The organism is Microbacterium sp. 10L49, from assembly GCF_056395125.1.
In genome coordinates, this window is sequence record NZ_JBFTIW010000004.1 from 110,896 (window position 1) to 166,745 (window position 55,850).

53 protein-coding genes and 1 pseudogene (2 of these 54 only partly in view) are annotated in these 55,850 nt (G+C 69.9%); 31 read left to right on the top strand and 23 right to left on the bottom strand.

The annotated features are described in order from the left end of the window. Positions 1-538 carry the 5' end (the start) of a trans-sulfuration enzyme family protein gene (locus AC1DCT_RS13585; protein ID WP_477429802.1) on the bottom strand. Its footprint begins 662 nt before the window's first position, so 538 of the gene's 1,200 nt are visible here — the first part of the coding sequence; the start codon lies at positions 536-538; its stop codon lies beyond the left edge, outside the window. A gap of 104 nt (positions 539-642) precedes the next feature. On the opposite strand from AC1DCT_RS13585, the gene AC1DCT_RS13590 reads away from it, so the two are divergent. Continuing rightward, positions 643-1,071 carry an Lrp/AsnC family transcriptional regulator gene (locus AC1DCT_RS13590; protein ID WP_440735052.1) on the top strand — a complete coding sequence of 143 codons (429 nt, stop codon included), beginning with the start codon at positions 643-645 and terminating at the stop codon, positions 1,069-1,071. Positions 1,072-1,105: 34 nt separating this feature from the next. Here the strand turns inward: AC1DCT_RS13590 and AC1DCT_RS13595 are convergent, their stop codons facing one another. After that, positions 1,106-2,521 (bottom strand): aldehyde dehydrogenase family protein, encoded by a 1,416-nt coding sequence (locus tag AC1DCT_RS13595; RefSeq protein WP_440735053.1) that lies wholly within the window; start codon positions 2,519-2,521, stop codon positions 1,106-1,108. Next, positions 2,518-3,573: a homoserine dehydrogenase gene (locus AC1DCT_RS13600; protein ID WP_477429804.1), complete on the bottom strand. Its 1,056-nt coding sequence runs from the start codon at positions 3,571-3,573 to the stop codon at positions 2,518-2,520. The genes AC1DCT_RS13595 and AC1DCT_RS13600 overlap by 4 nt, the downstream gene beginning before the upstream one ends. Before the next feature lie 288 nt (positions 3,574-3,861). Here AC1DCT_RS13600 and AC1DCT_RS13605 point away from each other — a divergent pair, with 288 nt between their 5' ends. The 3 genes from AC1DCT_RS13605 (at position 3,862) to AC1DCT_RS13615 (ending at position 7,333) form a co-directional block, all read left to right on the top strand. Then, entirely contained in the window at positions 3,862-5,385 is a 1,524-nt protein-coding gene (locus AC1DCT_RS13605) for an amino acid permease (RefSeq protein ID WP_477429806.1), read from the top strand. Next, on the top strand, positions 5,382-6,509 hold the full coding sequence (alr, locus tag AC1DCT_RS13610; RefSeq protein WP_477429808.1) for an alanine racemase: 1,128 nt from the start codon (positions 5,382-5,384) through the stop codon (positions 6,507-6,509). Before AC1DCT_RS13605 ends, alr begins: the two co-directional genes overlap by 4 nt. Before the next feature lie 74 nt (positions 6,510-6,583). Beyond that, positions 6,584-7,333: an IclR family transcriptional regulator domain-containing protein gene (locus tag AC1DCT_RS13615; protein ID WP_477429810.1), complete on the top strand. Its 750-nt coding sequence runs from the start codon at positions 6,584-6,586 to the stop codon at positions 7,331-7,333. On the opposite strand, the gene AC1DCT_RS13620 is transcribed toward AC1DCT_RS13615, so the two are convergent. Beyond that, a complete protein-coding gene (locus AC1DCT_RS13620) occupies positions 7,327-8,136 on the bottom strand; it encodes an IclR family transcriptional regulator (protein ID WP_477429812.1) in 810 nt (269 codons plus the stop codon). The genes AC1DCT_RS13615 and AC1DCT_RS13620 overlap by 7 nt on opposite strands. 62 nt (positions 8,137-8,198) lie before the next feature. Here AC1DCT_RS13620 and mmuM point away from each other — a divergent pair, with 62 nt between their 5' ends. From mmuM to AC1DCT_RS13655, 7 genes are all read left to right on the top strand, one after another. Then, positions 8,199-9,116, top strand: coding sequence for a homocysteine S-methyltransferase (gene mmuM / locus AC1DCT_RS13625; RefSeq protein ID WP_477429814.1), 918 nt, complete (start codon positions 8,199-8,201; stop codon positions 9,114-9,116). A gap of 71 nt (positions 9,117-9,187) precedes the next feature. After that, positions 9,188-10,033 carry a response regulator transcription factor gene (locus tag AC1DCT_RS13630; RefSeq protein WP_477429816.1) on the top strand — a complete coding sequence of 282 codons (846 nt, stop codon included), beginning with the start codon at positions 9,188-9,190 and terminating at the stop codon, positions 10,031-10,033. Beyond that, positions 10,030-11,598: a sensor histidine kinase gene (locus tag AC1DCT_RS13635; RefSeq protein WP_477429817.1), complete on the top strand. Its 1,569-nt coding sequence runs from the start codon at positions 10,030-10,032 to the stop codon at positions 11,596-11,598. The genes AC1DCT_RS13630 and AC1DCT_RS13635 overlap by 4 nt, the downstream gene beginning before the upstream one ends. After that, positions 11,595-13,097 carry an L-serine ammonia-lyase, iron-sulfur-dependent, subunit alpha gene (locus AC1DCT_RS13640; RefSeq protein WP_477429819.1) on the top strand — a complete coding sequence of 501 codons (1,503 nt, stop codon included), beginning with the start codon at positions 11,595-11,597 and terminating at the stop codon, positions 13,095-13,097. The genes AC1DCT_RS13635 and AC1DCT_RS13640 overlap by 4 nt, the downstream gene beginning before the upstream one ends. A gap of 54 nt (positions 13,098-13,151) precedes the next feature. Beyond that, positions 13,152-13,739 (top strand): TetR/AcrR family transcriptional regulator, encoded by a 588-nt coding sequence (locus tag AC1DCT_RS13645; RefSeq protein ID WP_440735065.1) that lies wholly within the window; start codon positions 13,152-13,154, stop codon positions 13,737-13,739. A gap of 204 nt (positions 13,740-13,943) precedes the next feature. Next, on the top strand, positions 13,944-14,717 hold the full coding sequence (locus tag AC1DCT_RS13650; protein ID WP_477429821.1) for an ABC transporter ATP-binding protein: 774 nt from the start codon (positions 13,944-13,946) through the stop codon (positions 14,715-14,717). Further along, positions 14,714-15,448 carry an ABC transporter permease gene (locus tag AC1DCT_RS13655; protein WP_441975524.1) on the top strand — a complete coding sequence of 245 codons (735 nt, stop codon included), beginning with the start codon at positions 14,714-14,716 and terminating at the stop codon, positions 15,446-15,448. Before AC1DCT_RS13650 ends, AC1DCT_RS13655 begins: the two co-directional genes overlap by 4 nt. Here AC1DCT_RS13655 and hrpB read toward each other — a convergent pair. The 6 genes from hrpB to AC1DCT_RS13685 form a co-directional block, all read right to left on the bottom strand. After that, a complete protein-coding gene (hrpB, locus tag AC1DCT_RS13660; RefSeq protein ID WP_477429823.1) occupies positions 15,445-18,048 on the bottom strand; it encodes an ATP-dependent helicase HrpB in 2,604 nt (867 codons plus the stop codon). The genes AC1DCT_RS13655 and hrpB overlap by 4 nt on opposite strands. A 72-nt stretch (positions 18,049-18,120) precedes the next feature. After that, positions 18,121-18,432, bottom strand: a complete 312-nt coding sequence (locus tag AC1DCT_RS13665; protein WP_477429825.1) for a hypothetical protein — start codon at positions 18,430-18,432, stop codon at positions 18,121-18,123. Continuing rightward, complete coding sequence (locus AC1DCT_RS13670) at positions 18,368-18,856, bottom strand: HNH endonuclease (protein WP_477429827.1); 489 nt, start codon at positions 18,854-18,856, stop codon at positions 18,368-18,370. Before AC1DCT_RS13670 ends, AC1DCT_RS13665 begins: the two co-directional genes overlap by 65 nt. A 141-nt stretch (positions 18,857-18,997) precedes the next feature. Further along, positions 18,998-19,690, bottom strand: coding sequence for a DUF222 domain-containing protein (locus AC1DCT_RS13675; RefSeq protein WP_477429829.1), 693 nt, complete (start codon positions 19,688-19,690; stop codon positions 18,998-19,000). A 127-nt stretch (positions 19,691-19,817) separates the two neighbouring features. Next, on the bottom strand, positions 19,818-20,246 hold the full coding sequence (locus AC1DCT_RS13680) for a MarR family winged helix-turn-helix transcriptional regulator (protein WP_477429831.1): 429 nt from the start codon (positions 20,244-20,246) through the stop codon (positions 19,818-19,820). Between the two features lie 254 nt (positions 20,247-20,500). Next, positions 20,501-21,079, bottom strand: coding sequence for a TetR/AcrR family transcriptional regulator (locus tag AC1DCT_RS13685; protein ID WP_441975530.1), 579 nt, complete (start codon positions 21,077-21,079; stop codon positions 20,501-20,503). A 192-nt stretch (positions 21,080-21,271) separates the two neighbouring features. On the opposite strand from AC1DCT_RS13685, the gene AC1DCT_RS13690 reads away from it, so the two are divergent. The 12 genes and pseudogenes from AC1DCT_RS13690 to AC1DCT_RS13745 all read left to right on the top strand — a co-directional run bounded on the left by AC1DCT_RS13690 (position 21,272) and on the right by AC1DCT_RS13745 (position 33,452). Further along, a complete protein-coding gene (locus AC1DCT_RS13690) occupies positions 21,272-22,933 on the top strand; it encodes a CocE/NonD family hydrolase (protein ID WP_477230486.1) in 1,662 nt (553 codons plus the stop codon). Beyond that, complete coding sequence (locus tag AC1DCT_RS13695) at positions 22,930-23,397, top strand: DUF3237 domain-containing protein (RefSeq protein ID WP_441975532.1); 468 nt, start codon at positions 22,930-22,932, stop codon at positions 23,395-23,397. Before AC1DCT_RS13690 ends, AC1DCT_RS13695 begins: the two co-directional genes overlap by 4 nt. Positions 23,398-23,497: 100 nt before the next feature. Continuing rightward, positions 23,498-25,153 (top strand): ABC transporter substrate-binding protein, encoded by a 1,656-nt coding sequence (locus AC1DCT_RS13700; RefSeq protein WP_477429833.1) that lies wholly within the window; start codon positions 23,498-23,500, stop codon positions 25,151-25,153. 34 nt (positions 25,154-25,187) lie between these two features. Further along, a complete protein-coding gene (locus AC1DCT_RS13705) occupies positions 25,188-26,135 on the top strand; it encodes an ABC transporter permease (protein ID WP_441975534.1) in 948 nt (315 codons plus the stop codon). Beyond that, entirely contained in the window at positions 26,132-26,995 is an 864-nt protein-coding gene (locus AC1DCT_RS13710) for an ABC transporter permease (RefSeq protein ID WP_477230484.1), read from the top strand. The genes AC1DCT_RS13705 and AC1DCT_RS13710 overlap by 4 nt, the downstream gene beginning before the upstream one ends. After that, on the top strand, positions 26,992-28,677 hold the full coding sequence (nikE, locus tag AC1DCT_RS13715) for a nickel ABC transporter ATP-binding protein NikE (RefSeq protein WP_477429834.1): 1,686 nt from the start codon (positions 26,992-26,994) through the stop codon (positions 28,675-28,677). Before AC1DCT_RS13710 ends, nikE begins: the two co-directional genes overlap by 4 nt. Next, entirely contained in the window at positions 28,665-29,144 is a 480-nt protein-coding gene (locus AC1DCT_RS13720; protein ID WP_441975537.1) for a DUF3237 domain-containing protein, read from the top strand. The genes nikE and AC1DCT_RS13720 overlap by 13 nt, the downstream gene beginning before the upstream one ends. A gap of 59 nt (positions 29,145-29,203) precedes the next feature. Continuing rightward, positions 29,204-30,880 (top strand): amidohydrolase, encoded by a 1,677-nt coding sequence (locus AC1DCT_RS13725; RefSeq protein ID WP_441975538.1) that lies wholly within the window; start codon positions 29,204-29,206, stop codon positions 30,878-30,880. After that, complete coding sequence (locus AC1DCT_RS13730; RefSeq protein WP_477429836.1) at positions 30,877-32,139, top strand: flavin-dependent oxidoreductase; 1,263 nt, start codon at positions 30,877-30,879, stop codon at positions 32,137-32,139. Before AC1DCT_RS13725 ends, AC1DCT_RS13730 begins: the two co-directional genes overlap by 4 nt. Then, positions 32,132-32,356: a DUF3237 family protein gene (locus AC1DCT_RS13735; RefSeq protein WP_477230480.1), complete on the top strand. Its 225-nt coding sequence runs from the start codon at positions 32,132-32,134 to the stop codon at positions 32,354-32,356. Before AC1DCT_RS13730 ends, AC1DCT_RS13735 begins: the two co-directional genes overlap by 8 nt. A gap of 82 nt (positions 32,357-32,438) precedes the next feature. Next, positions 32,439-32,908 (top strand): annotated as a pseudogene (locus AC1DCT_RS13740) (aldo/keto reductase); the annotation flags it as partial. 259 nt (positions 32,909-33,167) lie between these two features. Then, entirely contained in the window at positions 33,168-33,452 is a 285-nt protein-coding gene (locus AC1DCT_RS13745) for an MBL fold metallo-hydrolase (RefSeq protein ID WP_477430499.1), read from the top strand. Between the two features lie 140 nt (positions 33,453-33,592). On the opposite strand, the gene AC1DCT_RS13750 is transcribed toward AC1DCT_RS13745, so the two are convergent. From AC1DCT_RS13750 to AC1DCT_RS13790, 9 genes are all read right to left on the bottom strand, one after another. Continuing rightward, positions 33,593-33,757: a hypothetical protein gene (locus AC1DCT_RS13750; RefSeq protein ID WP_441975542.1), complete on the bottom strand. Its 165-nt coding sequence runs from the start codon at positions 33,755-33,757 to the stop codon at positions 33,593-33,595. Then, positions 33,754-34,845: a fatty acid desaturase family protein gene (locus tag AC1DCT_RS13755; RefSeq protein WP_477429838.1), complete on the bottom strand. Its 1,092-nt coding sequence runs from the start codon at positions 34,843-34,845 to the stop codon at positions 33,754-33,756. Before AC1DCT_RS13755 ends, AC1DCT_RS13750 begins: the two co-directional genes overlap by 4 nt. A gap of 54 nt (positions 34,846-34,899) precedes the next feature. Further along, complete coding sequence (locus AC1DCT_RS13760) at positions 34,900-35,679, bottom strand: GAF and ANTAR domain-containing protein (protein ID WP_477230478.1); 780 nt, start codon at positions 35,677-35,679, stop codon at positions 34,900-34,902. A gap of 37 nt (positions 35,680-35,716) precedes the next feature. After that, positions 35,717-36,418, bottom strand: coding sequence for a GAF and ANTAR domain-containing protein (locus tag AC1DCT_RS13765; RefSeq protein ID WP_477429840.1), 702 nt, complete (start codon positions 36,416-36,418; stop codon positions 35,717-35,719). Between the two features lie 28 nt (positions 36,419-36,446). Beyond that, on the bottom strand, positions 36,447-36,794 hold the full coding sequence (locus tag AC1DCT_RS13770; RefSeq protein WP_477429842.1) for a diacylglycerol kinase family protein: 348 nt from the start codon (positions 36,792-36,794) through the stop codon (positions 36,447-36,449). Positions 36,795-36,818: 24 nt separating this feature from the next. Further along, positions 36,819-37,337: a hypothetical protein gene (locus AC1DCT_RS13775; RefSeq protein WP_441975547.1), complete on the bottom strand. Its 519-nt coding sequence runs from the start codon at positions 37,335-37,337 to the stop codon at positions 36,819-36,821. A 769-nt stretch (positions 37,338-38,106) separates the two neighbouring features. Beyond that, a complete protein-coding gene (locus tag AC1DCT_RS13780) occupies positions 38,107-38,706 on the bottom strand; it encodes a hypothetical protein (protein ID WP_477429844.1) in 600 nt (199 codons plus the stop codon). Between the two features lie 109 nt (positions 38,707-38,815). Beyond that, positions 38,816-39,016, bottom strand: coding sequence for a hypothetical protein (locus AC1DCT_RS13785; RefSeq protein ID WP_477429846.1), 201 nt, complete (start codon positions 39,014-39,016; stop codon positions 38,816-38,818). A 110-nt stretch (positions 39,017-39,126) separates the two neighbouring features. Beyond that, positions 39,127-39,729, bottom strand: coding sequence for a TetR/AcrR family transcriptional regulator (locus AC1DCT_RS13790; RefSeq protein ID WP_477429848.1), 603 nt, complete (start codon positions 39,727-39,729; stop codon positions 39,127-39,129). An 83-nt stretch (positions 39,730-39,812) separates the two neighbouring features. Between AC1DCT_RS13790 and AC1DCT_RS13795 the strand changes: the two genes are divergently transcribed. Next, positions 39,813-40,199, top strand: a complete 387-nt coding sequence (locus tag AC1DCT_RS13795) for a DUF1304 domain-containing protein (protein ID WP_477429850.1) — start codon at positions 39,813-39,815, stop codon at positions 40,197-40,199. A gap of 43 nt (positions 40,200-40,242) precedes the next feature. Then, positions 40,243-41,283: an NADP-dependent oxidoreductase gene (locus AC1DCT_RS13800; protein ID WP_477429852.1), complete on the top strand. Its 1,041-nt coding sequence runs from the start codon at positions 40,243-40,245 to the stop codon at positions 41,281-41,283. 123 nt (positions 41,284-41,406) lie between these two features. Here the strand turns inward: AC1DCT_RS13800 and AC1DCT_RS13805 are convergent, their stop codons facing one another. Beyond that, positions 41,407-42,978, bottom strand: coding sequence for a Na+/H+ antiporter (locus tag AC1DCT_RS13805; protein ID WP_477429854.1), 1,572 nt, complete (start codon positions 42,976-42,978; stop codon positions 41,407-41,409). Positions 42,979-43,437: 459 nt separating this feature from the next. On the opposite strand from AC1DCT_RS13805, the gene AC1DCT_RS13810 reads away from it, so the two are divergent. From AC1DCT_RS13810 to AC1DCT_RS13835, 6 genes are all read left to right on the top strand, one after another. Continuing rightward, complete coding sequence (locus AC1DCT_RS13810) at positions 43,438-44,811, top strand: Nramp family divalent metal transporter (RefSeq protein WP_477230468.1); 1,374 nt, start codon at positions 43,438-43,440, stop codon at positions 44,809-44,811. Positions 44,812-45,024: 213 nt separating this feature from the next. Beyond that, complete coding sequence (locus tag AC1DCT_RS13815) at positions 45,025-45,243, top strand: hypothetical protein (RefSeq protein ID WP_441975555.1); 219 nt, start codon at positions 45,025-45,027, stop codon at positions 45,241-45,243. Then, positions 45,240-45,605, top strand: a complete 366-nt coding sequence (locus AC1DCT_RS13820) for a hypothetical protein (protein ID WP_477429856.1) — start codon at positions 45,240-45,242, stop codon at positions 45,603-45,605. The genes AC1DCT_RS13815 and AC1DCT_RS13820 overlap by 4 nt, the downstream gene beginning before the upstream one ends. Before the next feature lie 513 nt (positions 45,606-46,118). Further along, positions 46,119-47,525, top strand: coding sequence for an MFS transporter (locus AC1DCT_RS13825; protein WP_477429858.1), 1,407 nt, complete (start codon positions 46,119-46,121; stop codon positions 47,523-47,525). 10 nt (positions 47,526-47,535) lie between these two features. Beyond that, on the top strand, positions 47,536-49,752 hold the full coding sequence (locus tag AC1DCT_RS13830; protein WP_441975559.1) for a molybdopterin oxidoreductase family protein: 2,217 nt from the start codon (positions 47,536-47,538) through the stop codon (positions 49,750-49,752). Next, entirely contained in the window at positions 49,749-51,320 is a 1,572-nt protein-coding gene (locus AC1DCT_RS13835; RefSeq protein ID WP_441975560.1) for an FAD-dependent oxidoreductase, read from the top strand. Before AC1DCT_RS13830 ends, AC1DCT_RS13835 begins: the two co-directional genes overlap by 4 nt. A 143-nt stretch (positions 51,321-51,463) precedes the next feature. Here AC1DCT_RS13835 and AC1DCT_RS13840 read toward each other — a convergent pair whose 3' ends face one another. The 3 genes in view from AC1DCT_RS13840 to nirB are tightly spaced (each overlapping or abutting the next) and all read right to left on the bottom strand, a layout consistent with a single transcriptional unit that may run on beyond the window. Then, a complete protein-coding gene (locus tag AC1DCT_RS13840) occupies positions 51,464-52,594 on the bottom strand; it encodes a uroporphyrinogen-III synthase (protein ID WP_477429860.1) in 1,131 nt (376 codons plus the stop codon). After that, positions 52,591-53,376, bottom strand: a complete 786-nt coding sequence (cobA, locus tag AC1DCT_RS13845; RefSeq protein WP_441975562.1) for a uroporphyrinogen-III C-methyltransferase — start codon at positions 53,374-53,376, stop codon at positions 52,591-52,593. The genes AC1DCT_RS13840 and cobA overlap by 4 nt, the downstream gene beginning before the upstream one ends. Further along, a protein-coding gene (gene nirB / locus AC1DCT_RS13850; protein WP_441975563.1) for a nitrite reductase large subunit NirB crosses the window boundary here: on the bottom strand, positions 53,373-55,850 show its 3' portion. Its footprint extends 117 nt past the window's final position; only the last 2,478 of its 2,595 coding nucleotides appear in the window; its start codon lies off the right edge, out of view; its stop codon occupies positions 53,373-53,375. The genes cobA and nirB overlap by 4 nt, the downstream gene beginning before the upstream one ends.

A 55,850-nucleotide genomic window follows, 5' to 3' on the forward strand; every position in this document is an offset into this window, starting at 1 on the left:
GCGCGATCTCGGCGATCGCGGCGACGTCGGTGACCTGGGTCGTGGGGTTCGCGATCGCCTCGACGCAGACCAGCCGGGTGTTCGGGCGCATGGCCGCGCGGACGGCGTCGAAGTCGGTGATGTCGACGAACGTCGCCTCGATGCCGTAGCGCTGCGGCAGCAGCTCCGACCACAGGCGCCACGTTGCCTCGTAGACCACGTCGCTGACGACGACGTGGTCTCCCGCGCGCACGTACGTGAAGAACACGGCGTGCAGGGCGGCCACGCCCGATGCGAGCGCCACCGCGTCCTCCCCGCCGTCCAGGGCGGCGAGCTTCTCCTGCAGGGCCTGCTGGTTCACGCCCGTGTTGCGGGTGTAGAGGCCCGGCGCATTGGCCGACCAGCTGATCTCGCTGGGGTCGTCGGGCAGCTGGTACGAGTTCGCCATGACGAGCGGGGTGCGCAGCGCCAGGGTCGAATCGACATGGATTCCGCCGTGCACGGCAAGGCTCGAATCGGACAGGGTGCCGGGCTGGGTGCGGTCGGGACGTTCGGGCATGCGATCCTCCTGGGCTGGGGCCGCCGACGGTGGCGGCCCTCATACTTGGTGTGTTATATCTGCATCTTCAGTTGTTTATATTGCACGAACTACGAAGGGTCAAGATGGACGGGACGGACCACAGGATCCTCGCGGAGCTGACGGCGGACGCGCGCACGCCCCTCGTCGCCCTCGCGTCGCGCGTGCATCTCTCCCGCAACGCCGTGAAGCAGCGCATCGAGCGGATGGAGCGCGACGGCGTCATCGGCGGCTACACCGTCGTGCCCGGTGAGGCGGCGTCCCGGAGGACGACCGCGATCGTGCTGGTCTACCGGGAGGACCGCATGCGCGGCGCGCACGTCGTGACAGAGCTCTCCAGGATCCCCGAGATCGTGCGCTGCGATGTCCTGTCCGGCGAGTTCGATCTGCTCGCCATCGTGCAGGCGGACGGCATGGATCGGATCGGCGAGATCTGGGAGCACATCGCCGCGCTTCCTGGAGTGGCGAACACGGTGACGTCGATTTCGCTCGCGCAGGTCATCGATCATCCGTGAGGGGCGTCGCTCGCCGCGCCGCCCCTCGATCGGGTCAGATCGTGAGGCAGACCACCTTCGGTTGCGTCATCTCCTCGAAGGCGAAGCGGACGCCCTCGCGTCCCATGCTGCCGTATTTGGCGCCGCCGAACGGCATGCTGTCGACCCGGTAGTCCGAGGAGTCGTTGATCATCACGCCGCCGGCCTCGATCCGCTCCGACACGCGCAGCGCCCGTGACAGGTCAGAGGTGAAGACACCGGCGTGCAGCGCGTACTCGATCTCGTCGGCCTGGGCGACGGCCTCGTCCTCGGTGTCGAACGGCGAGAGCACGGCGATCGGCGCGAATGCCTCGTCGCACCACAGGGCGCAGGAGAACGGCACGTCCTCGACCACCGTGGGCCAGTACACGGATCCTTCTCGGCGGTGCCCGGCGAGCACCCGCGCCCCCACGGCGACCGCGTCGTCCACGAGACGCTCGGCGCGTTCGGCGGCGGCGTGCGAGATCATCGGCCCCACGTCGGTGCGTTCGTCGGAGGGGTCGCCGGCGATCAGCGCCTGCGTGCGCGCGACGAAGGCGGCGCGGAACTCCTCGTGCACCTCGCGCTGCACGAGGATCCGCTGCGCGCCGACGCAGTTCTGACCGGCTGCCCAGAACGCGCCCGAGACGCAGGCCTCGACGGCAGCGGGGACGTCCGCGTCCGAGAACACGATGACCGGGGCGTTGCCGCCGAGCTCCATCGCGAGCCGCTTGAGTCCGGCGCCGCGGGCGATCGCCTCGCCGGTCGCGAAGCCGCCCGTGAACGACACCAGACGCACGTCGCGCGCGGCGATGAGCGCCTGCGCGAGCTCGCGGTCGCCGTGCACGACGGTGACGACCTCGGGCGGCATCCCCGCCTCGATGAGCAGGCCGACGAGGAAGCGAGCGGTGATCGGCGTGAAAGGAGACGGCTTCAGGATCACCGCATCCCCGGCGGCCAGCGCAGGACCCAGCTTGTGCGCGACCAAGTTGAGGGCGTCGTTGTACGGCGTGATCGCGACGACCAGGCCGAGCGGTTCGCGGGTGAACCAGCCGCGCCGGTCGGCGGATCCCTCGAACGCGTCGAACGGGATCACCTCGCCCGCGTTCGAGCGGGCCGCCTCTGCCGACAGCGACAAGGTCGTCACGGCGCGGCGCACCTCCTTGCGCGCCTGGCGGATGGTCTTGCCCGCCTCCCGGACGATCAGCCCGGCGGCCTCGTCGGACCGGGAGCGCAGCAGCGCGGCGGCGCGATCGAGGATGCCGTGGCGCTCGAATCGGGTGAGCCCTCGCGCGATCGCGAAGCCCGCTGTGGCGCGCGCGAGGATGGACTCCAGGTCTGCGGGAGTGCTGCGCGGCACCGCTCCGATCACCTGGCCGTCGTAGGCATCGTGGACGAGCAGCTCGTCGCGACTCACGTCGGAGTGGCGCGTCTCGGTGGGGGCGGTGCTCATCGTGCCGTCTCCGCCAGGGCGCGCTGGTGCGCGTCGATCGCGATGATGTCGGACAGCAGCGCGTACGCCGTCTCGATGCGGCCGGCGCCGGGGCCCGACACGGTCACGGCGCCGAGCATGTCGGTGTCGAACGAGACCGCGTTGGTGGCTCCGGACACGCCCGCCAGCGGGTGCGCGAGCGGCAGCGCGACCGGCTCCACCGATGCGACGACCTCGCCGTCCGAGGTGCGGGTGGCCGATCCGATCAGCTTCCAGCGCCGGCCCTCGGCGGCCGCCGTGGCGATGTCCTCCGGTGTGATGGCGGAGATCCCGCGACGAACGACGTCCGCGGTCGTGATTCCGGCGCCCAGGATCTCGTTGGCGAGGATCACGACCTTGAGCTGCACGTCGGATCCCTCGATGTCGGCGCTCGGATCCGCCTCGGCATAACCCAGCGCCTGCGCCTCGGCGACGGCGTCGGCGAGCGTCGCGCCGGCCTCCATCCGTCCGAGGACGAAGTTGCTCGTACCGTTCAGGATCCCCTCGACCCCCGAGATGCGCGTGCCGCGGAGCATGTCCGACGCGAAGCGGAGCACGGGGGTTCCGCTCATCACCGCGCCCTCGTGCGCGAACCGCACGCCGTGGTCGGCGGCGATGCGGTGCAGTTCGGCGCCGGCGAGTGCGACCGGGCCCTTGTTCGTGGTCGTGACGCTCTTCCCGCTCTCGAGCGCCGCGCGCACGTGCGACACGGCAGGCTCTCCGTCGACCGGATTCGTGAACGTGGCTTCTACGACGATGTCCGCGGTGGTGTTGCGGATGATGAAGTCGTTCTGCGGCACCGCAGCGCCGCCGGGCATGCCTGCGAACGTGGCGCCCTCGGGCATCGCGAACACCGCGCCCAGGTCGATTCCGTCGGCGCGCATGAGCGAGCCGAGCCGGAGGTCGGTGATCGCGACGACGCGGAGTTCGAAACCGAGATCGTCGGCGAGCGCCGTTCCACGGGTATGGATGATCTCGGCGAGGGCGCGGTTGACGCCGCCGAAGCCGATGAGGGCGAGGTCGTGACGATGCACGGCGGACTCCTTCGAGAGAGTGGATGGATACTGCGGCCCCCATCCTCGAGGCGCGGGGTGGCGGGGCGCGCCTGCCCGAGTGGCGGCGGGGACTGCCGTTGCGGCGGTCCGTCCGACGATCTGTCCGGACCTGCGGCAAGCGGCGGTGTCTGCTGCGCCGGCGCTTGTGCGGGGGTGCGGCGCCGGGTAATGTCCCGAAACAATTCGTGCGACATCGACACACAGCTGTGGTGATATAGCACGAAGCCTTTCGTCTCAGCCCCACCCGAACCTTGAATGCGAGACCTCATGAGCCCACTGCCCGGGGAGAAAGAACTCCCCAACGCCCTGCCCCGCACCACCGCGACCCAGGTACCGCTGCGCCGACTGCAGCGTTCGATGGATGCGCGCCACCTGATCATGATCGCCCTGGGCGGTGTGATCGGATCTGGCCTGTTCCTCAGCTCGGGCTACACGATCAGCCAGGCCGGCCCGCTCGGTGCGATCATCGCCTACCTGATCGGCGCGTTCGTGGTCTACCTCGTGATGGCGTGCCTGGGCGAGCTCGCCACCGCCTACCCGGTGTCCGGCGCGTTCCACATCTACGCCTCCCGCTCGATCGGCCCGGCCACCGGCTTCACGACCGCCTGGCTGTACTGGCTGTGCTGGGTGGTCGCCCTCGGGTCCGAGTTCACGGCGGCGGGCATCCTCATGCAGCGCTGGTTCCCGGCCGTGCCGGTCTGGGTATGGTGCCTCATCTTCGCGGCCGTGCTGTTCACGATCAACGCGATCTCCGCCCGCGTGTTCGGCGAGACCGAGTTCTGGTTCTCGCTCATCAAGGTGCTCGCCATCGTGGTGCTCATCGTGCTCGGCGCCGCCGCCATCTTCGGGTTCACGCCGCTGTCGGCTGAGCACCCGGCCGCGCTGCTGTTCCGCAACTTCGACACGCCCCACGGACTCTTCCCGGGTGGCGTCGGCGGCGTGCTGATGACCTCGCTCGCCGTGTTCTACGCGTTCAGCGGATCCGAGCTCATCGGCGTCGCCGCGGGCGAGACGAAGGATCCCGGCCGCAACATCCCGCGCGCGCTGCGCTCCACGGTGCTGCGCCTGCTCGTGCTCTTCGTGGGATCCATCACCGTGATCGCCGCGATCCTGCCCTACGACAAGGCGGGCGTGACGAGCAGCCCGTTCGTCGACGTGTTCCAGTACGTCGGGGTGCCGTTCGCGCCCGACATCATGAACTTCGTCATCATCACGGCGCTGCTGTCGGCGGGCAACAGCGGGCTGTTCTCGTGCGCGCGCATGCTGTTCTCGCTCGCGGAGGAGGGGCACGCCCCGAAGGCTTTCACCCGGCTCACGCGGCGCGGGATCCCGATCGTCGCGCTCAGCGTGAGCATGGTGCTCGGACTGGTCTCGCTGCTGTCCAGCGTGATCGCCGCTGAGACCGTCTACCTCGTGCTGGTGTCGATCGCGGGCTTCGCGGTCGTGGCCGTGTGGATGTCGATCGTCGCGGCGCAGTTCTTCCATCGCAGGGCATTCCTGCGCCGCGGCGGAGATCTTTCGACGCTGCCCTACCGCACGCCGCTGTACCCGGTCGTGCCGATCCTCGCGTTCGTGCTGCTACTGATCTCCGTCATCGCGATCGCGTTCGACCCGAATCAGGTCGCCGCGCTGTACTTCGGCGTGCCGTTCGTGGGCCTGTGCTACCTGTACTTCTGGTGGCGGTTCGGACGGCGCGGCGCCGCACGCGTCGAGGTCGTCTCGGAGGAGGCGCCGGTCGACCGCGCCGAGGATCCGGCCGCCGAGGAGCCCATCGCAGGCATCGGGCGATGACCCGCGGACCGGGATGGATCGAGGTCGATGTCGACGCAATCGCGTACAACGTCGCGACGGTTCTGCACGAGCTCGGCCCCACGCCGCTGTGCGGGGTGGTCAAGGCCGATGCGTATGGCCACGGCGTCGATCTCGTCCTCCCGGTCCTCATGGCGGCGGGCGTCGACATGATCGGCGTCACCGCGAACGAGGAGGCGCACAGCGCGCGGCGGCTCGGATTCCGCGGCCGGATCCTGCGCGTGCGCCCCGCGTTGCGCGAAGAGATCGAGGACGCGGCCTCGGCGCGCGTCGAGGAGTGGGTGGGCGGCCTCGCCCACGCCCGCGAGATCGACGCGGCCGCACGGATGATCGGTCGCCGGATTCCAGCACACGTCTCGATCAACGCCACCGGGCTCAGCCGTGACGGGGTCGACCTGGGTCGTGCGGGCGGTCGCGACGAGGTGAGTGCCATCGGCGCCCTGCCCGGCCTGCATCCGATCGGCGTCTGCGCGCACTTCCCCTGCGAGGACGAGCGCGACGTCGCCGAGGGGGCGGAGGCCTTCGGTTCACAGTCCGCCGAGGCGGTCGCCTTGCTCGGGCCGGACACGGGCCGCCGCGTCGAGCGGCATTGCGCGACCTCGTTCGCGGCGCTGACCGTGCCGGCATCGAGGTTCGATCGGGCCCGCGTGGGGGCCGCGCTCTACGGAGACACCTCGGCGCGGCCCGGCCTCCTGCGGCCGGCGCTGCGTCTGCTCTCGCGGGTCGCCGCCGTCAACGTCTACCCGAAGGGCAGCACGGTCGGCTACGAGCGGACGCATCGGACGACGCGGACCTCCCGCCTCGCCGTCGTCCCGCTCGGATACGCGGACGGCTTCCACCGCGTGCTCGGCGGCCGCGCGGAGGTGCTCGTGGGCGGACGACGGGCCCCGGTGGTCGACCGGCACGCGATGAACACCCTCATCGTCGACGTCACGGGCCACCCCGGGGTGCAGGTCGGGGACGAGGTGGTGCTCGCGGGTGCGCAGGGGGACGACGCGATCACGATGCAGGATCTGGAGCGGGCCTCGGGTCAGATCGCCGCCGACCTCTACACCGCGTGGGGCCGCCTGCTGGCCCGCCGCGTGCGCAGCGGGACGCCGTCGTGAGCGGTGCGAAAGCCCCGGGTAGGCTGGCCGGATCCGGGTCGCCCCGGGGGCTGCCGGTCGGAGGAGGAAGCAGGATGTCCGCTCCCTCGTCGCTGTCCCAGGGTCTGACGCTGCTCGAATCCGCGGTCGAGCGGGAGCGCTCCGGCCGGGCCGGCCACAACGCCTCGCGACTCGCGGACACCTCCGGCATCGAGCGGAGCCGGGTGTCCCGGTTGACCACGGAGCTGCGGGCGCTGCACTTCCTCGAACGCGATGATGCCGGTGTGCTCAGTGCCGGCGACGCCTACTTCCGCACGGCCGCCGCCCTCGAGCAGCCGTGGCTGCGTGCCGCCCGGAGCGAGCTGCGGATCCTGGCCTCGACGCTGAGGATGACGGCCCTCCTCGCGGCCGCGGACGGCCCTCGGGCGCTGCTGCTGCGCTCCGCGACCGGCGTGGGCTCGACCGACGCCGCCGCGCCCTACGGGATCACCCCGATCTGGTGCACGGGGGCGGGGCGGGCGCTGCTGTGGGACGATTCCCGGCCGGATCTGGGGGAGAGGCTGCGCGAGGTGCGGTTCGTCGGCATCGGCGGTCCGGCTGCCGCACGTACGACGGACGAGGTGCACGACCTGATGGAGCGCGACCGGGCGGACGGGCTCATCGTCGCCGCGGATGAGTACGCGGAAGGCGTGACGGAGATCGCCCTGCCGATCCGCGGTCGGGGTGAGATCGTGGCCTCGGTCGCCCTGAGCGGTGCGCTGCGCAGCGGGGGGCGGCTTCGCACCGCCCGCGCCGCGCTGACAGGGGCGTGCGATCGGCTGAGCGCCCTGGCGACCGGTCAGTGAGCGGCGCGATCCTCACGGCGTCCGTCGGGCGCGCCGAGCGCGGCCGACAGCGCCTCGGCCGCGGCGACGCACGCCTCCGCGAGCTGGGCGGTGCGCGGGTGCAGGGAGCTTCGCTCCCCGACGATCTGCACGCCCGCGGCCACCTCGTCGCGGAAGTCCCAGACGGGTGCCGAGACGGAGTACAGCCCGGGCTCGGCCTCCTCATCGACGATCGCGTACCCGAGAGTGCGCGCCTCCCGCAGCCGGTCGAGGAAATCCTCCGCGGAGGCCGGCGCGTTCGGTCCCGGACTCGTGAACGAGGTCCGGGCGAAGACCGCACGCACCTCCTCGTCGGACGCGTCCCAGAGCACGGCACGCCCGGCGTCGCTGCAGAAGGCGGGATAGGCGCGGCCGACCCAGGATCCGATCATCCCGGATTCCCGGGGGATGCTCTCCACGATGGTCAGAGTGCTGTCGCCCTGCAGGACGCCGAGGAAGCAGGCCTCGCCGACGGTCTCGGCCAGGTCGTCGAGCACCTGCAGTCCCACGGTGCGCAGGCGGCGATCCGTGAGGTCCTGCGCGGTGGCGTACCAGCTCCATGCCAGCCGGTAGCGGTGGTCTTCACCGCGCACGACGAGGTCGCGGTCGGCGAGGGCGGACAGAGTGCGGGACACCTGCGAGCGCTCCCGGTCGAGCGCGACCGCGACGTCGCGGACGGAGACGCCGTCCGGGTCGTCGGCCGACAGCGCGGCGAGCGTGGAGAGCACGTCAAAGCCACGTCCCATGCTCGTCCGGGGCGGGTCGAGATCCTCGGCGAACGGCATGGCATGAGCGTACTCGAACGCCGGGATCCGTCCCGCGGATCGAGCAGAGGAAGGGCGGGACGATGACCCTGTCGATGCAAGCCGATCGTGAGCGCGAGTCCACCGCGCTCACGATCCTGGACGGCGGGATGTCGACCGCCCTCGAGCAGCAGGGGATCGAGGTGGGCGGTGCGCTGTGGACGGCGCGCCTGCTCGCCGATGAGCCGGAGCGCATCGCCCGCGCCCACCGCGCGTTCTTCGAGGCCGGAGCCCAGGTCGCGACGACCGCGACCTACCAGGCGAGCGAGCGCGGTTTCGTCGCGGCCGGTATGGATGCCGCCGAGGCTCAGGCGCTCATGGCGCGCGGGGTGACGATCGCACGGGAGGTGCGCGACGAGTGCGCCGCCTCTCGGCCGGGGCTGCTCGTGGCGGCGTCGGTGGGCCCCTATGGTGCCGTGCTCGGCGACGGATCCGAGTACCGGGGCCGGTACGGCGTCGCCGCGTGGCAGTTGCGTGACTTCCATGGTCCGCGTCTCGAGGCGCTCGCCGCCGCCGGTCCTGATCTGTTCGCGGTCGAGACCATCCCTGACCTCGAGGAAGCCGCGGTGATCGCTGCGCTGCTCGACGACCTCGGTGTGCCGGCCTGGTTCAGCTACTCGGTGCGCGGCGACGGCACCTGCGCAGGGCAGCCGCTGGCCGAGGCCTATGCCGCGCTCGCCGGCTCGCACATGGTGATCGCTGCGGGCGTCAACTGCTCGGACGAGAACGACGTGCTGGGCGCGGTGGAGACGGCCGTGGCGGAGACCGGGCGCGCGGCGATCGCATATCCGAACCACGGCGGCGTGTGGGACAGCGCGACGAAGACCTGGTCGCGGGCCCGTCCCCTCGACCTCGACCTCGTGGATGCCTGGATCGCCGCCGGTGCCCGCTACGTGGGCGGCTGCTGCGGCTTCGGCCCCGGCGACATCGCTGCACTGGCGCAGCGGACGAAGGCCGGCTGACCGCCGCCGCTCTTAGCCTTTCCATAGCCGAACCACAGCAGCTGCCCCGGCGCATTCCCCAGCATGGATCCATGAACCAGCAGGCGCCAGCTGCGGCCGTCCCCCTCCTCGGCCTGCCGCCGATCGTGCGGGCCGACGGATCTCCGGCGCGGGCGCTCGTGGTCGACGACGAGCAGGCGCTCGCCGCGGCGGTCGGCGGGTCGCTGGGCGCCGACGGCTGGGAGGTGCGGGTGGAGCACCGCGGCCGGAGCGCCCTCATCGCGGTGCGCGAGTTCCAGCCGGACGTGGTCGTGCTCGACATCATGATGCCGGACATCGACGGGCTGGACACCCTGGAGCGGATCCGTGCGATCCGGCCCGAGATCCGGGTGCTGTTCCTCACCGCGCTGGACAGCCACGACGACCGCATCGCGGGGCTCCGCGCAGGCGGGGACGACTATCTCACGAAGCCCTTCGCGATCGCCGAGCTGCAGGCGAGAGTGCGGGTGCTGGCCCGCACCGCTGCGGCGATCGGGCGGCCCTCCGAGGCGCAGCTGCGGGTCGGCGACCTCGCGGTGGACAAGGGCGAGGCCACGGCCGTGCTCGCCGGATCGCCGCTCGAGCTCACCCCGACCGAGTTCGAGCTGCTGCTCCTGCTCGCCAACAATGCCGGGCGCGTGCTGCGCCGGGCGCAGATCCTCGAGGCGGTCTGGGGATACGACTTCGGCACGGAGTCGAACCTCGTCGAGGTCTACGTGTCGAGCCTGCGCCGCAAGCTCGCGGCATCGACGGCGCTGAGCCTGGAGACCGTGCGGCTGGTCGGCTACGTGCTGCGCGTCGCGGACGGTGCGGGCAGTGGATCCGTTCGGGTCGACGGATCCGGATCCGGATCCGGCTCTGGACCAGGTTCTGAATCCGGTTCCGGGGGAGGCTCATGAGACGCCCTCGCAGCCTCCGCCTGCAGGTGGTGCTCATCGCCTCGGCCCTGGTCGCGGCGGTGAGCATCGTCGTCGGCGTGGTCGCGGTGCTGTCGTTGCACGACTACATGCTGGGGCAGGTGGACGCCCGCCTGAACGGCGCGGCCGCGCGCGGGGCCGACATCGCCGGGGGCCGCGGGCCGGGTTCGACGCCCGGGACGACACCTCAGACCAGCCCTGGCGCCACGCCGGCGCCCACGCCGCCCCCGCGACCCAGCCGCAACGACGTGGTCGGGGCGCCCGGCCAGTCGGCGGGCACGATCACGGCGATCTTCCGCGATGGCGCGTTCGAGCTCGGCGGCTGGATCGCCTCCGACGGCGTGCGGCACGATCTCACCGCCGCGCAGAAGAGGCTCCTCGCCGCGCGCCTGCCCACCGGATCCGCGGACCGCACCGCGCCGGTCACGGTCGACCTCGGCAGTTCGCTCGGCGAATACCGCGTGGCCGGGCGCACGACGCCCAGCGGTGTGGGCGTCGTCACGGCGCTGCCGCTGGACTCGGTGGCGGCGGTGACCGGGCGGCTGACGCTCGTGGTGGTGCTGGTGGGCGCCGCATGCTTCGTGCTCGCCATCGCGGCCGCGGCCGTCGCGATGGGGCGGGCGCTGCGTCCGCTGCGACGCGTCGCGCACACGGCGGTGGCGGTCACGGCGGTGCCGCTGGACCGGGGAGAGGTGCGGCTCGCCGAGCGCGTCGAGGCGCGCGACATCGCCTCGACCGCCGAGGTCGGCCAGGTCGGCGCCGCTCTGAACGACATGCTCGATCACGTCGAGAACGCCCTCGCGCAGCGCGAGGCGAGTGAGTCGACGATGCGACGCTTCGTCGCGGACGCCAGCCACGAGCTGCGCACCCCGCTCGCCACGATCCGCGCGTACGCCCAGCTCTCCGGCCGGTCCGACGCCGAGGAACGGGAGGTCCGCGGCAACGCGGCGCTCATCGATGTCGAGGGTGTGCGGATGGGCGCGCTCATCGACCAGCTGCTCCTGCTCGCGCGCCTCGACGCGCTGCCCGAGCTGGCGCGCGACGAGGCCGACCTGCGGCTGCTCGTCGCCGAGGCGGTGCTCGCCGCCCGCCTCGCGGGCTCCGAGCACACCTGGATCTTGGAGCTCGGTGAGGATCCGGCACTCGTCCGCGGCGATGCGGCGGATCTGCGCCGGGTCGTGGACAACCTCCTCGGCAACGCCCGCGTGCACACCCCGGCCGGGACGACCGTGCGCGTACGGCTGGACGAGGTGCGGACCGGGGAGACGGCCGGCTCGGTTCGTCTCACCGTCTCCGACGACGGACCCGGCCTGCCCGACGCGGTGCGCGAGACCGTGTTCGAGCGCTTCGCCCGGGGCGAGACCTCGCGCTCGCGCGAGGGCGGCGGCACCGGCCTGGGCATGGCGATCGCCCGGGCCGTGGTCGAGGCCCACGGCGGGGCCATCGCGGTCGGGGTCGGCCCCGGTGCGACGTTCGTAGTGACGCTTCCGACGGCGCATCCGGGCGTGGATCCGGGAGCCTCCGCGCGGATTACGCTGGAGGGGTGACTGCGTACGTCTCGGCCTTCGATCTGTTCTCCATCGGTGTAGGACCTTCGAGCTCCCATACCGTGGGCCCGATGCGCGCCGGCGTCGACTTCGCCGCGCGGCTCGCCGCGAACGGCACTCTCGAGCAGGCGGCCCGCGTCACCTGCTCGCTCTACGGATCCCTCGGCGCCACCGGTCTCGGCCACGGCACGCCCGACGCGGTCGTGGCGGGCTTGCGCGGCCTCACCCCCGAGACCTGCGATCCCGCGGACGTGCGCCGCGCCTGGGCCGATTGGCCCGACGGATCCTCGCTCGCGCTGAACGGCACGCACGACATCGTCTTCGAGAAGGACGACATCACGTTCGAACCGCGCACACGCCTGCCCGGCCACCCCAACGCGATGACCCTGCGCGCCCTCGACGTGGACGGGATCCATCTCGCACAGGAGACCTACTACTCGATCGGCGGCGGTTTCATCCGCCGCGACGGGGAGGAGGCCGGACATTCCCTGCAGAAGGCGGCCTTCCCCTTCGGGTACGCCGATGCCGCCTCGCTGCTCGAGCTCTGCGACGAGAACGGGCTGACGATCGCCGAGCTCGCGCGGCTCAACGAGACGGCGCTGCGCAGCGAGGAGGAGGTCGCGGCCGGGCTCGACGCGATCTGGAACGCCATGTCCGCCTGCGTCGATGCGGGCCTGCACGCCGAGGGAACGCTGCCCGGCATCCTCAAGGTCAAGCGTCGCGCCGGTGCGATCCGCGAGCAGCTGGACGAGGTCGAGTCAGATGGTCACCCCGCCATCCCCGGCGAGTGGTTGGGCGCGTTCGCGCTCGCCGTCAACGAGGAGAACGCCGCGGGCGGACGGGTGGTCACCGCCCCCACCAACGGCGCGGCGGGGATCCTTCCCGCCGTGGCGATGTACTGGTGGCGCTTCCTCGCCGACTCCGGTCTCGGCGCGGGCAACGCCGTCACGCCGTACGGAGAGCTGGTCGGCAGCGCGCTGCTCGGCTTCGGCGCGGAAGCGTCGCTCGTCGCGGTCGGCGCGCTCGAAGACCCCGAGGAGCTCGCCGAGGCCAACCGCCGGCGCGGCATCCGCCGGTTCCTGCTGACCGCGACGGCGCTCGGATCGCTGTTCAAGGCGAACGCGTCGATCTCCGGCGCCGAGGGTGGCTGCCAGGCCGAGGTCGGATCCGCGTGCGCGATGGCCGCCGGCGGGCTCACCGCCGTGATGGGCGGCACGAACCGGCAGATCGAGAACGCCGCCGAGATCGCCATGGAGCACCACCTCGGTCTCACCTGCGACCCGATCGGCGGACTCGTGCAGATCCCGTGCATCGAGCGCAACGCGATCGCGGCCTCCACGGCCGTGACCGCGGCCCGGCTCGCGCTGCGCGGCGACGGTCAGCACTACGTCTCGCTCGACGCCGTCGTGGAGACCATGCGCCAGACGGGCCTGGACATGTCGACGAAGTACAAGGAGACGAGCGAGGGCGGCCTCGCGGTGAACGTCATCGAGTGCTGAGTCGAGTTCTGCAGCCGGGGCGCGCCCTGGGTGCACCCGTCGTAGGGTGAGCAGATGAGCACGACGCGTCGCCGCGGGCGCCCGCGGGGCGAATCCGGATCCCGGGGCCGGATCGTCGCCGCCGCCGAGCACGAGTTCGGCGAGAACGGCTACGACGGCGCCACGATTCGCGCGATCGCGGGACGCGCGGAGGTGGACTCGGCGCTGGTGCACCACTACTTCGGCACCAAGGCGGATCTGTTCGCGGAGGTCGTCGGCATCCCGCTGCGCCCCGATGTGGACGTGCCGGCGATCGTGCAGGGGCCCCGCGACGAGGTCGGCGAGCGCGTGGTGCGCTACGTGCTGGAGGCGTTCGAGCGCCCGGACGTGCGCCGGCGCGGCGTGACGATGATCCGCGTCGCGCTCGGATCCAAGGCGATGTCGCCCGTGCTGGTCGGCTTCCTCGCACGTGAGCTGATCGGCCGGATCACGGCGCTTCTCGAGGTGCCCGATGCCGCGCTGCGGGCCACGCTCGTCGCCTCTCAGATGGCCGGGCTGATCGTGACGCGGTACGTGGTGAGGCTGCAGCCGATCGCCGACGCCCCGATCGACGAGCTCGTCGCGCGCATCGGACCGACGATCCAGCGCTACCTGTTCGATTGACGCGCCCGGCCTTGTCTGGTCGTTGAGCGAGGACGCGCGCAGCGCGACCGAGACGCGGAGCGCCCTCAGGGACCGGCACCTCGCCAGGGCACTCCGTTTCGTCTCGCGAAGACCCGCGCTGGGCGAGCGTCAGCGAGTCGAAGTGTCGCTCAACGACCTCATGGCCCCTTGACCCCCGATCTGCGCGGATCCATAATTCATCACATGATGAATAACGCGGTGGTGATCGACGGGCTGCATGTGCGGCGCGGCCGGCACGACGTGTTCGACGGGCTCGCGCTGACCATTCCCCGCGGCGAGGTGACGGGGCTGCTCGGCCCGTCCGGCTGCGGCAAGACGACGCTCATGCGCGCGATCGTGGGCGTGCAGCGGATCCGCTCCGGGAAAGTCGAGGTGCTCGGGCTGCCCGCGGGATCCGCTGCCCTGCGCCACCGCGTCGCCTATGGCACTCAGGGCGCCGCCGTGTACTCCGACCTCACGGTGCGGCAGAATCTGCGCTACTTCGCCGCCGTTCTCGGGGTCGGCCACGCCGACGCCGACCGCGTCATGGACCAGGTCGGGCTGACGCCGTATGCCGGGCAGCAGGTGTCGGCGCTCAGCGGCGGGCAGGCGAACCGGGTGTCGCTCGGGGTGGCGCTGCTGGGGTCGCCCGAGCTCGTGGTGCTCGACGAGCCGACCGTGGGCCTGGACCCCGTGCTGCGTTCGGAGCTGTGGGATCTGTTCCGCAGGATCGCCGAGGCCGGCACGACGATGGTCGTCTCGAGCCACGTGATGGACGAGGCGCTGCGCTGCGACCGGCTGCTGCTCATGCGCGAGGGGCGGATCGTGTCCGACACGACGCCGGCCGAGCTGCTGGCGGACACCGGCAAGACCGATCCGGAGCAGGCGTTCCTCGTGCTCATCGCCCGGGACGAGGCCGCGGAGAGCGGTGCGCAGCCGCATACCCGCCGGCAGCAGCGTGAGGCGGCGGCATCATGAATCCGCGCCGGCTGTTCGCGACGGCGGGCCGAGTGCTCACGCAGCTGCGGCACGACCCGCGCTCGATCGCACTCATGGTGATCGCGCCGAGCCTGCTGGTCGGGCTGTTCGCCTGGCTCTTCACGGACTCGAGCGGCGTGTTCGACAAGTTCGGCGGCGCGATCCTGGCGCTGTTCCCGTTCATCGTGATGTTCCTCGTGAGCTCGATCACGACCCTGCGCGAACGGCGGTCGGGGACGCTCGAGCGACTCATGACCACTCCGCTCGGCAAGGCCGACTTCGTGCTGGGATACGCGCTCGCGTTCGGGCTGATGGCGGTGCTGCAGGCCGTCGTCACGGTCGCATTCGCGGTGTACGTCTGCGGGCTCACTGTGGACGGGCCCCTCTGGCAGCTCGGTCTGGTCGCGGTCGTGGACGCCGTGCTGGGCACCTCGCTCGGACTGCTCGCGAGCGCGTTCGCACAGACCGAGTTCCAGGCGGTGCAGTTCATGCCGCTGCTGGTGTTCCCGCAGATCATCCTGGGCGGGCTGTTCATGCCGCGCGACAAGATGCCCGATGTGCTGTACGCCATCTCCGACTGGCTGCCGCTCAGCCACGCGATCGATGCGATCCAGGCGGTGACGGCGGGCACCGGTCACTGGGACTTGTGGCGTCCGGTGCTGATCGTGGCGTGCTTCGCCGTGGCGTTCCTCGTTCTCGCGCCGCTCACGCTGCGCCGGCGCACCTCCTAGTCGCGCGCGGGCTGGTCGCGCGCGGCCCGGTTCTTCGTGTGCCGGGTCGGCGTGGCCTGCCAGGGATCCTCCGGCCAGGGGTGCTTCGGATAGCGCCCGCGCATCTCGGCGCGCACCTGGGCGTACGGACCCGACCAGAACGACGCGAGATCGTCGGTGACGGCCAGCGGACGCCCGGCGGGGGAGAGCAGGTGGAAGAGCACGGGGACGCGTCCTCCGGCCAGCCGCGGAGTCTCGGCCCAGCCGAAGCACTCCTGCAGCTTCACCGCGACCACCGGGCGGGCCGTCGCGTCGTCATGGGGCGGATACTCGATCCGGATCCGGGATCCGCTCGGCACTTCCAGACGCTCCGGCGCGAGCGTGTCGAACTCCGCGGCGGCGGGCCACGGCAGCAGCCGGCGCAGCGCCGGGGCGAGGCCGATCCGCGCCGTCGGTGTGCCCGATGCGAGAGCATCGATCTCGGGGCCGAGCCAGTCGTCAAGCGCCGCGGTCAGTGCGTCGTCGGAGACGTCAGGCCATCCGGATCCGAGTGCGTGCCGCAACAGGGCCATCCGGCGGCGCAGCTGATCCGCGCCCTCGGTCCAGGTGAAGACGTCGAGACCGTCTGCTCGCAGCGCGCGTCGCACCGCGTCATGGCCCTCCTGTGCGCTCGGCCGGATCGGTACGGATGAGCGCACGATCGCGCCCACCCGGCGCTCTCGCCGGGCGGCGACCTTGCCGCTCACGAACTGCGCCTCGACCCGGTCCGTGATCAGATGATCGGCGGCCCGCTCCACCTGCGTCTCGGTGATCGCGGCGGCGGCCCGGATCACGGCCCCTGATGCGCCCGCCACCCGCCCGGAGGCGCGCGCGACGTCGGCGACGGCGAGCCATTCCACGTCCGCGAGCGGCGGCCGTACGCCGGCACGGGTTCCGGAGGCCAGCAGGAACGTCGCTCCGTCCGCGGTGCGTTCGACCCGCCGCGCCACGCGCGCGGGGAACGCGAGGGCGATCACGAGTCCTGCCTCACCGACCCCGCCTTGGGCGGGCGGCTGCGGCGGCAGCGGCGACTGCGGTGACCGGGACGGGGGCGGGATGAAGCGCCGCAGCCGTTCGGCCTCCTGTGCCCAGCGGCGGGCGTCCGGTGCTCGGCCGTTCCGCAGGGCGACGATCGCGCCGGCGACGTCCGCATCGGGCACGCGCAGGTCCCCGCCGAGCAGGGCGACGACCTCTGCGGCCAGCCGGGCGCCCACGAGTCGGCTGCCCTCGATCAGGGCGCGGGCGAGGCGGGGGTCGACCGGGATCCGGGCCAGCACCCGTCCTTCGGCGGTCGCGCGGCCGTCGGCATCGGTCGCGCCGAGATCGTGCAGCACGCGCTGGGCCTCGGCGAGGGAGTCGGCGGGGAGTGGATCGATCAGCCGCAGCCCCGTGCCGCCCGGTGCGCCCCAGCAGGCCAGGAGCAGTGCGGCGTCGGCGAGGTCCGCGGTCGCGATCTCGGGCGCCGGCCGGGCCGGCGCTGCCGCGAAGGTGCGCTCGTCGAGGCAGCGGATGACCGTGCCAGGGCCCTGTCGTGTGGCGCGTCCTGCGCGCTGCACCGCGGAGGAGCGGGCGGCGGCGGCGGTCACCAGTCCGCTCATGCCGCGTGCCGTGTCGCGCTGCGGGAACCGGGACAGGCCGCTGTCGACCACGAGGCGCACGCCCGGCACGGTGAGCGACGACTCGGCAAGGGAGGTGGTGACGATGATGCGCGGCGGGTCGGATGCGCGGCGCCCGCGGATCACCGCATCCTGCTCCGCCGCCGGGATCTGCCCGTGCAGCTCGCGGACGTCGAACCTTCGGCCGTCGTCACGCAGGCGGCGTGCGATCTCGGCGACCTCGCGCGCCCCGGGTGCGAAGACCAGCACGTCGGCGGTGGGGTCCTCACGGATGAGGTCACGAGCGGCGGCCGCAGCGGTGTGCGCCACGTGATCGAGGAATCCCCAGGTGACGCCCCTCTCATCCAGCCGGGGGACGGGGCTCGGCGCCCAGCGCTCGGTGAGCGGATGCGCCGGGACCGTGTGCTCGACGATCTGCGCCGGCACGGTGTCGCTTCCGAGCACCGCGGCGATCCGCTCGGCGTCGAGCGTCGCAGACATCGCGACGAGGGTCAGGTCGTCACGCAGTTCGCGCACCTCGCCGAGCAGTCCGATCAGGAGGTCCGTCTCGAGGGCGCGTTCATGCACCTCGTCGATGACGACCGCATCCACGCCGTCGAGGCCGGGATCGTCGAGCATGCGACGCAGCAGCACGCCCGCGGTCACGAACTCGACGCGGGTGTCGCGGCTCACGGAGCGCTCACCGCGCACGGTGAAGCCGACCCGGGTGCCGAGTGGCGAGCCGTCGAGCTGCGCGAGCCGGCGCGCCGCCGCCCTGGCCGCGACGCGGCGCGGCTGGGTGACGATCACGCGGCCCGGAGCGCGGGAGGCAAGCAGAGGCGGGATCAGCGTGGTCTTGCCGGTTCCGGGCGGTGCGCTGATGACGAGAGCCGTGCCGGCGTCGAGCGCCGCGGTGACCTCGTCGAGGGCCGCGGCGAAGGACAGCCCCGTGCCGATCGAACCGAGGTCGAAGGGCGCAGAGGTCATCCGTCCAGTCTGCCGCGAAACGAGCACGGCGCCCGGACCCCGAAGGATCCGAGCGCCGTTCGTGGAGTGGCGTTACTCCGCGGTCTCGTCTTCCTTCGCCGCGCGGGTGGCGGGCGTGGTCGCCCTCACCGCGGTGCCGCCCGCGTGCGCGGCCGAGTGGTGCGTCTCGGACTGGGCGAGGCCGGCGCCGAAGCCGCGGCCCACGGCCTGACCCTGGATGATGCCGGCGAGGTCGAGCCCGGTCGCGGCGTGCACGCTGTCGAACACGCTGCGCAGGGCCTTGGCACTGTCGCCGCCGACGACACTGGATGCGCCGTCGTCACCGGACCCGCCGATGATCGACACATTGCCGATCGTGGAGTAGCCCTTGGCGAACTCGGCCATGATCGACGGCAGCACCTCGAGCACGCGCTGCGAGAGGAACGCAGTCGTTGTCGTGTATGCGATGGTGGCAGCTCTCGCAGAGCAGGATCCCGTTCTCGAGGTTCGTAGGCCCGGCGTCGCGTCTCCACCAGCGGATGTGATGAGCGCGGGTCATCGACGGCGGCAGTCCGCACATCGCACAGCCGCCGTCGCGTTCGGCGAGGGCGAGGCGCTGCGCGGTGGTGAAGAACCGCAGCCGGCGTCCGTAGTCGAGGATCTCGCTGTCTGTACCGAGCACGCAGGGGATGACGCCGCCGCTGGCGGCGAGCTGCCGGGCGGCGCCGATGCTGAGCGGGAGGTCGGATCCGTCGATCGTGGCGTATCCGGTGCCGTCGGCGAGGTCCTTCAGGTCGACGCGCACCACCACGGTCCAGAGCTGGCGCATCGTTCTCGCAGCCGAGGGCGTGCGCGCAAAGCTCGCTGAGCGCCTCGGCGCGCAGCGCGGCGACGGAACGATGGTCGGCATCGGGTGCGTCCGGGTCGAGCTGGTTCTTCTGCGCGGCGAACAGCGCCGACACGTATCCGTTCACCGCAGCGACGATGGGGGCGCCGTGCGCGGCGTCGAAGTCGCCGTCGAGATGGATGTGCCCGTCGCACTCGTAGATGGAAGCGACTGGCGGTCGCGCTGATCCTGCTCTCGCGGGGCGACCCCGTCCGGATCCAGCCACGCCTCGGCGCGGGTGACCAGCCGACGTACATCGTCGTGGGACAGGCCTGCAGCCCTGTCGACCAGTAGCTGCTCGGCCTCGGCGGTCTGTGCGGCGCCGATCTTCAGGCGAACCCTGTCGAGCAGCGCGATGATCACGGCGACGGCCGGGGCGCTCAGCGCACCCGAGGCCAGGGCTCGCTGAGCCGCCGGATACTTCGCCGGCACGGGTTCCCCGACCAGGTTCGTACGCGGGGCCGTGGCCTCGCCGACCTTCACCAGCCGTGCCGCATCGCCGGTGGTAGCACCCGTCGTTGTGGCGATCAGCTGCGCGGCGTTGCGGAATCCTTGCTCCTTCGCGAGCGAGTCCGCTCCCAGTTCGGTGCGGGACTCGTGTGCCACGCAGGCGGCGACCTCGGCGATCATCGCTCCGGACCGGCGATGCAGGAGCCCGAGCGCCTCCGTCGCGGCCATCAGCTGCGTGCGGGAGAGCTCACCCGCGTCGCCGGCTCCGCCCCACACCTCATCGAGACGCTGCCGCGCCTCATGCAGGGGATTGAGATGTCCGGTCATGCCCCGATTCTACGCCGCACGTCCTCAACATTCAAACATATCTACGAAATTTGTGGACAACTTTCCTAGAATGGCAACTGTGAGGAACGAAGGCGATCGACGGCGACTTCCGTAGATATTTCCGTATTCATCGTCGGCGCAGCTTCTCTGTCAGCGTCGTCAGCGTGCGCAGTTCCTCGTCGTCCAGGGTTGACATGCGCTCGGCGATCGAACGGCCGTGCGCGGTGGCCAGCTGGCGGAAGGCGCGCCTTCCCGTCTCGGTCGCGTGCACGAGGGATCCGCGTCCGTCCTCCGGATCCGGGCACTTCTCGAGCAGTCCGCGGGCGACCATCCGATCGACGAGTCGCGAGACACTGGGCTGGCTGATCAGCATGTTCGCCGTGACCTCGCGCAGGCGTGCCGTGTGCGACGCGCAGCGGGTGACGGTGAGCAGCACGTCGTATTCGGCCGCCGAGAGCTCGGCGCCCTCGAAGTCGGTCGACATCTCGGTGAAGATCTCGTGCTGGGCGCGGAAGAGGGTCTCCCACGCGGCCAGGGCCAGCTTCCGGTCGCTCATCGCCTCAGGATATCCGCCCGCGCGGACACGGGGCCGTGCGCAGTAAAGGCCGGTCGGAGAGGCTCCCGACCGGCCTTTGTCCCTTGCACCAAGAGTGTCCTGCAATCACATGCGATGAGAGCCACAGCAAACTTTCACCGTGCGATCAATCTATAACGGCGGGGTAACGAATGCAACGGTTTGGTCACGGTCTGGGTGGATTCATAAGAACGGATTCGATGTATTCGGCCTTGCTGGCGGATGCTCCCCGGCGCTCACATGACGAGGAGTGTCGCCACGAGGACTTCGACTGCCGATCGAACCCGCATCGTTCGTCCGGCGTCCGGGTCGAAGTCGCCCATGAAGACGTTTCCGAGCGCAGCGGAAAGCGTCCCATCGGCCACGGACGCGCGGCGGTCGGGCCCGGCATCTGGAAACTCCTCCGCAGCGAGGTCCGAAAGTTGCTGACGAGTCCGCGCATACGCTTCGGAGAGGATCTCAGCGATTGCTGGTTGCTTCCGTGACAGCTCGACGAAGCCGAGGACGATAGCGTTCTCCGCGTCGGATCTTGTGAATTCTTCGCCGAATAGGAAGTCAAGGGCGCCGCGAAAAGTCGCGACTGTTCGCGGGAGGATCGTGGGCTGCCCGTCCTCGTCGCTGAACACATGCCTCGCGGTCTCTGCGAGCAGCTGGTCTCGGTTGCCGACGAAATGGCGTACGTGCCCTCGAGACATCCCGGCGGCCTCCGCGATGCGGTCCAGCGAAGCGCCGGCAACGCCGTGCTGTGCCAGTGCCTGCATCGTCGCTTCGATGATCTGGTCGCGGCGCTCGGCGGCGACGGTCGGACGTGCCATGCGGGTCCTTTCGCCTTCGGGAGATCGACCTTCGCAGAATATCCCTATGATTCCGATGTTTCTAGTCTAGTCGGACTTGACTAAGTTAGATTTCGCTCATATCGTCACTCTCACAGCCCGCGCATCGCTCCGGACGACCCACCCGAAGGCTGCATGCCGACGTCCGCAACCGCTTCGTCCCGAAGGAGAGACATGGTTCGTTTCACTCGCATCGCACCGGCACCGGTGAGCCCGCTCGCTCGACCGGAGCAGGTGAGCATGCGTGATGGCGTTCGGCTCGCGACCGATGTGTACGTCCCAGGCGGCGACGCGGTGCCGGGTGATGCGATCCTGATCCGTCTGCCTTACGACAAGAGCGGTGACTACGCGTTCATCCCCCTCGTGGCCGAGTACTTCATGGCGCACGGCTACCGTGTCGTCGCACAGGATGTCCGGGGCAAGTTCCGTTCCGAAGGTGAGGCGCTGCTGTTCGTCAACGAGGTGCGTGACGGGGAGGACACTCTCGACTGGATCGTGCGTCAGCCGTGGTCCAATGGTCGTGTTGCGATGTGGGGTGACAGCTACTACGGCTACACCCAGTGGGCGGCAGCCGCGAGCGGTCACCCGGCACTCAAGGCCATCGCGCCCCGAGTGACGGGCACGCTGCTCGGCGAGCCGGTGCGCCGACGAGCCGACGAACGCGCCGGTGGTGTGGAGTGGGCCGTGACGTACCTGTATCCCGTGAGCCATTTCCACGGGAACGACACGTATCTGTGGGAGCCTGACTGGAGTCGGCGTGAATTCGCGACGCAGGTCGAGCAGTTCCTCACGGAGGTGGGCGAGCGCTCGATCTCGTATGACCAGTGGTATCCCCGGCCCGTGCTCCTGCCACGCTTCCCCCAGGGCACCCCGTTCGCCGCACGTTCCGTTCCGGTTCTGCACACGATCGGCTGGTGGGACAACTGTGCGCCGTTGAGCTGGGCCGACGTCGCTGAGGTCGAGAAGCACCCGGCCTGGGCCGCACACCACCATCTCCGGATCGAGTCCATCGACCATGAGGGACACGAGCTGCTCGAGCCCGACAGCGATCGAGTCTCGGAGCGCAGCGAGGATCAGGTGCGTGCACTGCTGCCGCGCACGCTGGATCCCGCCCTGGCGTTCTTCGAGATCTACGTACGCGGCAATGGGGACATCGCTTCGATCCCACGAGTGAGCTGGAACCTTGCCGGAACACACGAGCAACGAGTCAGCGACACCTGGCCGCCGCAAGGCGTCCGCGAAACCGCGCTGGTCGCCATCGCAGACGGCACTCTGCGGATCGCGGCGAACGTGGACGAGCCGCCGAGCACCAAGACGTGGATCCACGACCCCGCCGACCTGGTGCCGTCCAGCGCGGAAGACGCGTTCTCGTTCTTGCGGGAGCTGCCCGACGAGGCACCGATCGGTGACCGTGACGACGTGATCGTCTTCACATCAGACCCCGTCACGCAAGACGTCGACCTTGTCGGGCCGGTCACGGCTCGGGCCCGGGTGTCTTCGGATGGTCCGGTCATGGATCTGTTCCTCCGGCTCCTGGACCTCCGGCCCGACGGCTCTGCCCTGCGGATCGCGCGGGGGCAGCGGCAGCTGCAGCAGGCCTACGACCCAGGGGATCTCGAGATCGACCTGGGACAGGCTGGCTACCGACTCCGCGCCGGGCATCGCCTCCGGCTGCACGTATCCAGCAGCGACTACCCGGAGTTCATCCCCCAGACCGGCACCGGAGGCGACCCGTGGCAGGGCGGCGCGACCGCGCGCAACCTGCAGACGGTCTTCCTCGGTGGGCCTGACGGCCTTCGCCTCACCGTCTCGATCCTGCAAGGAGAGCTCGCATGACCCCGAACCCCGAGCACCCGCCACAGACGACCGAGCGTGACCCCCTGCGGGAACCGCTGCTGGAGTTCGCCTTCGAGATCCGCGTCGACGTCGCGGCCGACCTGCACGTGGGCCGCGGCGCGAACGAGCGGCTCGCTTTCACGCCGATCACCGGGGGCACCGTGGACGGCCCGCTGCTGCGCGGCGAGGTCCTCGCCGGCGGCGGAGACTGGTCCGTCCAGCGCGACGATACGTTCCAGCTCGAGGCGCGGTATCTTCTCCGCACCGACGACGGCGCGACAATCGACATCCTGAACCGCGGCTACTACCGGGAGACCGAGAACCCAGACAGCCCGTACTTCCGCACCGCGCCCGTGTTCCAGACCGACGCTCCCGCACATCGCTGGCTCGCCGAGCACCAGTTCCTCGGCCTCGCTCGGGACGAAGACCAGCAGATCCGCATCAGGGTCTTCGTCGTCCGCTGACTCCCCTCCGCCCGAACGCGGCAAACACCACCCTGCGCAGCGAAGCGCAACCCGCGGGCGGCCGACGACGACCGCCCGAAGACCCGAGAGGATCCGAACCATGCAGCGCACCCCATCCGCACGTAGCGTGCGGCTCGCCACGGCAGTCATGATGACCGCCGCCACCTTGCTCGTCATCACCGCCTGCGCGCCGCGAACGGCGAATGGCGATTCGAGCACTCCGCCTGTCGGCGCGGACACGCTCGTCTCGTCCCTTCCCGCAGCGACGAAATCCGTGGACAAGGTGACGTGGGCCGTCGTTGAGGGCGAGCCTGCGACGCTCGACCCCGCATCGTCGGCGAATGTGATCACCCCGAACCTCTGCGACAACCTGCTGAAGCTCAACCCCGACTTCTCGATCTCCGCCGGGGTCGCTGAGAAGGCCGATTGGGCAGACCCCGTCACCTTCGAGATCAAGGTCCGCTCCGGCGTCACCTTCTGGGACGGCACCCCGGTGACCGCCGCCGATGTGGCCTACAGTCTCGAACGAAACCGCAACCCGAAGTCGCAGTGGTATGCGTCCTTCGCACTGATCCAGAACATCGAAGTCGCCGGTGACGACACCGTGCGCGTGCACTTCAGCGCTCCCGACACGACGTTCCGTGACGCGCTCAGCGGTGCTGGCGGCGCTGTCATGAGCAAGGCTTTCGGTGACAAGGCAGGGGACGCGCTCGGCACCTCCGGCACCGGCCTGATGTGCAGTGGCCCGTACGAGCTCGGCACCTGGAAACCCGGCTCCGAGATCGACGTGACCGCGAACACGCACTATTGGGACGGTGCAGCGAAAACGAAGAACATCTCGTTCGTGTTCGTCACCGACGGCTCCACCCTGACCACCGCGCTCACCGGCGGCGAGATCGATGGTGCGTTCAACGTCCCGCCGGGATCGCGCGACGCGCTCAGCGGAAAGGGCGCTGGCCGCCTCGTTGTCGGACCTTCGACCGCGTCGTACAGTTTCGGGCCCGCCTCGTCCACCAGCGCCGCGGCCAACCCGAAGATCCGGCAAGCTCTCAGCCTCGCGATCGACCGGAAGGACTACATCCACACCGTCGTCCAGGGCTACGGCTACCCCCAGAAGACGATCGTGCCCCCTTTCGTCTGGGCCAACATGGACGCGAAAGATATCTACCAGAAGGCCTACGACGCGCTCCCGGAGCAGAAGGTGGACATCGCCGCGGCCAAGAAGCTCGTAGCCTCCAGCGGCGTCGACACCTCCAAGCCGCTCGTGCTGGCGATCCCGGCGGGATCGAAGGAGCTGTCACAGACGGCCGCGATCATCCAGTCGGCGGCCAAGCAGATCGGCCTGACCGTGACCATCGACGAGCGTCAGCCCGCCGACTTCGGAGCGCTGTTCTTCGACGCCTCTACAAGGGCTGGGGTCGACTTCGTCGCAACCACGGGCTACTTGGAGACTCCCGGCGTGCTCGGCTACCCGCAGCTGTTCATGCTCCCCGCGGAAATGGGGGGCGTGTTCAACTGGACGAATTACTCCAACCCCACCGTGACCTCCAATCTGCAAGCGGCGCGCACGGCGACCGATCCGAAGACCGCGGCCGAGGCGTTCGTCAAAGCGCAGGAGGCATTCGCTCCGGACCAGCTCCAGATCACCCTTGCCGGGGCCTACCAGCTCACGTACCTGTCGTCCAAGCTCACCGGGGTCGTCACGTCCGTAGCGATGTACAGCTCTCCGTGGGCGCTGAAGCTCGGCGCGAAGTAGTCCGGGCCCGGCCGGCTGAACGAAAGGCGATGACATGATCGGATCCGTGCTCCGGAAGCTGGGCGGGCTGGCGCTCACCCTGTTCCTCGCGAGCGTCGTGATCTTCGCCGCCCTCCTGGCGACCCCCGGCGATCCCGTCGCGGCGATCGCCGGGGGGGCTCGGCCGACACCGGAATTGATCGCCCAAATCCGGGAGCAATACCGGCTCGACGATCCGGCGTGGCTGCGATATGTGCACTGGCTGGGCGGCGTGCTCACCGGCGACTTCGGGCACTCCTTCGTGTACAAGACCGATGTCGCGACGCTGGTGGCCTCCCGGTTCGGGATCACCCTGCAACTCGTCTTGCTGACCACGTTGTTCATCGTTGTCCTCGGTATGGGCAGCGGCATCCTCGCCGCTGTGCGCGGCCGTGGCACCGACGCGGTCGTGTCTGTGCTGACGTCGCTGGGGATGGCGCTGCCGACCTTCGTCGTGGCTATCCTGCTGATCTGGGTGTTCGCCACGTCGCTCGGCTGGTTGCCCAGTTTCGGTGCGGGCTCCGAGGGTCTGGACCGTCTAGCGCACCTGCTGCTGCCAGCATTGTCCCTGGCTGTCATGTTCATCGCGTATGTGAGTCGGGTCACACGTGGGGCACTGGTCGCGCAGATGCACTCCGAGCATGTCGAGACCGCGACGGTGCGCGGCATCCCGCGTGGGCGTGTCTTCCGGATCCATGTCTTCCGGAACGCGTCACCGCAGATCCTGGCGATCTCTGGAACCACCATCGCAGGGCTGTTCGCGGCCTCCGCCATTGCCGAGCAGGCATTCGGGCTCGGCGGGATCGGCTCGCTGCTCACCGAAGCCGCCGCCCGTAAAGACCTGCCCGTCGTGCAGATCGTCTCGCTCCTGCTCGTGACCGTGTTCGTTGTCCTCAACGCCATCGCGGATCTGCTCAGCGCCGCCATCGATCCCGACTCGGTCGGAACCAGGAGGTCAGCATGAGCGTCGGACAACTCACCCGCGGGCGCGTTCCCGCGACGGCGCGCCGTACCGCCCGTCGCAACCCCCTCGCCATCGCCGCGCTCGTCGTCTTCGGAGTCATCGTGATCGGCGCCGTGGCAGGCCCCTGGATCGCCCCGTACCCGCCGGACATGCTCCATGCGGGACCGATCGACGGACCCGCATCCGCGGCAAACCTGTTCGGCACCGACGATCTCGGCCGGGACATCTTCTCCCGGGTTCTGGTCGGGGCGGCGCCCAGCCTTTTCGGCCCTGTCGTCGTGGTCCTGCTGTCGACGATTCTTGGCGTGACGCTCTCGATCACGGCCGCATGGTTCGGTGGTGCTGTCCGCGGCGCGGTCGCCCGGCTCGTCGACGTGATCTTCGCGATTCCGGGGCTCGTCCTCGCGGTGCTCGCGGTGGCGATGTTCGGCAAGGGCCAGCTCGCCCCGATTCTCGCACTCTCGGTCGCGTACATCCCCGTCGTCGCTCGTCTCACTCAAACCGCCGCGTCCCGGGAACTGGCTCTGCCATATATCGCCGCACTGAGAATCCAGGGCGTGTCCAATGCCGCGATCTGTTTTCGACACCTGGTCCCCGCCCTGATACCCGTGATCGCAGCACAGGCCACGGTCGGATTCGGCTATGCCATGCTCGACCTCGCTGCGATCTCGTTTCTCGGCCTCGGCGCACAGCCACCCTCGGCCGACTGGGGGTCCATGATCGCCGGTGGTCAACCCGGGCTGCTGCAAGGCGCCCCTGAACAGTCCGTGTTCCCGGCGGCGCTGATCGTCGTCACGGTCCTGGCCGTCGGGGTGCTCGGCGCCCGGGCCACCATCTGGGCAGAGGAGAAGGAACGATGACCGCTGCTGTCCTGGAGCTCCAGGGGCTTGGTGTGGCCATGCCCGGCCCAGATGGTCTGCAACCGCTCGTGCGTAACTGCACGCTCTCCGTCGCAGCTGGTGAAGCGGTCGGGCTCGTCGGCGAGTCCGGTTCCGGGAAGTCGCTGAGCGTGCGCGCCATCGCGGGTCTGCTTCCCGAGAGGTTCGTCACCACCGGCACCATCAGTGTGGAAGGACAGGACCTCGCCGGGCTGGGCGCGCGGGACCTTCGGGAGCTCCGCGCCCGGCGTATCGGCATGGTGTTCCAGACGCCTCGCGCACATCTGAACCCGTTGCGCACGATCGGCGACTTCCTCACCGAGGCGCTTGTGACCGTCGCCGGGGTGCGCCGCGATGACGCAGAACATCGCGCGGTCGAACTGCTCGATGAGGTCGGTGTGACCTCACCAGAGCGTCGGCTCCGGCAACATCCCGGGGAACTGTCCGGGGGATTGTTGCAGCGCGTCATGATCGCAGCCACCCTCGCCATGGATCCTGTGCTCTTGCTTGCAGACGAGATCACCACTGCGCTGGATGTGACCACTCAAGAGGAAGTGATGGCGGTCATCGGGGATCTGCGTCGGCATCGCGACCTCGCCCTGCTCTTCATCACGCATGATCTCGCCTTGGCTTCCGCCGTGTGCGACCGGATCGTCGTGATGAAAGAAGGCACGACAATCGAGACGCTGCATGCCGCGACAATGCGCGCCGATGCACGAGAGGACTACACCCGTACCCTCCTGTCGGCCTCATTGGACGACGCACGGCCCGCGGAGACGGACAGCGACGCGGCTCCGCTCCTCGTCGTGGACGGTCTCGGGAAGTCCTATCAGGTGCGGACCGCGCGCGGTCGCGGACACGAGACCCTGCAGGCTGTCGATGATGTGAGTCTGTCACTCGCCCCCGGAGCGTCCCTGGGCATCGTCGGAGAATCCGGTTCCGGCAAATCCACCACCGCTCGCATTATCTGCGGCCTCGAGGCGGCGGATGCTGGTTCCGTCGAGGTCGAGGGGCGAGACTGGAGCGCCCCTGCTCGCAGTGCAGCCGAGCGGCGTGCTCGCGCCCAGGTCGTGCAGATGGTCTTCCAAGATCCGTATCAATCGCTCGACCGCCGGCAAAGCATACGGCAAGCGCTCACGGAGACCCTGCGCGTGCACCGCCCCGGTGATGATGACGCTGCGATCCGGCGGCGCATCGCGGAACTGATGTCAGCGGTGCGGCTGGACGAGGCGCTCCTCGATTCCCGTCCCCGCTCGCTCTCCGGGGGCCAGCGGCAGCGCGTCGCCATTGCTCGCGCACTCGCTGCGGAGCCACGAATCCTCGTCCTGGACGAAGCCGTCTCGGCACTGGACCGGACAACCCAGGTGGAGATCCTCACGCTCCTCGAACGCATCCGGCTCACAACGGGCGTCGCCCTGCTGATGATCACTCATGACCTCACCGTCATCCGCCGGTTGTGCGACGAGGTCATCGTCATGCGCGATGGCCGTGTCGTGGAGCGCGGGCCGGTCGATGATGTGCTCGACGATCCACGGGCCGAGTACACGCGGGTCCTCCTCGACTCGATCCCGAGGGAAGGGTGGAAGCCCCGCCGCCGGATTACCGCCCGCACCGCGGCCCTTCCTGTTCACAGTCCTTCCCGTACCCGCCCATGGCGGCGGTGATCCGATCGGAGACATTGATGGAACCTGCTCTCGAGTACTGTTTCGATCTGCGTGTGGCGGTCGACTCGCCGCGGCGCATCGGCAGCCAGACCGCGGGAGAGTTGCATTTCACCCCGATCACGGGCGGCACGGCAGTGGGGCCCCGATTGCTGGGCCGCGTTCTCCCCGGCGGTGGCGACTGGTGGGTCGATGGAGGTGAGACTGTTCGGCTCGACGCCCGCTACCTGCTGCAGATCGACGACGACGTCGTCGATGTCGTCAATCGCGGCTATTGGCGAGCGAGTCCTGCCGCGATCGCCAGCCTCGAAGCGGGCGAGCGACCAGCCGAGGAAGAGCTCTACTACCGCACGGCATTCACGTTCCAAACCGATGCACCAGGCTTGCGATGGCTGGCCGAATCGCAATTCATCGGATACGCGACCGGGACACCCGACCAGGTGCACATCCGGGTGTTCCGTGTCGTCTGAGCGCCTGTCCCGCCGACCACCGAACTGCCCGCTGACCGCTTGAATTTGAAGGAGACCCCATGACTGTACCCATCACCGCCGATGTCTGCATCGTGTCCGGTCGCGTCTTCGACGGGCGGATCCGCACGGCCGACACGGCTGTCGCCATCGCAGGCGCCAGGATCCTCGCCGTCGGCGACGACGATGCAATTCGCGCCCTCGCCACCGCTGACACACGCATCATCGACGCCAGCGGCGCGCTGATCCTGCCCGGCTTCATCGACGCCCATGCTCACGCGGCGTTCGCCGGTGTGGAGCGGCTCAGCTGCGACCTCACCGCTGCACGCACCGCTGAGGAGACACTCGCCCTGATCGCCGAGGCCGCGGCGGCGACGGATGCGGAGTGGGTGACCGGCGGGGGCTGGAGCCACGAGCTGTTCCCCGAGCCCACACGGGAGATGCTGGACGCGATCATCCCGGGCCGTCCGGTCGCGCTCAGCGACGCCGGGCACCACACGCTCTGGGTGAACTCCCTCGCCCTGGAACGCGCAGGCGTGGACCGGGACACTCCGGAGCCCGCGAACGGACACATCTACCGTGACACGGACGGCAATCCGACCGGATACCTGAACGAGACCGCCGCCGAACTGGTCGGCCGGGTGGTCCCGCCCGCCACCGATGCCGAAATCATCGCCGGGCTGCGCAACGCGCAAGAGCACCTGTGGAGTCTCGGGGTGACGGGCTGGCATGAAGCGATCCTCGGCGAGTACAACGGCAAAGCCGACTGCACGAACGCCTACCGCGCCACCATCGCAGACGGATCCCTGCGCAGCCGCGTCTCCGGAGCGCTCTGGGTCCCGCCAGGACTCACCGTCGAAGACGTGCCCGCTCTGGTGGCGCGCTTCGTCGCGCAGCGCGCCGAGAACGCGCAGGCCGGATTCGTCACCTCCACCGCCAAGGCGATGGTCGACGGGGTGCCGCACGGCGGAACAGCAGCGCTTCTGGAACCATACTGCCCGCACGCCGGCCCGATCGGCACAGGTGAGCTGCACATCTCCGCAGAAGCGCTCGAGGCGCTCGTCATCGCCCTGGACGCCGAAGGATTTGCCATGCATCTGCACATCATGGGAGACCGCGGTGTCCGGGTTGCCCTCGACGCCGTCGAACAAGCACGGCGCACCAACGGCCCCGGCCCACGGCACCACTTCGCGCACCTGTCGATGGTGCACCCCGACGACGCCCGCCGGTTCGGACCACTCGGCGTCACGGCCAACGTACAAGCGCTGTGGGCGTCCGAGGACACCGCGGTCGTGCCGATGATCGGAGAGGAGCGCATGCGCGCCGGCTACCCGTTCCGCGCGCTGCTCGACAGCGGTGCGGACCTGGCGATGGGATCGGATTGGCCGGTTTCGCCCGCCGAACCCTGGCTCGCGATCCACGTCGCGGTGAACCGCTCCTTGCCCGGCCCCGCCGGCCCTTCCGCGCCTCTGGATGCTGGGCAAGCCCTGACACTGACGGAAGCGCTTGCCGCCTACACCAGCGGATCCGCCGACCTCGTCCTCGGCGGAGGCGGTCGCATCCGGGTCGGCGCGCGAGCAGACGTCGTCGTCGCCACAGCCGACCCATTCGAGCTGCCTGCCGCAGCGCTGATCGGAGTCGGCACCGCCGTCACGATCGTGGCGGGCGAGATCGTACACACGGCGCCCGCACCATCCCCCAACGTCGAAACCGCAAACCTCGAAGAGGGACAGCTATGAGGATCATCATCGCCGGTGCCGGCATCGGCGGACTCGCCGCCGCGCTCAGCCTGGAGGCCGCCGGCTTCCGCGATATCGTCGTCGCCGAACGCAGCCCTGAACTGCTCCCGCTCGGCGTGGGCCTGAACCTGCTACCGCACGCCGTACGCGAACTCACCGAGCTTGGGGTCGCGGACCGCGTCGCCGAACTCGGCGTCCAGCCCGGCACCCTGTCCTACTACAACCGGCAGGGGCAGCTCATCTGGAGCGAAGCGCGCGGACGCGACGCAGGCTACGCGTGGCCACAACTGTCCGTGCACCGCGGACGCCTGCAGTTGCTGCTGCGCGACCTCGTGACCGAGCGACTCGGTGACGTGATCCGCCTCGGCCATCGGCTCGTCAACATCGACGGAACGGAAGACGGTTCGACCGGCGCAACCGCGCGCTTCGCGCTCCCCGACGGTGCAGAGACCGAGCTGGCGGGCGACATCATCATCGGAGCCGATGGGATCCGTTCCGCGCTGCGCGCCCAGTTCGCCCCGGACGAGGGCGACCCCGTCTGGAGCGGACTCACCCTCTGGCGCGGAACGGCCCTGATGGATCCGTTCCTGGACGGCCGAAGCATGGTCATGGTCGGAGACGGAGAACAGAAGTTCGTCGCCTACCCCCTCGCCGGGCCCTTCGAGGACGGGCGCGTTCGAGTCAACTTCATCGCCGAGCAGCGCGGCACCGGCGTCGCAGACGCCGATTGGAACCGCTCGGTCGAGCGCGAACCGATCGCTCGACTCTTCGACGGCTGGACATACGACTGGCTGGACATCCCCGCGATCGTCGAGAACGCCGAGGAACTGCTCGAGTACCCGATGGTTGACCGGGACCCGCTGCCCGGCTGGGTCCACGGGCGCGCTGTCCTTCTCGGCGACGCCGCACACGCCATGTACCCCAACGGTTCCAATGGCGGATCTCAAGCGATCCTGGACGCACGCACCCTCGCATACCAGCTCGCGACCACGACAGACATCGATGCCGCCCTCTCCGCCTACGACGCCGACCGTCGGCCCGCGACGGCCGCATTGCTGGAGCTCACCAGGCAGACTGGGCCAGAGCGCGTCATGCAGATCGCCCGGGAACGCGCACCCGAGGGATTCGCTGAGGTGCACGATGTGATCAGCGAAGACGAACTCCAGCAAGTAGCGCTTGAATACAAGCGCGCCGCCGGATTCGACCCGTCACGCCTGAACGCCCGCAGCACGCTCTCCGTCCCCTCCGCACGTGGTTGACCCGCTCACTCTGACGCTCGTCTGCGAGGTGATCGTCGAGCTCGGGGAACCACTCGAGCTCGGCGCCACCCGCGACGGGAACAGGAGAATCACGCCCATCCTTGGCGGGGAGCTACGCACCGTGCCGGGCCTGGCCTACCTGCAGGACTCGCTCTTCATCGCAGACGGCATACGCGAGCGCTCCGTCGTTCGCCACCTGGTCTATCGAGTCGACTGAACCCCTAACTCAACGAGTCAAAGCTCAGCGGTGTACTGACGGTCACTGTTTATCGGTTTCCGGCGGGCCTAGCGTCGATGCCATGAGCACCGCGAATCTCACTTTGAACAACGGCGTCGTGATGCCGGCCCTCGGCTTCGGCGTCTTCCAGACCCGCCCGACGAGACGAAAGAGGCCGTCGCCGCGGCTCTTGCGACCGGGTACCGGCTGATCGACACCGCGGCCGCGTATGCGAACGAGCGCGGCGTGGGCGACGCGATCCGCGAGTCCGGGCTCGCCCGGGATGAGGTCTTCATCGAGACGAGGATCTGGATCAGCGACTACGGGTACGACCAGACGCTGCACGCGTTCGACAAGAGCGCACGCAAGCTCGGCGTCGACCAGATCGACCTGCTGCTCCTGCACCAGGCCCTCCTGGGCGAGTTCGACAAGACCCTCGGCGCCTACCGTGCGCTCGAGCAGCTGTACAACGACGGGAAAGTGCGTGCGATCGGGATCAGCAACTTCATGCCCGCCCACCTGAGCACGCTCCTCGCTGAGACCGAGGTGGTTGACCGGGGAGGGCGTCCCTGTCGCCCTCCCCGGTCGGCGAGACTGAGTATGAACGATCAGAGCGAGGTGCGCGAGTTCCTGACCACGCGTCGTGCCCGCCTCACCCCCGAGCAGGCGGGGATCATCGGCGGAGGCCGCCGCCGCGTGACAGGCCTGCGTCGCGAGGATGTCGCGATGCTCGCCGGCATGAGCGTGGATTACCGCCGGCTGGGAGCATTTCGTCACAGGTGCGCACGCGGTCGGCGCAGCCGCACAGAAACTGACGCCGCTCGGGAAGCAGCTCGAGCTCTTCGACGGCGACCATGTCGTTGCTTCCGGCATCGATGCCCGCTGGGCCGCCGGGCACACGCCAGGCACCACGGTCTTCGTGCTCTCGTCCGGTTCCGAGCGGGCGGTGCTGCTCGGCGACGTGGTCCATTCGCCGGTGCAGTTCGGCGAACCCGACTGGACCGTCGTCTGGGACGTCGACCCTCAGTCGCCATCTGACTGCATGGTTGACTGTCTTGCGTGCCAGGGCATCTCGTTGTCAGGGCAGGCCACGTAGACGGATCGCGGATGCAGGAGAAGTCCGCGTCGGGTTCCGCCATGGAGATGGCTCCGACGACACGCCCGCACCTATGCCAAGGCCTCCGCGAACGACTTCTGGTCCGCAGAATGACCGGTTCGACCAGATCCCGCGTCCCGTCACCGTCTCTGGCTGCGGTTGATCACTCGACGGGTGATGCCGATGGTCACGGTGCCGACGAAGAGGACGATGCCGACGATGGCAAGCCACAGGAGCCCCTTGAACGCGAACCCGACGATCGCGACGATCGCCCAGATCACGGCGAGGAGGATGATGACGGTCATATGCTCTGCCTCATTTCCAGGAGAGGACAGGCGAACGGATCGTGCTCCCCGAGGCCCACCCGGTTGATGTAGCGCAGGACGATCCCGTAGGAGGCCCAGAGTCCCGTCTGCACGTACGGGACGTCGTGGCCGCGGCAGTACGCGGCGATGATCGGCGCGGCATGCTTCAGATAGGGCCGAGCCATCGAGGGAAACAGGTGGTGCTCGATCTGATAGTTCAGCCCGCCCATCGCGACATCGACGAACCAGTTCCCGCGGATATCCCGACTCATCATCACCTGACGACGGAGGAAGTCGAGACGCATGCCATGCGGCACGAGCGGCATGCCCTTGTGGTTCGGGGCGAAGGAGACGCCCATGTAGAACCCGAACACTCCGAGCTGCACGGCGAGGAACACGGCGCCCTTGTCCGGAGAGAGCACGAGGAAGACGAGCGTGAGGTATCCCAGGATCCGGATCAACAGAAGGGCGATCTCGACCGGGCGCCGCGCGAGCGGTTCCCGATGGAAGACGCGGTACACGCTCGAGGCGTGCAAGGACACCCCTTCGAGCAGCAGGACGGGGTAGAAGAAGACGCCCTGGTGGGAGATGACCCAGCGCGCGAACGGCGGCCGCTCCCTCGCGGCCTGTTCCGGGGTGAAGGCGATCACGGGAAGATCGATGTCGGGGTCGGATCCGATCATGTTCGGGTTGGCGTGGTGCCGGGTGTGCTTGTGCTGCCACCATCCGTAGCTCATTCCGACGAACAGGTCTCCGAGGATGAGGCTGACCCAGTCGTTCCAGCGACCGGAGCGGAAGATCTGGCGATGCGCGGCATCGTGCCCGAGGAAGGCGATCTGTGTGAAGAGGACGGCGAAGAGCACTCCGGTGAACATCTGCCACCAGGTGTCGCCGATCACGATGAACAGCACGACTGCCGCGGCGACCACCACGGGCACGCAGACCAGCTTCGTCCAGTAGTAGCCGTATCTGCGGCGCATCAGCCCCGCGGACTTCACCACTCGCGCCAGATCGGTGTAGTCGCTGTTGCCGGCCTGGCGCACCGGGCCCACGCTCGATGCAGGGCGACCGGCGTTCCGGACTGTCATGATCCCGCTCCTCTCGGCGTCGCGCCGGGGTCTCGAGCGGATCTGCTTCCCAGGCTACTCCTGTTTGCGCGCGGCGGGTCGGCGAGAGCTCACACGCTCGTCCTCGTGCGATGTCGTCAGGGCCGAGATCGGGAGGGAACGGTTCGTGATCGCCTCCGCGAGGGCGTGGAGCGAAAGGTTCCGATCGCGGGCGTAGCGTCGCAGCAGTGTGAAGGACTCGTCCATGGACGTGCCGTTGACCTGGGCGACCGCTCCCTTGGCCTGCTCGATGAGGACCCGGCTGTCGAGAGCCCTCTGCAGCTGTTCAGCGATGAGCTGCGCGTGCGCGGAGATGCGTTGCTGCAGGATGCTGATGGTGGCGACATCCGCGAGCGCTTGGGCCGCGCTCGTGTCACGGGCGCTCAACGCGCCGACCGACGTGCCGAAGAGGTTCATCGTCCCGATCGTGTCTCCGCGCAGCCGCAGGGGGATCGCGTGCACGGAACGGAAGCCGCGCCGCAGTGCCTCCTCCTGGAACGCAGGCCATCGGGCGGCCGCGGCGACATCGGGCACGGAGACCTGCTCGCCCGTCGCGAAACAGTCCAGACACGGGCCGGCTCCGGCGGCGAGCTGCAGGACCTCGACGAGTTCGGCGCTCTCCGTGGTCGAGGCCACCACCTGGAGCTCCCCGTCGGCATCGAGGAGCAGGAGCCCGCCCGCCTGCACGTTCACGATCTCCGTGCACTCGCTGACGAGCGTGTGGAGCAGGTCGACGACGTCGTAGTCATCGGTGAGCGAGTCGGCGACCATCACGAAGGCGGCGTTGAGACGGTGCTCTCTGGATGCGCTGGTCATGTGCCGCCCTTCCTTGTCTGACATGGTATGCCGGGGATCAGCCGGGCAGATCGCGGAAGTCGAGCGCCCGGTCGACGACGTCGAGGGCGACGTCCTCGAGCGGACGCCCCGTCGAGAACGCGTACGCCCGCAGGATCTCGAGAGCCTCGGCCGTGGTCACGTCCAGTTGGACGAAGACCATGCCGACCGCCTGATGCACTTCGCGGCGCAGGCTATGCCGCTTTGCCTCCGGGCTCCCTTCATCGGCGGCGGCGCGCATCGCCTCCCGCACCGCCGGGGCCGCGACCCGTCTCGCGAGGGAGAGCGCCCGAGCTGTCGCATCGCGATCGAGCACCCCTGGTGTCCGTCGATACAGGTCGACGACGCCCAGCAGCACCGGGCCACTCAGAATCGGGAAGGCGAACAACGCGCCGACGCCGAGCGTCGGGAGGCCGGCGCCGAAGACAGGCCAGTCCGGGTGGCTCTCCCGGGCGACATCCGTGCTGAAGGATGGCTTCGCCGTGCGCGCCACGACCCAGCGCGGGCCCTCACCGAGAGCGAATTGCATGGCGTCGAGACGTTGCGCAAGGGCATCGCTCGTGCACACCGTCGTCGCGTCGCCGTCACGGCGAAGTACGGAGATCGATGCACCGGAGACCGGCAGCAGCTCAACGAAGGGCGCACAGAGGTCATCACCCCACTCCCACTCGGGGATACCCGCCGGGGGAGCGCCGCTCCCCGCATAGAACGCGTCCGTCATGAACCGCTCGCCATCGCTCTCGAGGGAGTCAGCACGCTGTGCGCGATGCCCTGGAACGCGAGTCGAACCAGCCGAGTCGCGCCTTCGTGGCCGCGCTCGTGTTCTCGGCCATCTCCGCATCGAGCGCCATCGCGATTCCGGTTCCCTGCATCACCTCTGCGACAGCGTGGACCGTGCCGTCGCCACCCGCGGCGATGACCACGTCGGGATCGTTCGCGAGTGCGACTCTCACCGGGTTGAAGACCACCGCCGCGCGCTTTCGCCCCGATCCGAGAGTCGAGGAACGGCTGTCGAAGGACGCATCGTCCTGCGTGGGCCGGAGAGCTGCACCCCGCATTGCTGTGTCGCCGCGCGGACGCGCGCGGACGTCATCCATACGCCCTCTTCGTAGGTGTCGTCCCTACGCGCGGACGGCACCGCCTTCTTCGACCCAGTCCTCGATGCGCGACTCGTCGTCCAAGACGTCGACAGCCGGACGACGGGTGAAGGTCACCGACTCGGCCAGCGCCGCGACGTCGGCCGCGCGCGCCTGTTCCCGATCGGAGGCGTCCTGGAAACGACCGGCGGCGACTTCGCGCTCGGCCTGCAGGGAGGCACTGATCTCGGCCAGGAGCTCGGCGATGACGCTCCCGAGTCCATCGCGGAGCTCCTCCAGGTTGGTGTTCGTGATCTCCAGGCGACGGTCGGCGACGTGCAGCTCGACGGTCGAGTATCCCTTTGCGGACAGGCGGGCACGCATCTCGTTGCCCTGGATCGCGGCGACCTCGTCGCGATCCGTCTTGCGCGTGAACACCGCTTCCACGGTGTAGCGGTCCGGAGCGTCCTTCGTCATCAGCGTCGCGGGGAGCGACCCGATCAGAACCGATCTCAGACCCAGCAGTTCGGAGCTCAGCTCCGCGTTCTTCACTTGTGCGTTCATAACCGGACGTTACGCCCCCAACATGTGCGGACTCACAGGCGCGGATCGCCCTGCGCGTCGGGCATACGTCGTGACCGGTTCCGAGAAACGCGGAGGGTCGAGACCCCGGATCGGATCGAGCTGCTGACCACGATGCCGTTCCGGTTCGATTTCGACACGGGCGTCCCCGTGAGCCTCGATCCTCGCTTTCTCGGGATCCTCGAGTCGACGATCGACGATCGACGATCGACGAACCCGACGGAGTCGTCGTGCCCGATATCGCACCCTCGTGATCACATCGGAGCGGCAGACGCCGCGAGCAACCCGGTCGGCCGCAGCAGCGCCGCGAGGGCTGGAAAGCCCCTGGCGCGCACGGAGTCACGGGGCGAACCGCAGGGGAGAATCGGGCGCGGCCCCCGTCTCGCGTGAAGTGCGCGTAGACTCCGGACAGGAGCTCGACCATCTTGGGCCGGGGACGCAGGGTTGAGCTCCTGTTCGGCGGGGCGTTCATCGTGCGGGCGTGCAACGACGCATGGTGGTGCGGTGGACGTCCTTGAATGCGTGTGAGAGAGCGGCGTCGTTGCCCTGGTCCGCGCTGAGTGCGAGAGACCACGCGAGTGTCTGGGAACCTCGGCAGCTTGAGTTGTCGCTCTGGAGCGTCCGAGCACGGGCCGAGTCGAATCCTGACACCTGTCATGAGACAAGTTGCGAACAAGGATCCACCGCCGAACCGCGGGACCATGTCGATCTCCTGTCTCACGTTCTGACAACTTCCGTGAGATCGAACAGGTCAGCGCAGGATCGGAACCCGCCGCACGACCGGCAGGCGCTGCCAGGACGCGTCGAGGCTCGCCGTGCGTGCGGCGGGCGTGATGGCGAGCCCGATCAGGACCAGGGCGTAGACCAGGTGCTCGTCGATGATCGGGTTGGTCGCGCTCTGCCACACCGCGAGCCGCAGCAGCACCATGAGGGCCACGCCAGAGAGCGTCGCGATCCGGGTGGCGATCCCGAGGAGGAGTGCGATGCCGACGCCGCCCATGCCGAGCATGAACAGCCAGTCGATCACGACGTTGCCAGCCAGCCCGTGGAACAGGGGGGACAGCGGGCCTTGGGTCCCGAACTGCAGGAATCCGGTCGTGGGTGATGCGCCGTGGATCCATGCGGCGGCGCCGAACAGGTCGACGGCTCCGGTCTTGGGGTCTCGGCCCGTGCTGAATCCGAGGGCGAACGTCTTGTCGAGGAAGGCCCACAAGAACACCAGGGCCATCGTGATCCGCAGGACGGGCCACACCACGCGGAGGGGCGATGCGGTCTCGTCGGAGGGCGTGCGGAGCGGACCCGCCGTCTCCGCAGCAGGGGTGTCGGTCGATCGGTCGGCAGTCGCGTTCATCGTCTTCATCTCCATCGCTCGGCGCGCACAGGGGACGGAGGCCCCCGTGCGAACCACGAGAGAACGACGTCGCAGGTTCACGAGATCCGGGATCCCGCAGAACTCGCGGCTATTTCGCGCGCTGCTCCAACTCGCGGATCCGGGCCTCCAGGGCCTCAATGCGGTCGTAGAGATCCACCAGTGTGACGCCGTCCGCCACGACACCTGGTCGCCGCCAGTTCGCGCGAACGAATTCCTCATGCGTGCGGAACTCCTCGCGCCGTCGGTAGCCGGGGCTCCCTGGTAGATCGAAGCCACTGAAAAAGCTCATGCGTTCCCTCCGCTGCGTTGGCCGGCCGGCTGCTGACATCCAATCACGCCGCGATGATGCCGGCCTCGGGAGGACAGCACGCCCGATCGCAAGGTGCGAGCGGCGCGTGATCAGGATCGGGCCGCGGCTCCCGTGCGGAGGGTGAGGAGCTCGATCGCCGACGCCACGCCGCGTGCCGCTTCGACGGCGTCGATCCGCGCCAGGGCGAACGCCGCGACGACGCTGCTCGTGATCGCGGTGACCAGCCGTTCGCGACCTTCCGCATCGAGGCGAGGGTCGTGCGCCTCCACGCCGCGGGAGAAGGCATCATGGAGCTCCGCACGATAGTCGGCGATCACGCGGGCGACCTTCGGATCCTGCGCGATCGGGGCGCCGGCGGCGTTCACGAGGAGGCAGCCGTGCGACGCGGGCATCGAGGTCAGGGTGCCGAACGCGTCGTGCAGGCCCTGCAGGTAGACGATGATCGCGTCGGGTTCGACGCTCTCGCCGGACAGGGGCCGCAGTCGAGGGCGGACGACCTCATCGAGGTAGCTCTGCACGGCGGCGTCGAACAGTCCGCGCTTCGAGCCGAACGCGTTGTAGATGCTGGAGCGGCTGAGGCCGGTCGCGGACTCGAGCTCGGGGATCGAGGCGCTCTCGTAGCCGACCGACCAGAACAGCGTGCGGGCCGCGCGCACCACCGTGTCGCGGTCGAAGCTCTGCGTGCGTGCCATGGGCGCTCCTTTTGTGTAACGGTCGGTCTAGTATATATTGGACAGGTCGTTACAGAAAAGGTTTCACCCAGAGGAGTCCCATCGTGGTTGTCGCAGGTCTGATCTTCGCCGGAGTCGCCGCGCTCGTGCACGCCTACATCTTCGTCATGGAGTCGCTCGCGTGGACCACGCCCCGTGTGCGCGCGACGTTCGGCACGAGCGAGGAGGAAGCGCTCGCGACGAAGTCGATGGCGTTCAACCAGGGCTTCTACAACCTCTTCCTCGCGATCGCCGTCGTCGTGGGCATCGTCTTCTTCACGATCGGGGCTCCCGCCGTCGGCGCGACCCTCGTGTTCGTCGGAGCAGGATCGATGGCCGCTGCGGCGCTGGTGCTGCTGCTGTCCAGCCCCGACAAGCGGGCTGCGGCGCTGAAGCAGGGCGTGATCCCCGCGATCGCGGTCGTCATTCTGGCCGTCGGCGTCACGCTCTGATCGCCCCCTGTCCCGCACACCCATCCCCTCACGAAGGAGTTCCATGTCCACTGCCCTGAGCACCCAGATCCAGCTCGCGAAGCGTCCGGTCGGCTGGCCGACGCCGGACGACTTCCAGACCGCGGAGGTGGTCTACGAGGCTCCCGCCACCGGCGAGGTGCGCGTGCGCAACGAGTTCGTCTCCGTCGACCCGTACATGCGCGGGCGCATGAACGACGTCCGCAGCTACGTCCCGCCCTTCGCGCTCGGAGAGACCATCACCGGAGGCGCGATCGGCCGTGTGACCGCGTCGGAGGCCCCCGAGCTCCCGGTCGGCACCCTCGTGCTGCACCAGCACGGCTGGGCCGACGTGGTGCAGGCCGACGCATCGACGTTCCGCGCCGTGCCCGAGGTTCCCGGCCTCTCATCCTCGCTGCGCCTGCACATCCTCGGCATGACCGGCCTCACCGCGTACGTCGGGCTCACCGCGATCGCCGGGCTGAAGCCGGGCGACACCGTGTTCGTCTCCGGTGCGGCCGGCGCAGTCGGCACCGCGGTCGGCCAGATCGCCAAGCTGCTCGGCGCCGGGCGGGTCATCGGCTCTGCGGGTACGCCCGAGAAGGTGGCACTGCTGACGGAGAAGTACGGCTACGATGTCGCCTTCAACTACAAGGACGGCGACGTGCGCGCCCAGCTCGCGGCCGCAGCGCCGGAGGGCATCGACGTGTTCTTCGACAATGTAGGCGGGGATCACCTGGAGGCGGCACTCGACGCGTTCAACGACGGCGGCCGCGCGGCGCTGTGCGGCGCGATCGCCGGCTACAACACGACCGACCGCACGCCGGGGCCGGACAACCTGGCCAACATCATCACCCGCGCTCTGACGCTGAAGGGCTTCACGCTCGCGGCATACCTCGGCCTGGCGCCGGAGTTCCAGGAGAAGATGGCGGCCTGGTTCGCCGAGGGGAAGATCGCCTACGACGAGACGATCGTCGACGGCATCGAGAACACCGTCGACGCGTTCCTCGACATGATGCGCGGCGCCAACACGGGCAAGATGCTCGTGCGCGTCGCCCCCGCGGAAGCCGCGGCGCAGCTCGCCTGAGCGCACCGGATCGCACGGAAGCGGCGGGGGCCCGAAACCCCTGCCGCTCCGCGTCACTCCGCGAAGAACGTGAGGATGCTGTCGTCCGGGGCGGGACCAACGAAATCGCTCGCGACGCAGCGGTCAGTCGTGCCGCTCCGCCGACGCCGGCGTGAAGTGCAGCGCGTCGCGGTCGAGCCGGGTCTGCAGCCGGTGTAGCGTGGCGTCGCTGATCGCGCCGTCGTTGCGGAGGCGGATCACGACGTCGCGGGTGTGGTCGACGAGGGCGAGGCTCAGCGCGGCGTAATCGTGGTCCAGGTCGCGCCGGGTGCTGCGTCCGGGTTCCGGTGAGGCGTCGATCCGCTCGAGCCGTTCCCGGTACTCGTTGACGACTCGTTCGCGCACGTGATCGGGCGCTTCGATCCCCTCGGCGAGGGAAGGTGTCGCCTCGATCGCCGAGCGCAGCGCGGTGCGGTGCGCGCGGGTGAACTCGGCGGACACCATCGTGTCGGGCTCGAGGCGCGCCCAGCGGATCACGGCAGGCAGGAGCATGCCCTGCGCGAGGATCGTGAGGACCACCACCCCGGTCGCGACGAAGATGATCTCGGCGCGACCCGGCATCGCCGCGGGCACGGCGAGTGCGACGGCCAGGGAGATCGCACCGCGGAACCCTGCGACGGTCGACACGACCCTGGCGCGATGCGTCATCCGCTTCCTGCGCTGGGCGGGGCTGCGGTCCACGAGCCGGATCCCCCAAGTCGTGATCATCTGGAACGCGAAGCGGATCAGCAGGATCGCGATCCAGATCAGCACGCACAGCAGCACCAGCATCGGGATGCTCTGCAGGGGGACCGCGCGCATCGCCGACTGCGCTTCGATCCCGATCAGGACGAACAGCGCGCCGTTCAGCGTCGTGGTCGCCAGCGTCCAGAAGCCGTCCCGCTGCTGCCGGGACTGCGGGGTGCCGGAGCGCGGACCGGTGCGACTCAGATACAGCCCCGCGACGACCACGGCGATGACGCCGGAGGCGTGGATCTGCTCGGCGGCGAGGAATGCGGCGAAGGGCACCAGCACCAGCGCGGCGTTGTGCAGGAGCGGATCGTGCAGGCGCCGGAGCACGACGGTCCCCAGAAGACCGCCGAGAAGGCCGATGACGGCCCCGCCGCCGTACGCCACACCGACGAGGGTCGCGATCTCCCCTGCGGAGTAGTCTGCGCCGCTCGCGGCCATCCCGATCATGATCGTGTAGATGACCAGCGCGGTGCCGTCGTTGACCAGGCTCTCGGCCCGCAGCTGGACGATGTTGCGGTGCGGGAGCGCGCGGGCGAGTGCTCCCACGGCGGTGGCGTCGGTGGGCGCGAGCGCGGCGCCGAGGACGAGCGCGGGCAGCCATCCCCAGCCGAAGGCGACGCCGATGCCCGCCGCTCCGAACGTCGTCGCGACCACCAGCAGCGTGCTCAGCAGCAGGATGACCCGCAGATCGCGGCGGACTTCGCGCAGCGGCGTCATCAGCGCCTCCCAGAACAGCAGCGCCGGCAGGAACAGCACCAGCACCGCATCGGACGGGAGGTGGATGTCGCGCACCGCCGGGATGAACCCGACGAGCAGCCCGAGGAGCAGCTGGAGCAGCGGCGCGGGAACACGAAGCCGCGGCGCGGCCCAGGACGCCGCCACCACGAGGGAGCCGACCAGGACGAAGGTGATGAGCGGATCCATGAGCAGTCCTCTCGGGAGACGGGACGATGCGGCGAAACAGGATCCCGCCATCGCGACGCCGACTCGAGGAGCTTCGCCATGCCCAGGGTCGCACCCCCGTGTTTCCAGCCCGTTGCGGGCAGGGGCGGGAGCGGTTTCGCGTCGTCCTCCGAGGTCTTCCGGTGAGGGGATCGGATCCGCACCGTGACGGGACGCGTAGTCCATCTCTCGGGCGCCTTGCAACCCCGTTTCGCGCCTGTGGCGGAGCACATAGCCTGCGAACTCGACAGACACACAGGGCCGCGCCGCTGCGCGGCCGCGGCGCCGAGACAGTGAGGAGTCCCATGAGCCCCCAGGCATCGACCACCACGAAGAACCGTCGCACGCCCGCGCGCGGCGCGCAACACCCCGCCGAGACGAAATGACACCGCTCGCGCCGGCTGCGTCCGCCAGCAACCCCGCTGGTCGGAGGAGTAGACGATGACCGTCATCGATCCTGCCGCCGACGCAGGGGAAGAGCCCTCTGGTTCCGCCACCGCGGGCAGCGGCGAAGAGGAGAAGCCGAAGAGCAATCCGGTTGTGCGCTTCCTGCGCGTGCTGGGTCCCGGTCTCGTCACAGGCGCCGCGGACGATGACCCCTCAGGCGTCGCCACGTATTCGCAGGCGGGGGCCACGTTCGGGAACGGGCTGCTATGGACCGTTCCGCTCTCGCTGCCGCTCATGATGGCGGTGCAGGAGATCTGCGATCGCATGGCCCTCGCGACTGGCGACAGCCTCGGCGCGTTGATTCGCCGCAAGTTCCGCCGGGGCGTCGGTGCATCGATCGGTGTTCTGATCGTTGCGCTGATCGCGGCGAACTGTCTGAACCTCGCCGCGGACCTCAACGCGATCGGGCAGGGCATGCAGCTTCTGCACGCTGGACCTGCATGGATCTGGAGCATCGTCGCCGGCATCGCGATCCTCGTGACGGTCATGCTCGGCTCGTTCGAGCTGATCGGCAGGATCTTCAAGTGGTTGTGCCTTGTGCTGCTCGTCTACCTCGGCGTCCTCTTCGCGACACATGTGAACTGGGGCAGCGTCGCGGCCGGCCTCGCAGGCTTCCAATTCCAGCTTTCGCCGGCTTACCTGGGTCTCGCCGTCGGCGTGCTCGGGACGACCGTGTCCCCGTACATGTTCTTCTGGCAGTCGGCGCAGCGAGTCGAGGAGATGCGCGAAGAGAAACGAGGTGGAGACGATGCGCCCGCTCTCGACGAACGTCCCGCACGCGAGGCGCACCGCCGGTTGCGCAACGGACGAATCGACGTCTTCACCGGTATGGCCTTCAGCGTCCTCATCATGTTCGCGATCATCGCGTCATCCGCAGCGACCCTGGGTGCGCACCACAAGACGGTCTCCAGTGCTGCGGAAGCGGCCAAGGCCCTTGAGCCCATTGCAGGCGATTTCGCGAGCATCCTCTTCGCCCTCGGGTTCATCGGATCCGGCATGCTCGCCGTACCTGTCCTCGCAGCCGCGGGAGCTGCGGGCCTCTCGGCTCTGCTGAACAAGAACTGGGGTCTGGACAAGAACCCACGCCGGGCGCCGCTCTTCTATGTTCTGCTCGGCATCGGCATGATCGGCGGCACCATCCTCGCCGTCGTCTCCACCGACCCGATCGGGCTGCTCGTGCTCAGTGCGATCGTCAACGGCATCGCCGCCGGTCCGTTCCTGATCATCATGATGCTGATCTCCCGCGACCGCACCATCATGGGCAGACACCGAAACGGGAAACTGGCAGCAACGCTGGGATGGGCCACCACCGTGCTCATGTGCGTCGCCGGCGCTTATGGCATCTGGTACACCGTCGCCGGCGGGTGAGTGCAATTCTCGGAGCAAACCCGTGAACCGCGGGCGAGGCGACGTCGCATGATCGCCACGGAGTATTCGTGGCCTATAGCGAGCGCGAGCGGCATCTGTCAATGATCTGGCTTTCTGGCCGATGCAGCGTGATCGTGCAGGCATGCCCGGCGACCACGCACTCTGTGCGGAGATCGACGGGACTGCGGACGTGGTGAGGGAAGAGAGAGCAAAATGCGAAAGTACTTCTTCTGGCTCGGCATCGGGGTTTTCGCGATGGTGGCCTACTTCTATGGTGCGAAGGCGGGTCGGGGCCGGTACCGAGACATCCGAGCGAGCATCGATGCCGTATGGAACGACCCGAAGGTGAAGAAGGCGCGCAAGAAGGCCCTCAAACGCGCAGAAGCGGTCGCACAGGCTGCCGTGAAGCAAGCCAAGAAGGTCGGGAGATGAGCATGGCCGAGACAGGGAGCGAGCCGGAGGATCGCGTGCGCAGGATCAGCGACGCGGCTGCCGGTGCCGTAGAGGAACGCGTGGACAAGGCTGCGGGCGCGGCGTCGGATGTGATCTCCAAGGCATCCGACACGGCGTCGCATGCGGTGGGCGCGGTGGCAGGTGCGGTCACGGATGCGATTGACGCCCGACGTGAGGAGGTCATCGCGGGAGCCAGACAGGCCGCGGACTTCGTGGCGGGGATCGGCGGTGATGCGGTCGACCACGTGAAGCACCATCCGACGCGCACTGTTCTGCTCGTCGCCGCAGGCGCGGCCGTCATCGGATTCATCGTCGGTGCGATGACAGCGAAACGTCGCTGAACGTCGTCGCCCGCGCGAGACGAGCGCGAGCTCCAGCGTCATCACGGCGGACCGGGAGGCCCCCACTCGCGGGGGGAGGGGATGCGAGTGGAGGCCTCCCGGACCACGGTCTTTGCCCGTGATCGATGAGCTGAAGCGACCGCTCCAACCTCAGCCCGGTACAGAAACTACGCCCGCCTCCCAAAGGAACGACAAGCCCTTGCGCCTGTCGGCGTCGTCTCGTATCCTTCCGCGAGCGTCGCCTTCTTGTTCGGTGCTGAGGGATCTGCGGGGTGCCACCGGTCGTTGGATCATCCACCTGACTTTTCTGTCGCCTCGTCCTCGAGTTCGTCGTCGGCCGGTTCCGGTGCTCCGCCGGATGCTGTGTCTGGGCGGCACCGGGAGCACATCGCGACATCTCACAGAGCCTGGTTGCTGCGGAGAGGAGTTCGACACGCAGACGTTACGGCGCACACGACAGCCGGAAACACGGACTTCCTAGCGTGATCGCACACGCACTCCTGGGAGGTCCGCATGACCGGCATCGCCACGAACACCACGCCCACGCACATCGCGGAGAGCCCCGCCACGGGTTCCGCGCTCGGCTTCCTGCCGGGGCGATGGATCTCCGGGTGGAACGCGGAGGACCGCGAGCAGTGGCGCACCGCGGGCTCTGCGATCGCCCGGCGAAACCTGCGCTGGTCGATCTTCGCGGAGTTCCTCGGTTTCGTCGTCTGGCAGCTGTGGTCGATCGTGGTGGTGGCGCTGCCGGCCGCCGGGTTCCACTTCACGGTCTCGGAGACGTTCTGGCTGATCTCGATCCCGAGCCTGGTGGGGGCGACGCTGCGCTTCCCCTACACGTTCATGGTGCCGCGCTTCGGCGGGCGCAACTGGACGGTGGTGTCGGCGCTGCTCCTGCTGATCCCCTCGCTCGGACTCGCGCTGTGCGTGTCGAACCCCGACACCCCGTTCCCCGTGATTCTCACGATCGCCGCGCTCGCCGGCCTCGGCGGAGGCAACTTCGCGAGCTCGATGGCGAACATCACCTCCTTCTACCCGCAGCGGCAGAAGGGCTGGGCCCTCGGGCTCAACGCCGCCGGCGGGAACCTCGGTGCCGCCGTCGCCCAGTTCGTCGTGCCGATCGTGATCACACTGGGAGCCGGCGCGACCCTGCATCTGCCGCTCGCGGGTCTCATCTGGGTGCCGCTCATCCTGATCGCGGCCTTCGGCGCCTGGCGCCGGATGGACAACCTCACGAGCGCCCGTGCCGACATCTCGGCGTCTCTGGCCGCGCTGCGCTATCCCGAACTGTGGCTCATGGCGCTGCTGTACATCGGCACGTTCGGATCGTTCATCGGATTCTCCGCCGTCTTCCCCAAGCTCATCGCCGACCAGTTCCCGGCGTTCACCGCCTTCCCCGTCGGAGGCGCGATGCTGTCGCTCGCGTTCGTCGGGGCGCTGGTCGGGTCGCTCGCACGCCCCTTCGGCGGACGGCTGGCCGACCGGTTCGGCGGCAGCGCCGTGACGATCGCCGCCTTCGCAGTCATGGCGCTCGGCGCCCTCGCCGTGGTGCTCACGCTGCCGCTGCACTCCTTCTGGCTGTTCCTCGGCTTCTTCCTGCTGCTGTTCGTCGCGAGCGGCGCGGGCAACGGCGCGACGTACCGGATGATCCCGACGCTGTTCGCGCTGCGGTCCGGGGCTGACGGGCACTCCTCATCGGGCGACGTCGCCACTCAGCGCGCCGCGGCCGCTGCGCTGGGGATCGTCTCCGCGATCGGCGCCTACGGCGGCTTCCTCGTCCCGCAGGCGCTCGGGCTGTCCAAGGCGGCGACCGGAGGATACGCGGCCGGCCTCGGCTGGTTCGTAGTCGCCTACGTCGTGCTGTGCGGGATCACGACCGCCGTGCTGCTGCGCGGACGCCGCCGCGGGGCGCGGATCTGAGTCGGCCGCGATGGCAACCGGATCCCCGCCCCCGACGGCTCCCGCCTCTTCTGCCGCGGCGGACACGCACTGCCCGTACTGCGCGCTGCAGTGCGCCATGACCCTCACGCAGGATCCGGCCGGTCCGGCCCCGGTGCGGGTGGAGGGGCGCACGTTCCCGACCAACCGAGGCGGGCTGTGCAAGAAGGGGTGGACCTCAGCCGCCCTGCTCGCGTCCCCAGAGCGGCTCACCACACCGCTGATCCGCGATGCCGGTGTTCTGCGCCCGGCGAGTTGGGACGAGGCGCTGGCGCGGATCGCGTCGTCGTTGCGCGCGATCCGCGCGGCTGACGGACCCGACGCAGTGGCAGTGTTCGGGGGCGGCGGGCTCACGAACGAGAAGGCGTACCTGCTCGGCAAGTTCGCCCGGGTGGCGCTGGGCACCTCGCGCATCGACTACAACGGCCGGTTCTGCATGTCGTCCGCCGCGGCGGCGGGCAACCGGGCCTTCGGGATCGACCGCGGCCTTCCCTTTCCCGTCTCCGACCTCGACGACGCCGACACGATCCTGCTGCTCGGCTCGAACGTCGCCGCGACCATGCCACCCCTGCTCTCGCACCTCGCGGGCGCCCGCGCCGCCGGTGGCCTGATCGTCGTGGATCCGCGCCGCTCGCAGACCGCCGAGCTCACCGCGGACGGTGCGGGCTCGCACCTGCAGCCCGCGCCCGGCACCGACCTCGTGCTGTTGCTCGGCCTCATCCACCTCGTGCTGGCGGACGGGCTCGCCGACCGCGCCTATCTGGAGCAGCGCACGACCGGTCTCGACGCGCTGCGCCGCAGCGTCGCACGATGGTGGCCCGAGCGGGTGCAGGCGATGACGGGGATCCCGGTCGCGGTGCTGCGCGCGACCGCACACCGGCTCGCACGCGGCCGCGGCACGTACATCCTCACCGGGCGGGGCGTCGAGCAGCACGTCGACGGCACCGACACGGCGACCGCGGCGATCAACCTCGCGCTCGTGCTCGGGCTGCCCGGCCGATCGGACTCGGGATACGGCACACTCACCGGCCAGGGCAACGGCCAGGGCGGCCGCGAGCACGGGCAGAAGAGCGACCAGCTGCCGGGGTACCGCAAGATTGCCGATCCTGCGGACCGGGCGGCTGTGGCCGCGGTCTGGGGCGTGGATCCGGACAGTCTGCCCGGGCCGGGCGTTCCGGCCGTGCAGCTGCTGGGGATGCTCGGCGAACCCGGCGGCGTGCGCGCCCTGCTCGTGCACGGCGCGAACCCGATGATCTCCGCCCCCGACGCGGGAGCGATCGCCGCGGGTCTCCGTGCGCTCGACCTGCTCGTCGTGTGCGACTTCGTGCTCTCGGAGACCGCCGCGCTCGCCGATGTCGTCCTCCCGGTGACGCAGTGGGCCGAGGAGGAAGGCACCCTCACGACGCTCGAGGGACGGGTCATCCGCCGTCGTCGCGCCCTGACCCCTCCGCCCGGGGTGCGCAGCGAGCTGGAGATCCTCGCCGATCTCGCCGCCCGGCTGGAGGCTCCGTCGGAGTGGCCGACGGATCCGGCGATCGTGTTCGCGGAGCTCGCCCGCGCCTCCGCCGGCGGGATCGCGGACTACTCGGGGCTCAGCCACGCGCTCCTCGACGCACAGCTCGCCGCAGGCGTCGCCGCGCACTGGCCGTATCCCGCCGGCTCGGACGGCACGCCGCGGCTGTTCGCCGAGCGGTTCGCCCACCCGGACGGCCGGGCGCGGCTCGTGCCGGTGCAGCCGCAGGAGCGCGATCCGGAGGCGCCCGACGAGGAGCCGCTCGACGGCGGGGCGGCAGGCGAGCGGCCCCGCTCCGCGCTGCTCACCCTCATCACCGGGCGCCTGCTCGAGCACTATCAGTCCGGGGCACAGACCCGGCGGATCGCCGAGCTGAGCGATGCCCACCCGCGCGCCCGCGCCGAGCTGCACCCCGCGACGGCCGCCCGGCTCGGAATCACGGGCGGGGATCCGATCGTGGTCCGAAATCGCCGAGGACGCGTCATGGCGGACGCTCTGCTGACCGAGCGGATCCGGCTCGACACGGTGTTCCTGCCGTTCCACTTCGCGGATGCGGAATGCGCGAACCGGCTGACCGCCGCGGTCACGGATCCGATCTCGGGCATGCCGGAGTTCAAGCGCACGATGGTCGTCGTCACCCCCGCGGTCGGGGAGAACGGAGTCGCATCCGTGAACGCCGAACAGGTGCCGGCATGAGCGGCCCGATGCGGATCGTGCTGATCGGCTACGGACCGGTCGGCGCCCGCTTCGTCGAGGAGCTGCTGCCCGCGGTGACGGCGGGGCGGGTGTCGCTCACCGTGCTGGGTGCGGAGGCCGAGGACGCGTACAACCGCGTGCTGCTGGCCGAGTACGCGGTGGGCGCCACCTCACGGGAGCGCCTCGAAATCGCGGACACCGCGGCGGCGCGCACGGCCGGGGTGCGGATCAGGCTCGACGAGACCGCGATCGCCATCGACCGTGCTGCACGCCGGGTGCGGACTTCGGCGGGCGACGAGCTCGCCTGGGACCGGCTCGTGCTCGCCACGGGCGCGCGTGCCAACGTGCCGACCCTGGCCGGCCTGGAGCACACCGGGCACGAGCGCGGCGCTGCGCCGGTGCCCGGCCGGGACGGCGGACGCCGGGCGCTGCCCGCGGGCGTGCTCGCGCTGCGCGACGTGGCCGACGCCGAGGCGGTCGCGCCGGTGGTCGCCGGGGGTGGAGCGGTCGTCGTGCTCGGCGCCGGCGTGCTCGGCATGGAGTTCGCACTGCTCGCCGCCGAGCACGGGGCGCGGGTCACTGTGGTGCACCACGGCACGGCCCCCATGGCGCGCAACCTCGACGAGACCGGCGGGCGGATGCTCGCGCGTGCCGCCCGCACGGCAGGCCTGCGGATGGCGGCGCATGCGCGCGCCGAGACCGTCGAGCTCAGGGACACCCCGGCGGGGCCGGTGTTCGACGGCATCGTGTGCGCCGACGGCACCTATCTGCGCGGGCATCTTCTCGTGCTGTCCTGCGGTGTCGCTCCACGGGTCGAGCTCGCGCTCGCCGCCGGCCTTGCCTGTTCGACGGGCGTGCTGGTCGACGCGGATCTGCGCAGCTGGACGGATCCAGAGGTGTTCGCGATCGGCGACTGCGCGCAGATCGCGGATCCCGGCGAGGCCGACGCCACGGGCCACGTGCCGGGAGCGCCGAGCGGCCTGATCGGGCCCGGATGGCGGCAGGCCGCAGCCGTCGCGAGCCGGCTGCGTGCCGAGGCGGCCGGGGTCGGAGCGGGCGAGGAGGCGAGCGTCGTGCGGCACGCGCGCCCGACCGTGCTCATGCTCAAGGCGATCGGGATCGACGTCGTATCGGGCGGGGCGTACGCGGCGGAGCCGTGGGACGCCGACACCGAGGTCAGCATCTGGATCGACGCCGCGCGGGGCGCATATCTGAAGACCGTCGTCCGCGACGGCGTGCTCGTCGGTTTCGTCTCGGTCGGCCTGCCGCAGGCCGGGGCCGAGCTCACCCTGCGCTACGAGCGGGGAGCGGGTCTCGTCGCGGATCCGGCCGCGCTGCTGCGGCTGGACGCGGCCGATGCCGGCGCGGCCAGGGCGACCGACGACCCGCTCGGGCCGGAGGCCACCGTCTGCTGGTGCAACGGCGTGACAGCGGGCCGCATCGCGGAGGCGGTGGCGGACGGGTGCGGCACCGTCGAGGAGGTCGGCCGGTGCACGCGCGCGGGTACGGGATGCGGCGGCTGCAAGGGGCGGATCACCGCGCTACTGGCGGCGGTGCCGGCGGCATAGGGTCGGCGCGCGATCCGGGGTCGTTGAGCGAGCGCAGCGAGACGAAACGCGGTGATCCGCGAGCGTGCCCCGTTTCGTCTCGGTCGGCTCCGCCGTCCTCGCTCAACGACCCCGGAGGGGGTGCTCAGCGACTGCGGAACTGCTCAGACGTCGAGGCGGTATCCGCGCTTCACGACCGTGGCGACGAGCCCGGGTGTCGCGAGGCTCTGCCGCAGTCGGCTGAGCGAGACCTCCATGGTGTGCTCGTCGCCGTCCATCGTTCCGGCGAGCGCCCTGCGCGACACCACGGCGCCCTCGGCGGCGACCAGGGCGCGGAACAGCGTCACGGAGGTGGGGGTGAGCCGCACAGGTGTGCCGTCGACGACGGCGACGCTGCCGCGCAGCTGCACCTCGCCATGCCGGGTGCGCACGCGCAGCGTCGCCCGGTCCTCGAGGTGCTCGCAGACCAGCCGGATGAGTGCGCCCATCCGGAAGCGATCCGGCTGCAGCACCGGGATGCCCGCGGCGATCAGAGGCGCGGAGGTCACCGGGCCCACGCTCGCGGCCACCACGTCCTGCCGCAGCGCGTCGACGACCTCGTCGTGGCGACCGCGGGCCAGGGCCGCGATGAACAGGCCGTCCACCGCGGGGGCGCTCGTGAAGGTGACGCAGTCCAGCTGCCGGGCCGCGACGGCGTCGACGAGGCGGGTGGTCCGCTCGTCCTCGTCTTCGACGTTCGACCAGGTGTACGGCGCGACCGTGAGTACGCGCATCCCCGCCTGCGCGAGCCGTGCGAGCTGCGCATGATCGGTCTGACCGTGCAACTGCACGGCGACCGTGGTCCCCGCTCCGAACTCGGCGACGACTCTGTCCACGAGAGACGCCGTCGTCTCCTCGTCGCTCATGCCCTCGTCGTCGAGCCCCGCGGCGCGCACCGCGCCCCGCGCCTTCGGACCGCGCACCAGGATCGTCGCCGCGGACAGCGCGTCCTGCAGCGCGGCGCCGAGCCCCGCCGCATCGGCGACCTCGAACCAGCGCCGCATGCCGTAGCTGGTCGTGGCGAGCAGGAGATCGGGGCGTGCGGCGAGGATGTCGCGGGTGTCGGCGATGACCGGCCCGTCGTCGTCCGCGTGCCGCATCCGCACCGTCGGGGCGTGCAGCACGAACGCGCCGCGGCGCTCGAACGCGTCGATGAGATCGGCGGAGCGGCGATCGCTGGTCACGCCGATCCGGAAGCCGGCGAGCTGATCCGGACCGAACCCGGTCACCGGATCGATGCGCTCGAAGGGCGTCATGGGGCGTCCCCCGCGAGTGCGACGGCGTCACTGAGCAGCGCGACGGCCTCCCGATCATCGTGTCCGGCGAGTCGGACGACGTCGCCCACGACGATCACGGCGGGGGAGCGGACCCCCGCATCCTCCGCAGCGTCGCGGATGCCCGCGAGGTCCGAGACGGTCGTGCGCTGGCCGGCGGTGAAACCGCGCTCGATGATCGCGACGGGGGTGCCGGGATCCATGCCGTGGCGCACCAGCCCGGCACTGATCGACGGCAGATTCGAGACACCCATGAGCACGACGATGGTACCGCCGAGGCCGGCAAGATGCTCGGCCTCCGACTCTGTGAGCGGTGCGTGCCCGGAGATCACGGTGAACAGCCGGGCGACCCCGCGATGCGTGACCGGAATGCCGGCGGACGCGGGCACCGCGATCGCGCTCGTCACCCCGGGGATGACGCGCACCGGCACGCCGGCCGCGCGGCAGGCGGCCGCCTCCTCGCCGCCGCGGCCGAACACGAACGGATCCCCGCCCTTGAAACGCACGACCTTGGCACCCGCGAGCGCGTGGTCGAGCAGGAGGCGTTCGATCTCCTCCTGCGGGATCGCATGATGGCCGGGGCGCTTCCCGACATCGACCAGTTCCGCCTGCGGCGCCAACTCCGCAAGCAGCGCGTAAGGCGCGAGCCGGTCGTACAGCACCACGTCGGCGTCCCGCAGCGCACGGACTGCGCCGACCGTGAGCAGGTCCGGGTCGCCCGGGCCGCCGCCGACGAGAGTGACCGATCCGACAGCGGCCGTCACGACAGCTCCTCGGCGGGCACTGTGTCGGCGCGCAGGGGGATGCTCGTGCCGGCGATCGGCACGATGCCGGCCGCGCGCTCCTCGGCGGTCGCGGGGCGGAGCTGCCCGCGCTCGGCGACGCGTGCGATGGACGGATCCGCGACGCCCGGCTCGTTCACGAAGGAGCGGAACCGGCGCAGCCGCTCGGGGTCGTCGAGGGTAGCCGCCCATTCGTCCGCGTAGGTGTCGACGTGCAGGGCGACCGCGGCCTCCAGCTCGGCGGCGAGGCCCAGCGAGTCGTTCACCACCACGTCGCGGACGTGGTCGAGGCCTCCGTCCAGATCCTCCATCCAGCGCGCCGTGCGCTGCAGCCGGTCGGCGGTGCGGATGTAGTACATGAGGTATCGGTCGATGTAGCGCACCAGCGTCTCATCGTCCAGGTCCGACGCGAGCAGCTGCGCATGGGCGGGCTGGAATCCGCCGTTGCCGCCGACGTACAGGTTCCAGCCCAGATCGGTCGCGATCACGCCCACGTCCTTGCCGCGCGCCTCGGCGCATTCGCGGGCACAGCCGGAGACGCCGAACTTGAGCTTGTGCGGGCTGCGCAGGCCGCGGTAGCGCAGCTCCAGGGCGATCGCCATCCCCACCGAGTCCTGCACGCCGTACCGGCACCAGGTGGATCCGACACAGCTCTTCACATTCCGCAGCGCCTTGCCGTACGCCTGCCCCGACTCGAAGCCGGCGTCCACCAGCCGGCGCCAGATGTCCGGCAGCTGGTCCAGCCGTGCGCCGAAGAGGTCGATCCGCTGTCCGCCGGTGATCTTCGTGTACAGGCCGAAGTCCTGCGCGACGCGGGCGATCACGCCGAGTTTCTCGGGGGTGATCTCGCCGCCGGGGATGCGCGGCACGACCGAGTACGTGCCGTCCTTCTGCATGTTGGCGAGGGCGCGGTCGTTCGTGTCCTGCAGCGGGCCGCGACCGCCGTCAAGCAGATACTGGCCGTGCTGGGTGGCGAGGATCGATCCGACCGCGGGCTTGCAGATGTCGCAGCCGCGCCCGCGACCGAGGCGGGTGATCGTCTCGTCCCAGCTCGTCAGCCCCAGAACACGGACGGACTCGAACAGCTCCTGCCGGGACAGGTCGAAGTGCTCGCACAATGCGTGCGAGACCGTGGCGCCGGCGGCGGTGAGCTCCGCTTCGAGCAGCTTCTTCACCAGCGGCACGCAGGATCCGCACTGCGTGCCCGCGCGGGTGCAGGTCTTCAGCTCTCCGAGGTCGTGGCAACCGTCGCCGACCGCGGCGCGCACCGTCCCCGCGGCGACGTTGTTGCAGGAGCACACCAGCGCGTCGTCTGGCAGCGCGCCGCTCGTGGGCGGCTCGGCACCGGCGGCGGAGAGGTACGCGGCCGGCTCGGCGTCGAGGGTGCGACCGAGCAGCGGTCGCAGACCGAGGTAGGGCGTGGCGTCGCCGACGAAGACGCCGCCGAGCAGCGTGCGGGCGTCGTCGCTCACGACGAGCTTCTGGTACAGCCCGCGCGCGGGATCCGCGTACACGATCTCGAGGGCGCCGGGATCGCGGGCGAACGCGTCGCCGAAGCTCGCCACGTCGACGCCCGACAGCTTGAGCTTGGTGGCGTCGTCGATCGTGGTGAAAGCCGCATCGCCGCCGAGCAGCTGGTCGGCGACAGTCTCGGCCATGGCGTTGGCCGGCGCGACCAGGCCGATCGTGCGGCCGTCGATCGCGGCGACCTCGCCGATGGCCCAGATCGACGGATCAGCGCTGCGGCAGGCCTCGTCCACGATCACGCCGCCGCGCGGCGCGGTCTCGATCCCCGCCGCCGTGGCGAGTTCGTCGCGCGCTCGGATGCCGATGGCGAACACGACGATGTCGGCCGGAACGCTGCGGCCGTCGGTGCAGAGCACCTCGACGGGGCGGCCGCCAGCGCCGAGCACGATCTTCTGCGGCCGGGTGCCGAGGTGCAGGTCGACCCCGCGGGCCGCGATCAGCCGCCCCAGGGCCTGGCCCGCGCCCTCGTCGAGCTGGGCCGACATCAGCCACCCGCCGGAGTGGATGATCACGGCGTCGGCACCGAGTGCGGCGACGCCTCCTGCAGCTTCCAGTCCGAGAAGACCGCCTCCGGCCACGGCGACGCGCGGAGAACGGCCCAGCTCGTCGCGGAGTGCCGCGACCTCGGCGACGAGGGCGTCCACGTCGTCGATCGTGCGGTACACGCGGGCGGCCGGAGCACCGGGGATCTCGGGCACAGGGGCGGAGGATCCAGTCGCCAGCACGAGATCGTCGTAGCCGAGCACGTCGCCGGTCGACGTTGTCACGGTCTTCGCGGCGCGGTCGATCGCCTGCGCCCGTTCGCCGACCCGCAGGGAGACCGCGGCGTGCTCCCAGCACGACGCCGGATCCAGCGTGAGATCGACGGATCCGTCCGCGAGCCGCTTGCTCAGCTGCACCCGGTCGTACGGAAGATACGGCTCTTCCGC

Coding starts and splice junctions, on each gene's coding strand:
- nikE (WP_477429834.1), top strand. CDS start 26,992: ATGACCGCTGCTGTCCTGGAGCTCCAGGGGCTTGGTGTGGCCATGCCC.
- mmuM (WP_477429814.1), top strand. CDS start 8,199: ATGACCCTGTCGATGCAAGCCGATCGTGAGCGCGAGTCCACCGCGCTC.
- AC1DCT_RS13835 (WP_441975560.1), top strand. CDS start 49,749: ATGAGCGGCCCGATGCGGATCGTGCTGATCGGCTACGGACCGGTCGGC.
- AC1DCT_RS13700 (WP_477429833.1), top strand. CDS start 23,498: ATGCAGCGCACCCCATCCGCACGTAGCGTGCGGCTCGCCACGGCAGTC.
- AC1DCT_RS13620 (WP_477429812.1), bottom strand. CDS start 8,136: ATGCCGTTCGCCGAGGATCTCGACCCGCCCCGGACGAGCATGGGACGT.
- AC1DCT_RS13655 (WP_441975524.1), top strand. CDS start 14,714: ATGAATCCGCGCCGGCTGTTCGCGACGGCGGGCCGAGTGCTCACGCAG.
- AC1DCT_RS13685 (WP_441975530.1), bottom strand. CDS start 21,079: ATGGCACGTCCGACCGTCGCCGCCGAGCGCCGCGACCAGATCATCGAA.
- AC1DCT_RS13720 (WP_441975537.1), top strand. CDS start 28,665: ATGGCGGCGGTGATCCGATCGGAGACATTGATGGAACCTGCTCTCGAG.
- AC1DCT_RS13665 (WP_477429825.1), bottom strand. CDS start 18,432: ATGGCCGAGTTCGCCAAGGGCTACTCCACGATCGGCAATGTGTCGATC.
- AC1DCT_RS13615 (WP_477429810.1), top strand. CDS start 6,584: ATGTCCGCTCCCTCGTCGCTGTCCCAGGGTCTGACGCTGCTCGAATCC.
- AC1DCT_RS13630 (WP_477429816.1), top strand. CDS start 9,188: ATGAACCAGCAGGCGCCAGCTGCGGCCGTCCCCCTCCTCGGCCTGCCG.
- AC1DCT_RS13645 (WP_440735065.1), top strand. CDS start 13,152: ATGAGCACGACGCGTCGCCGCGGGCGCCCGCGGGGCGAATCCGGATCC.
- AC1DCT_RS13800 (WP_477429852.1), top strand. CDS start 40,243: ATGTCCACTGCCCTGAGCACCCAGATCCAGCTCGCGAAGCGTCCGGTC.
- AC1DCT_RS13695 (WP_441975532.1), top strand. CDS start 22,930: ATGACCCCGAACCCCGAGCACCCGCCACAGACGACCGAGCGTGACCCC.
- hrpB (WP_477429823.1), bottom strand. CDS start 18,048: ATGACCTCTGCGCCCTTCGACCTCGGTTCGATCGGCACGGGGCTGTCC.
- AC1DCT_RS13805 (WP_477429854.1), bottom strand. CDS start 42,978: ATGGATCCGCTCATCACCTTCGTCCTGGTCGGCTCCCTCGTGGTGGCG.
- AC1DCT_RS13730 (WP_477429836.1), top strand. CDS start 30,877: ATGAGGATCATCATCGCCGGTGCCGGCATCGGCGGACTCGCCGCCGCG.
- AC1DCT_RS13705 (WP_441975534.1), top strand. CDS start 25,188: ATGATCGGATCCGTGCTCCGGAAGCTGGGCGGGCTGGCGCTCACCCTG.
- AC1DCT_RS13590 (WP_440735052.1), top strand. CDS start 643: ATGGACGGGACGGACCACAGGATCCTCGCGGAGCTGACGGCGGACGCG.
- AC1DCT_RS13635 (WP_477429817.1), top strand. CDS start 10,030: ATGAGACGCCCTCGCAGCCTCCGCCTGCAGGTGGTGCTCATCGCCTCG.
- AC1DCT_RS13770 (WP_477429842.1), bottom strand. CDS start 36,794: ATGGATGACGTCCGCGCGCGTCCGCGCGGCGACACAGCAATGCGGGGT.
- AC1DCT_RS13765 (WP_477429840.1), bottom strand. CDS start 36,418: ATGACGGACGCGTTCTATGCGGGGAGCGGCGCTCCCCCGGCGGGTATC.
- AC1DCT_RS13650 (WP_477429821.1), top strand. CDS start 13,944: ATGATGAATAACGCGGTGGTGATCGACGGGCTGCATGTGCGGCGCGGC.
- AC1DCT_RS13840 (WP_477429860.1), bottom strand. CDS start 52,594: ATGACGCCCTTCGAGCGCATCGATCCGGTGACCGGGTTCGGTCCGGAT.
- AC1DCT_RS13810 (WP_477230468.1), top strand. CDS start 43,438: ATGACCGTCATCGATCCTGCCGCCGACGCAGGGGAAGAGCCCTCTGGT.
- AC1DCT_RS13755 (WP_477429838.1), bottom strand. CDS start 34,845: ATGACAGTCCGGAACGCCGGTCGCCCTGCATCGAGCGTGGGCCCGGTG.
- AC1DCT_RS13815 (WP_441975555.1), top strand. CDS start 45,025: ATGCGAAAGTACTTCTTCTGGCTCGGCATCGGGGTTTTCGCGATGGTG.
- AC1DCT_RS13750 (WP_441975542.1), bottom strand. CDS start 33,757: ATGACCGTCATCATCCTCCTCGCCGTGATCTGGGCGATCGTCGCGATC.
- AC1DCT_RS13830 (WP_441975559.1), top strand. CDS start 47,536: ATGGCAACCGGATCCCCGCCCCCGACGGCTCCCGCCTCTTCTGCCGCG.
- alr (WP_477429808.1), top strand. CDS start 5,382: ATGACCCGCGGACCGGGATGGATCGAGGTCGATGTCGACGCAATCGCG.
- AC1DCT_RS13790 (WP_477429848.1), bottom strand. CDS start 39,729: ATGGCACGCACGCAGAGCTTCGACCGCGACACGGTGGTGCGCGCGGCC.
- AC1DCT_RS13595 (WP_440735053.1), bottom strand. CDS start 2,521: ATGAGCACCGCCCCCACCGAGACGCGCCACTCCGACGTGAGTCGCGAC.
- AC1DCT_RS13785 (WP_477429846.1), bottom strand. CDS start 39,016: ATGAGCTTTTTCAGTGGCTTCGATCTACCAGGGAGCCCCGGCTACCGA.
- AC1DCT_RS13775 (WP_441975547.1), bottom strand. CDS start 37,337: ATGAACGCACAAGTGAAGAACGCGGAGCTGAGCTCCGAACTGCTGGGT.
- AC1DCT_RS13820 (WP_477429856.1), top strand. CDS start 45,240: ATGAGCATGGCCGAGACAGGGAGCGAGCCGGAGGATCGCGTGCGCAGG.
- AC1DCT_RS13780 (WP_477429844.1), bottom strand. CDS start 38,706: ATGAACGCGACTGCCGACCGATCGACCGACACCCCTGCTGCGGAGACG.
- AC1DCT_RS13725 (WP_441975538.1), top strand. CDS start 29,204: ATGACTGTACCCATCACCGCCGATGTCTGCATCGTGTCCGGTCGCGTC.
- AC1DCT_RS13670 (WP_477429827.1), bottom strand. CDS start 18,856: ATGCGCCAGCTCTGGACCGTGGTGGTGCGCGTCGACCTGAAGGACCTC.
- AC1DCT_RS13675 (WP_477429829.1), bottom strand. CDS start 19,690: ATGACCGGACATCTCAATCCCCTGCATGAGGCGCGGCAGCGTCTCGAT.
- AC1DCT_RS13825 (WP_477429858.1), top strand. CDS start 46,119: ATGACCGGCATCGCCACGAACACCACGCCCACGCACATCGCGGAGAGC.
- AC1DCT_RS13690 (WP_477230486.1), top strand. CDS start 21,272: ATGGTTCGTTTCACTCGCATCGCACCGGCACCGGTGAGCCCGCTCGCT.
- AC1DCT_RS13680 (WP_477429831.1), bottom strand. CDS start 20,246: ATGAGCGACCGGAAGCTGGCCCTGGCCGCGTGGGAGACCCTCTTCCGC.
- AC1DCT_RS13605 (WP_477429806.1), top strand. CDS start 3,862: ATGAGCCCACTGCCCGGGGAGAAAGAACTCCCCAACGCCCTGCCCCGC.
- AC1DCT_RS13760 (WP_477230478.1), bottom strand. CDS start 35,679: ATGACCAGCGCATCCAGAGAGCACCGTCTCAACGCCGCCTTCGTGATG.
- AC1DCT_RS13710 (WP_477230484.1), top strand. CDS start 26,132: ATGAGCGTCGGACAACTCACCCGCGGGCGCGTTCCCGCGACGGCGCGC.